The organism is Alteromonas sp. G4i35 (assembly GCF_054960375.1).
Map to the genome: position 1 here is coordinate 57672 of NZ_JBHNZD010000015.1, position 57671 is coordinate 115342.

Consider the following 57671-nt stretch of genomic DNA (forward strand, 5'->3'; position numbering starts at 1 on the left):
CCACTATCTTCTTAAGCCACTTACCAGACGTAGACGCTGGCCAACCACCAAAAACCAGTCGGAGCGGATAGCCATTCATTAAAGGCAGAGGTTCATCATTCATTGCCCATGCAATCAACGACTCATCTTCCATCGCTTTGTTTATCGGCACCCCGCGAGAAATAGCCGCTTTGCCCGGTGTACGGCTTAAATGCTGGTCATCACCATAATAGCCAATGTAAACAGCGCTATCTTTTACGCCCACTGACGTGAGTACATCTTTAAGCCTTACACCTGTCCATTTAGGGCATCCCACAGCTCCGGTAGTCCATTGGTTCCCCGTCGCTGCTGGCGAGAACTCGGCACGTCCATTACCGCCGCATTCCAGCGTTAGTTGGTATGAGTAATGTTTGAATTGGGTTTTAAGCTCTTCCAACGTGAAGGTTTTTGACTGCTCGGCCGACTCCCCTTCAATAGTAAGCGTCCACGTACTCGCGTCTGGCTTTTGCGGGGGAATACCATTATTCCTTACGAAAAGTCGAGAGGCAGGCGTAACCGCATCATCAAGTAAGTGCGCTGGCGTTTCAGCGTTAATTGGCCGGTCGTTAAGTATTGTTAGCCCGTCTTTTCCCTCGATAGAAAAAGGCGTGTTCGACTGAGCAAATGCAGCGGGAATAAGTCCTGCTGGCATGAACTGACCGTAAACGACTTCAGCACCAAGTAGCAAAGACAGAGACTTCAGACCTTTGATAAAACCACGCCGAGTCAGCGCGTTGCTAGTTCGCTGGAAAACCTGTTCGTCGGCCTTTACAGGGTCCTTAGCGTACAGTTCGTGAAGGCCATGTTTTTTCACTGCTACCACCTCGTCATTGAGTGCTTTGTGTATTAAGAGTGCATTAAGAATAATTGTGATAAATCGCGCAAAAAAATCCCACTATATTGCGAACAAATAGCCCAATATAAGCAGTGCAATCCACAGCGTTTCTGCCACAATCATCACAATTGGCAGCATACCGACTTCGGCTAACTTACCAAGGTTAGACTTCATACCGATTGCCGTAATTGAAACGACTAAGAAGAAGCGTGATATCTGGGTCCCCGTTTCAATAACTACTTCGGGTAGGGTTACAAAGCTGTTGAGTAACATAAGTACAATAAAGCCAACTAGAAACATCGGCATTTTAGGCACTTGCGCCCCGTCAGCCTGACTTTTGGCTTTGTAAAAGTGTTTAATGGCAATCATCATAATGAGTACCACTGGCATTAGCATGGCTACTCGTACCAGCTTGGTCAGTGTCGCCATGTCGCCTGCACTGTCAGACACCGAGTAACCTGCCCCCACAACTTGCGCCACATCGTGAATAGTGCCGCCTAAGAAAATGCCAGCTTCCGTATCATTCATGCCCAACTGCGCCGCCACAATTGGGTAGAGCACCATGGCGATGGTCGACATAGCGGTTACGCCAATAACCGTCAGCAACGTGTCTCTTTCGTGGTTTTCTCCCTTGGGAAGAATGGTGGAAATGGCGAGAGCCGCAGACGCACCACAAATGGCTACTGAGCCTCCCGTTAATGCACCAAAACGCTTTTGTAACCCGAGTAATTTGGCGAGACCCACTCCGACAATAATTGTTGTGAGTATGGCAGCGGCCAGCATAAGAGCGGTCTGCCACCCAAGTACCGCTAAGTCACCTAGCGCAATGCGTAGACCAAGCAGAACAACTCCAGCGCGAAGAAGAGTACTTGCCGTGAAATCGATACCACACGCACAGGGCGTATCGTTCTGATACAAAAACGATACGGCCATACCCAAAAGTAATGCGAACAACATAGCAGGGGCATTGTAATGCTCACTCAAAAAGAGCGCCGCCATACCGGTAATGGTTGCAATTCCCAGCCCGGGCCAAATATTTTTACATTTTACTGCTATATCGTTCATTTTCTTTTATCGCTCTGAGGCCACAAGCGCAACAAGCACTACGCGCTTTCGCTCGCCAGAATAAGGGCGGCGGCCATGCATTGCACGGTAATTGTCAACAATAGCCACGTCACCATCTTGCCACTCTAAGTCAAAGGTGTAAGTTTCAGACAGTTCTGCAACGCGCTCTAAACCGGCTTTAGGAATTGCACTTCCATCGCCAAAAGTAATTGCCGACGACGGGTTTTCCCTTACGCCTTTCCATCCCATATACGCAGCTATTAGCTGGTTATAGAACACTTCTGAGCCATCACTAAGTTCGATAACCGCAGGTAAGACAGGCGTAATGGCTCTTAGACTACCATCCTCCAACCATTGCCAGGTGTATCCTAACTCTTTTAATTTAGCTTCTGCCTCTTCTAATGACTCAACGCTTAGCGTGCTTTTCCAGCTTCTTCCTTGGCCAGAGTTGGCATCATTGGCTGCTGGCATAGTAGTCGTATATTTAAGGCCTTTCTCTTTAAAGTCTTTAGCAAGCGCAGGATTTTCTTCCTTCAATGCTTCAAACAATTTGTCGGAGCGACACAAAGGCGTTGCTCCCCCCTCATCCGCTGCAGTCTTACAAAAGAAAAACAGCTTGCTAGGTGAAATAGGCGTCTGCGCCATTTCATGATGTAGAAAAATTTCTACGTCTTTCGGCGCTTCATTTGCTGTGAATACGCGCTCAGTAAAGTTAATACGCACGGCATTAGACAACGACTCCTGATAGGTAAAGTTAGGATAGCCGAAGCCTGCTGAGAAAACGTCAAAGGTCTCTGCGGAATCAATTGGAAACCCTCGGAAAAGTAGTGCTCCCGACTTTGCAAGTTTTGCTTCAAGCTCTGATTGATTTGCTTTTACAAATGCAACGGTCTCTTCTACCGTTGTACAACCCTCGTTGTTCACGACTATTTCAGGGAACACACCGCCGTTATAATTGTGCTGAGTAGGTACACTTGCGTAGGCTACCGCAGAGCTGTCATTGACGTTTTTCATAGCTAACTCCTAGTCGTAAATAGGGTGGAAACGGTTAAAGGCAGCTTCGCAGAAGTGCCCTGGATCGTTAAATCTGCGATTTACGTTCAATGCAGATATTGCCTGCATTTCACTGTCGCTGAGTGAGAAGTCAAAAAGTGCGAGGTTTTCTTTCATACGCTCAACTTTTGACGTTTTTGGAATGATGGCGTTACCGCGCTGAATTCCCCAACGCAAGACAACCTGCGCGGGCGTTTTACCATGGGCTTCTGCCGCGGCTTTTACTACGCTTTGCTCAAGCACTGATTCCGTCTGATCAGCCATTTCAAGCTCTAGATAAGATAAGGCACCTAGCGGAGAGAAGGCCGTCACCTCCAGTCCATAGTCTTTTGCCAAACGAATTAGTCGCTCTTGCGTAAGGTACGGGTGAGATTCAATTTGCAGCATGGCTGGCTTAATACGCGCATAGCTCATCAGGTCGTTAAGCAAACCGGTGTTGTAATTACACACACCAATTTGTTTTGCTTTTCCGCTATCGGCAAGCGACTCCATTGCCTCCCATGTCTTATGCAAAGGTACAGGCGCGAGTTCCATTTTAGGCTCGGCAACATCAGGTTCGTAAAACCATTCTGGTGGATAACGGGTCTCGATAGGCACAAATTTCTGCGCTATCGGGAAATGGATCAGGTATAAGTCTACATAATCTAACTGTAAGTCTGACAAGGTTTTCTCTAAAGCAAGACCCACGTGCTCAGGGGCGTGAAAGGTATTCCATAGTTTAGAAGTAACCCAAAGCTCTTCTCTGGTGCACAAGCCTTCATCAATCGCTCGCTTAATGCCTTCACCCACTTCCTTTTCATTGCCGTAATCAGCGGCACAATCTAAGTGTCGATAGCCAGCCTTAATCGCTTGGTACGTGGTTTCCGCACATATGGCAGTATCGACCTTCCAAAAACCAAAACCTACCTCTGGTATCTTATTCATTGTTTCATTCACCTTAGAATTCGTTGCTTTAAGCTAGTACGGACTTTCTCTTAAACGTACTGCAAAGATAAAAAGCCGCGGTTTACTTTTGCAGTATGCTCTTGTATAACTTTAGCTTCAAACTTTAGTCTTGTATAAGACATAAGTTATTACACAGATATACCGATGTCAACAAAGTGTTAACAAACTTAATGAAAAGTTTGGAGTGCAATAAAAAGAAATGTCTAGCGGTGGCATAACAAGGTAAAGCGTTACCTTGTTATGCTAGGTGTTCGAGAGTCGGTAAGAAACAATTTGATAGGAACGGACGTTTAAAACGTTGTGGTTGAACAGTTTGGCGTTGATAGCAAAGGATTAATCAAGTTCAACTTGGTAATGGTAGTGGTCAGTTCTACATTTGCTTTCACGATATTCAATGAGTTTACCGTCAATAGACTCAGTGACGCGCGTAACCATAAGTAACGGCATTCCTTTTTCGATACCTAAGCTTTTTGCATCACTTTTTGAGGCCAAAACCGCTTTAATGCTGTCACGGGTCTTAAATACAGTTTGGTTATAGTCCGTTTGATAAAAATGATACAGAGTATGCGGAATATCTTCTCGCTTCTCGATGTCAGGAAATCGCTTAGACGGTAAATAAATAGTTTCAAGCATACAAAATTCGTTATCGAGAATTCGCCTACGCTTAAGCTTCACTACTTTGTCTTTAGCGGTAATTGATAGTGCAGTTTGGACACTTTCAATTGGCTCGACCAGCTCTTTACTTAACAGTTCGGCTTTGGGTAGGTCAGCACCTTTTCCGTCAGCTTGTAACGGAAAGAAACGAAACAGCGCATCTTGTGCCGTATGCTCAGAAACAAATGTACCGACCCCCTGACGACGGGTTACAATTTTAGTATCTGTCAGCAATGTTAGCGCTTTGCGAACGGTTCCTTGGCTAACATTGAATTCGTCAGCAAGCTTAAACTCACTAGGTAGCATCTCGCCTGGTTGCCAACGGCGCTCGACAATAAGCTGCTTAATGTATTCAGCGACTTGTTGATACAGTGGCTGAAAGGCAAGACTTGGACCGCTGAGTTTGTGATCGAATTGAGATGAAGACATGAACCCTAACCTAAACGCTTAATTTTTGTTGTTATATCATACACAAGAGTTATAGCGCACTTTTGATATAAATCACATACATTGCAGGAATTACACGTGATGCTTTTGGAAACACTGCTTCCCATGTTTGCGCTATTAGGGCTTGCGACACTGCTACAGACCTTAAGCGGGTTTGGTTTTGGCCTTATGGTGGTATCAAGCTTTACGTTATTCGGCATCTTGCCGCTTACGGCGACCACCTTTATGGTGAGTTTTCTAAGTCTTTTCAATTCCATCAGCTTAGTAGTGAAAAACACGGAGCAAATAAATAGACGTGCTTTCACTATTATACTGGTTAGCGGTATACCATTTATGGCGGTAGGCTACGCATTGTTGGAATACCTGTCCGTTGGGATGGCAACTTGGCTCAATTTACTGCTTGGCTTGGCTATTCTCAGCTGCTGTGGCCTTTTATTAATAAAAAGAAAGCGGACACAGCCATCTGGTCGCGCATACGGTTTTTCTATCGCTGGCGCTCTAGGTGGATTGCTAGGTGGTCTTTTTTCTACCTTTGGCCCACCTGTGGTATTTCAGTGTTATCGACAAACCTGGCCAATTAATGAAATCAGGATAACGCTGCTGGCCGTATTTAGTGTTACCTCACTTATACGCCTTGCCATAATACCGTTTGGTACTTTGCCTTCAACAGAAGTGTTTCTGTCTGCTGTTTTTGCCATTCCCGTCATTTTAATTTTCACGCGATTAGGACGAATTCTCGCTGCTCGCGTATCCGCTGCCGCTGTCCGACTGTTAGCCTTAACCATGCTTGCATTAAGTGGCGTAACCCTTATTGTCCAAAATATCAGTATATAAGACGGCTTGAAAGTGAACGCGGATCTAAATCTTCATAATTTTCTAATTGCAGATTGACACCCAAGTTACATTTCATTAACTTATGTCTTATATAAGACATGAAGGGTAATGTAGAAATGAGTAACGCGTTTTGTGTAAATGAGCCAGAATGGAACGATATTAAAGCCGCTGACATTACTGAGCAGCCCTTTTTGTCGGATGATAAGACACTTATCATCCCCACCCAATATGGTGAGTTGAGTCTAAGTATTAGTCAGTTTGGTTTACGCATTCAAAGTGACGTAAATGCAGCAGATGATTTTGGTATGCTTACTCAAGCGCCGGAAAGGCTTTCGCTAGTACTTTCCGGTGATCAGTCTCACAGCACCCTTGCAGCAGGCGATTATCGATTAGAAGTTTTTGCCGCACCTCTTCATTTCAAGCTATATAAGAATGACGTTTTAGTTCAGCAAAGCGCCACCGACGGCCACTTTGTACGTCAGCATCGCTTGCCGCCATTCGCTAAAACCGACAAAGGTTGGTTAGTAAGTTTAGAGCTTAGCTACGACGAAGCCGTTTATGGTCTTGGAGAGAAATGGGGCAAGCTTGATAAACGCGGCCAGCTAATTCGCTCATACAACCACGACGCTTTAGGCGTAAACGCTGAAAAGTCTTATAAAAACACACCTTACGCATGGAGTCCTGAAGGCTGGAATTTATTTGTGCACACTCCAGCCCCCGTCACCCATGGAGTCGGCTACGCACTTTGGTCACAGCGAGCTTACGTGTGCTTAGTAGAAGATAACCTACTCGACATGTTCTTGTTCCATCAAGACTCGCCAGCTAAATGCCTTCAAACCTACAGTGAGTTAACAGGCTTCGCACCAACGCCTCCAACATGGAGCTTAGGTGTAATCCTGTCTAAAGCGTATTATAAAGACGCCGACGAGCTACTCGCCGTTGCCCGCGAAGTGCGCGAAAAGAATATGCCTTGCGATGTTATCACCCTTGATGGTCGCGCATGGCAAGACACTGATACCCGCTTTGCTTTTGAGTGGGACCCTAAACGCTACGCCGATCCTCAACCGGTTATTGATGAACTTAAAGCGTTAGGCTTTAAGATTTGCGTATGGGAATACCCCATGATTTCAGTGAAAAACCCCCTTTACAAAAAGGCGGCCGAAAAGGGTTGGCTGATAAAGGATAAACGCACTGGCGAAGCGTACCGCTATGCGTGGGACTTAAGCCCATTTGGTGAAGTACTTACGCCTTTGCCAGACTCAGGTATTTTAGACTTTACCCACCCTGAAGCTTACGAGTTTTGGAAAACGTCGCACAAACCTTTATTTGACCTTGGCGTAGATATGATAAAGGCCGACTTTGGCGAACAGCTGGAAGACGACAATATGCTGTCGTATAGCGGTGATTCAGGTAATCGTCTACATAACGTTTACAGTATGCTCTACAACCGCTGTGTGTACGAGGCTGCCGACGCTTACTGCAAAACAGGTCCTTTCCTATTTAGCCGTTCAGCTTGGACAGGAAGTCAGCGCTACCCATCACAATGGGGCGGTGACCCGCAAGCCGACTGGCATGGCCTAGCCGCAAGTATTCGTGGCAGTTTGTCCTGGGGTATGTCAGGCGGGCCGTTTTTCGCTACCGATATAGGCGGGTTTTACAAAGACACCCGAGATGCGGAACTTTACGTAAGATGGGCACAAGCGTCAGTGTTTAGTGCCCACATGCGATTGCACGGTATTGGCCCTCGTGAACCCTGGTCCTACGGCGATGCCGCCTCCAATGCAGTATTTGAGGCCCTTAAGCTAAGATATAAGCTTATTCCATATCTAAAGGAAACCGCAGAAAAAGCATCACAAACAGGACTTCCGGTTCAGCGCGCCATGGCGTTAGCCTTCCCTGAACAGCCGCTTTCTCATGGTTTTGAACAACAATTTATGTGCGGTGATGACCTACTTGTTGTGCCTTGCGTGGTGCCCGGCGGAAAAATTAAATACTACTTACCAAAAGGTGAATGGATACGTTTTGGTACCGGAGAAGTCGTGCAGGGTGAGCAATACAGAGAAGAAATACTTGCGCTTAACGATGTGGCGGTGTTCATCCAAAAAGGCAGTCGCATTGTAATGGGCCCAGATGTTCAACATACCGATATGGATATGTCGAACACCACACATTGGCCAGCGTAGCGCATAGGAGCAGTTCATGGATATCACCCTTACCCTATTGTCATGCATGGCATTTATGGCTCTGGTTGCCGTTATTTCTTACATGAAAACAAAAGGGGAAGTAAACACGCAAGACGGTTACTTCCTTGCAGGAAGAGGGTTGACCGGCACTTTTATTGCTGGGTCCATGATCCTTACCAATCTTTCCGCAGAGCAGCTTATTGGATTAAATGGCTCTGCCTTTGGGTATAACTTAAGCGCTATGGCGTGGGAAGTTACCGCTGGTATCTCTACCATTATTATGGCGCTTATTTTCTTGCCTCGTTACTTAGCGGGCGCTTTCTCCACCCTACCTGAGTTTTTACGCAACCGTTTCGACGATAGCGTTCGCAGAATGACGGTAGTTTTGTTTATGGTGGGGTATTCGTTGGTTACCATTCCATCGGTACTTTACTCTGGCTCTATTGCCGTGCTTAGGCTTTTTGATGTACCCGGGCTTTTCAACATAAGCTATGAGGTGGGACTGGTACTTACCATCGTCATAGTCGGTACGATTGGCGCTCTCTATGCCATTTTCGGTGGTTTAAAAGCGGTAGCCGTATCAGACACGATTAATGGAGTTGGCCTTTTAATTGTGGGTTTATTGGTTCCCGTTCTTGGCTTGGTGGCCTTAGGCGACGGCAGCTTTAGCCAAGGTCTATCTACTATTGCTACAACGGAAACTGAAAAGCTCAATGCTATAGGTGGTCCCGACGACCCTGTTCCTTTTGGTACTATTTTCACGGGTATGATTTTAGCCAATTTGTTTTACTGGGGTACTAACCAATACGTAATTCAGCGAACCTTAGGCGCTAAAAATCTGGTTGAAGGCCAAAAAGGGGTGTTGTTCTCTGGCTATTTTAAAGTGCTTGTGCCCTTTATGATGATGTTACCAGGCGTGATTGCTTATCACTTATATCAAGACGAAAATCTTCAAACTATCGACCTTGCCTACCCTCATTTAGTTAAAGATGTACTCCCACAGTATTTGTCGGGTTTCTTTTTAGCAGTATTGCTTGGTGCGGTGTTTAGCTCTTTTAATTCACTGCTTAACAGTGCTGCCACCCTATTTTGCTTAGACGTATACAAACCCTTCAAAAAAGACAAAGTGAGCGACGAAAAGCTTATTCGCGTTGCCAAGATCACCAGTATTGTTATAGCTGTGCTTTCTTTTATCACGGCGCCGCTGCTTATGTTTGCCCCTGAAGGATTGTGGCAAATCATTCGCATATTTACCGGCTTTTACAATATTCCCGTTATCACTATTGTGCTTGTTGGCTTATTTACAAAACGTGTTCCTGCGCTGGCGGCAAAAGTCGCGATTATCTTCCACGTAATTGCCTATGGGCTGCTTAAGTTTGTATGGGAAGTCGATATTAACTTTATCCATATCTACGCCATTTTGTTCGCTATTGAATTGGCTATTATGTTGACTATAGGCAGGCTCTACCCAATGACTACTCCATGGCATTTCACTGCAAAGGCTGAAGTCAATATGACGCCATGGCGCTATGCCATTCCCTGCGCCATCGTGCTTGTTGGCCTTATCGCAACGCTATACCTGATGTTCTCTCCTGTAGGCTTTGTGAATGGACTAAGCAACGCGTTTGTCCCTGCACTTGTCGGCTTGTGGGCAACATGTTTCGTGGCAATTGGTATAAGTCTGAAATGGTGGCGAGTAAAGTATGAGCAGGGCTTGAAGCGCCTTGCTTCTCAGCACGCCTAACTCTTCTTCGTCATTTTTGTATAGAAAAAACACAAAAAAATTAACATAACGTTTGCAAACGGCTTAACAATTGTTTAACTTAATCACTCTTATATAAGACATCAGATGCAAGATATCTTTTATATAGAAGACCGTATTTATAACGCTATTGAATTTTGCTACTGAAAGAATAATACGCGTAGCGCTGTACCCTACGCAGCCAGAATAAAAAACGAAACGCCGATTACTTGCTCAAATGCTTTTGTATCCGAATAAAGGTAGCAAGGTGTAAGTGAGGGCGTGATAAGCGAAACACCCTGGAGAACAACATGAATACAAAGAGATCACTCATCAGCAAGGCGGTAACCCTTGCTATGACATCTGGATTGCTACTTCACACCAATGCATTTGCGCAAGAGGCAGATACAGAGCAAGTCGACGCCTCAAAAGATGATAAATCATTTGAACAAATTGTCGTTACATCGCAAAAGCGTGTTCAAAGCATCAGCGATGTGCCCGTTGCTGTATCAGTGTTACGCGGTGACCAGATAGAATCTGCCTTTGCTAACAATGTTGAAAATCTACAAGCGCTTGTGCCTTCTGTGAGCTTCCGCAAAGGGACTACAACTCGAAATTCAGCCTTAACCGTTCGTGGTATTGGAACAATTTCATTTAGTATCGCCGCAGAGCCAAGCGTAGCCACGGTGGTAGATGGCGTTGTATTAGGGCGTTCTGGTCAAGCGTTTGCCGATTTGTACGATGTAGATCGAATTGAGGTATTACGTGGTCCACAGGGTACTTTATTTGGCAAGAACGCCTCTGCTGGTGTGGTAAACATCACCACAAAAGATCCTTCTCAGGAGCTCACAGGCAGTCTTTCTACTGAGTTTTATCAAGATAACGAATACCGTTTAAAAGGCACAGTAAGTGGTGGCTTAACCGACGACCTTTCAGCCAGCTTAACCGTCTTCCAAGGTAAATTCGACGGCTATATCGACAACGTTTACAACAATGAAAAAGTAAACGGTTATGACCGTGAAGGTGCCCGTGCAGTTGTGGTTTACGAGCCAACCAATGATTTAAAAGTAAAGTTCATTAGCGAAATTTACAGCGCGGATGACGACTGTTGTGCTGATTTAGAAGGCGTATCTAGCGGTCGCAATCCCGACTCGAAGGCAGCGCCCAACAGTGAGACCATTGCCGACGGTATCGATTTAGAACAGCGACAAATTGATCATGACTTCGAATCTCGCACTATTGACGACCACTCGGCCTTCTCTGTACAAGTTGACAAAACCATTGGTGACTACACCTTCACGTCGATCACTGCCCAGCGCTCATGGGAAAATACAGAATTCCGCGAAGGTGATTTTACGTCTATTGCTGGCGACAGCGACCAGCCAGTATTTGGAGTGCCGTTTCAGCTGCATGACGTAGGTGAGCAAGAATGGAGTCAGTTTTCTCAAGAATTCCGTGTTGCATCAAACCTAGCTGGCCCATTCAACTTCTTAGCCGGTATGTTCTACTGGAACATGGATTCAGAGCGTAACTTCACTCGTGATGCAAGTTGCCAAAACAATAACCTTCAACTTGACCAAGCACTGACATTCTATGCGCAGAATAACCTGTCTGGAGATGCGCTGACAGACGCACTTTCTGACCTAGACGCTTACGCTAATTCGCTAGGTGTGACATGTAATGCCAACGACATTGTGTCTGCCACGGCATTCATGAGCACTGAGTTTAATAACTGGGCCGTTTACGGAGATGGCACCTACGACTTAAGCGATGACTTACGCCTTATCTTCGGTCTTCGTTATACCGATGATGAAGTGTCTTACACTCACCGTCGTATAAGTAACGACGAATATGGACGCCGCGGTGTGGGCGTTCGCCCTGCGACCGAGAACACCGATGCAGAAGGTGTGGTAGATGAAACCAATTTGTCTGGCCGCCTTGGTGTTCAATACGATCTCGACCAAAATCAAATGGTTTATGCAACCTATTCTCAAGGCTACAAAGGCCCTGGTTTCAATGTTTACTATAACTTCAACCCAGAGAATGACGGACGCCCTATTGGCGCGGAAGAATCTGACGCTTACGAAATTGGCTATAAGTACGCAAGTCGCGATCTACTTTTAAATATCGCGCTATTTAGCACTGACATTGAAGGCTTCCAAGCAAACAACTTTGATTGTTCTGACGGCGCATGTATTACGCGCCTTACCAATGCTGGTGATGTGACGACCCAAGGCGTTGAAGTAGACTTTATGTGGAACGCAACCGACAACCTAACGCTAATCGGTGGCGCTGCGTACACCAAGGCTGAGATCGATAGATTTAATTGTCCTGAAGAGGCAGAGTGTACCGACCGTTCGGGCTTGGATGTTCCATTCTCACCTGACATGAAATACTCACTGTCAGCGGAGTACTTCATGGAAACAGAGCATGGTTTTGACGTTTACTACAACGCGTCTTACATCTATACCGATGAACAGTACTCTGACTTGCCAGGCAACACGGGTGAATTCAATCCTCACTCATTGTTACCTGACTACAGCATGCTTAACGCAAGCGTTAGCTTCTCATTCAAAGACGATGCCTTCCGCGTATCTTTGATTGCGAAGAACTTGCTTGATGAAAGCTACGCGACCACATATAGCGGCGACAACTTCCGCTATCAAATACCGCGCGATGCAGATCGCTATTACGGCGTAGCATTTAAAGCAAGGTTTTAATCTCGTTATAAATTAAAAAACGTGTGTGTTGAAAGGGGCGTGTGAACGCCCCTCTTTTTTGCACAACTACAGGCTGTTAGTCCCTGAAAATCAGAACAAACGCCTTTGCCCAAATAATAGTATTAATTTATTTCTTCGTGCTGGTGTTCATGAGAGTGGGCGTGTAAATGGTCATTATCATCACGACATGGCTCACCCGGTAACTCAAACTCTATCGTGGTATGAGCAAGTTCAAAGGGGGCTAAACGCTCGTGAACTTCCTTTTTGAGTGCTCTCAGTTTGTCATTGTCTATTGCACAGTTTATTACCACGTGTGCAGTAAGCACGTGCTGCTCTCCGTCAAGCGACCAAAAATGTACATGGTGAATTTCTTCAACGTGCTCGATTTTCAAAAGCGTGTTGCTAATAGCATTCCTTGTAGCCAAGTCAGGTACGCCCTGTAGAAACAAAGACATGGTCTGCACAACATACCGAACAACATTGACCAAAATAAATAGCGTAAAACCAATAGATAAAATTGGGTCGAGTATAGGCCATTCAACAAAATGGAGCACAATGGCTACTACCAGTACCGCTACCCACCCCATCGTGTCTTCAATTAAGTGCCAGTTAAGCACCTTTTCATTCATCGAATGACCGCCGTGGAGTTTATAAGCTGCAAATCCATTCACGACAATACCTAGGATCGCTAATCCAATCATACCCTCTGTAATGGGCATTTCGGGGTTAGATAAACGAGGGATGGCCTCAGACAACACCCAAATTGAGCCAATCACCAAGATAACGCCGTTGATCATAGCTCCCATAAGGCTTAGCCGTTTGAAGCCATACGTATACTTTTCGGTAGATGCTTTATTCCCGAGCTTACTTAAATACCACGCCAGACCTATGGATAGAGAGTCTCCTAAATCATGAACAGCATCTGCCATTATGGCGACACTGTTAGTAAGCCAACCCCCGATGAATTCAATAATAGTAAAGATGAAATTTAGCCAGAACGCCCATCCAATGCGAGTGGAATCTGTGCCTAGCGCTTCAGCATGCGCACCGTGGTGATGGCCGTGATGCTGACCTTTATGATGATCAGAGGCGGAAGTGCTGTGATTGTGGTGATGCATAATAACAACTCACATGAGATCGTATATTGAGCTTAACGTGATGTGTACCCAGGTGCGAACAAAATATCGAGCACAGGTCATTAACAAGTCCCTGAGATAATTTGTAAATAGTGAGTGAAACAAGCACCTTTAAATTATAACCCACCCTCCAATACAACCTTATCTTATTGTTTTATTTGAAAATAAACGAAGATCAACAAAAATAAGACCGACAGCCAAATGTTAATTTTTTGAGAACAGTATTGATCTTTATGTGTCAGTCGCTTAATGTAATGTAAGCGCTTTCAAACAGCCATTTTTATTTGACCTAAATTGTAAGCGCTTACAAAAAGCTTTTTACGTGGCATTTGCCACTACATAAAAACCCAATTTCTTTAGATCAGGGCTGAAAACAATGACGAAAAAAGCATCTCAACTTTCGCGGATAGCTGCCGCGATCTCAGTCGCAACCCTATTTGGCTGTGGAGGCGGAGCAACCACATCTACAGACATCGACGTTGTTGATCCTGCGGCACCCGTTTCTGACTGGGAGCTGGTATGGAGCGACGAGTTCGATGGGAACAGTATTGACGATGACAACTGGACTCACGAAGTAAACTGCGACGGTGGCGGCAATAATGAATCTCAGTGTTATACCGACAGCGAAGACAATTCATTTGTGTCTGACGGTAGCCTAAAAATTGTTGCTCTACCCGCGGAAGAAGGAGCGCAAAAGCCTTATACGTCAGCCCGTCTAAACACGCGCTACAAAGCAGACTTTAAATACGGCCGTATTGAAATGCGTGCTAAATTACCCTCTGGTCAAGGCAGTTGGCCGGCGTTTTGGATGATGCCTACTGATGAAGTTTACGGTGGCTGGCCTCGTTCTGGCGAAATTGACATCATGGAAGCCGTAAACCTTAAGGCACTAGATGCTGACGGCAATCCTGAAAGCCATATTCACGGCACCCTTCACTATGGTCAAGAATGGCCAAATAACGATAGCTCAGGCAAAGCCTACTCGCTTCCTGATGGAGCGAATCCAGCAGACGACTTTCACACCTACGCCGTTGAATGGCAAGAAGGCGAAATTCGCTGGTACATGGACGATTACCTTTACGCTACGCAGCGTCGTTCAGAAGTTCGTTATAACGCAAACGGTGACGCAACTGGACTTTCTCACCGCGGCTGGTATGCAGAATACTTTGAGCAAGGCACAGGTGAGCTAACTACTCACTGGGACAACGCGCCATTCGATCAAGAATTCTACATTATCCTTAACTTTGCAGTAGGTGGCGACTGGCCAGCTAACGTAAACGAAACAGGTATTGATGCTGAAGCGTTTGTCGAAGGTCAGACTTACGAGGTCGATTATGTTCGAGTGTACGAATGTGCATCGAACCCAGACACCGGCAAGGGCTGTGAAACTGTTCGCCCAGGTTACAACTCACTAGACGATGCATTAGTGGAAGGCGAGGCGCCTATCCCTTCACCACCGTCAACCGGTGTTGCACAAAACCTTACTATTTTCGACGGAACACCTAATCCAAACTGGCCTGCGTGGGACTGCTGTGGTGGGTCAACACCAGCACTCGTAGAAGATGCCGAGCAAGGACAGGTTTTCGAATTTGCTATTAATGAAACACCTACGGTAATGGGCTTTATCAGTCGAGCTCAATTCATTACCGACCCAGAAGGTGAAGCGTCTCCGTTTGATGCGTCTCCAATGGAAGAAACTGGCAGTGTTAAATTCGATCTGAAAGTTACATCGCTGCCTGCAAATGCGACAACTAATTGGCTATTTAAGATTGAAAGTTCTGAAGGTTCAACTGCCGCAGAACTTCCACTGATGGACGGCTATGTAGGACCCGCAGACACCGCTGGTGCTGCGCCTGAACAGGGTGTGTGGGAGTCTTACGAATTTCCACTTAGCGCGCTTGCAGCAGCAGGCTTAGATACAAGTGCTATCGATGTCATCATGGTTTTCCCTGCGTGGGATACCGGCAATGGAGCAGTGTATCGCATGGCTAACGTAGAAATTTCGCAAGAAGGCGGAGCTAGCTACCCAGAATTAGTTATCTTCGAAGATGGGCAAAACCCTAACTGGCCTATGTGGGACTGCTGTGGCGGCTCTACCCCTACTGAAGAAATGGACAACGAAGAACACGGTCTAACTGCAGAATTTCGAATTGGCGCAGAACCGACTGTAATGGGCTTTATCACGCGCCCTGAATCTGGCGGCGGTGACACCCCGTTCGATGCTACAGCACTTACCGACGGTGGCTTATTGCAGTTTGATATGCGCGTAGTGAGTGCGCCTAGTAACGCCGAAGCATCTTGGATATTCAAAATCGAGTCTAATGGCGCATCTACTGCTGTTGAATTGCCACTTTCTGATAGCGTTGAGGGTCAGGAGCCTGTGGAAGGTGAATGGCAAACCTACACATTTACTATTTCAGAATTGCAGGCACGTGGTTTGGACGTGAGTGCTATCGACGTCATTATGGTTTTCCCAGCTTGGGGCACAGGTGAAGGCGCGGTTTATCGCTTAGACAATGTGAAATTTTACCACCCTGATAGCGGCGAAGATGCGTCAGGTGCGGGCATCACGCTCTTTGCTGATACAGCAGCTGAACAATGGTCAATCTGGGATTGTTGTGGTGGCTCAACGCCAACTGAAGAAGTAGACGACGCGGAACACGGCACAGTAGCAGAATTTCGCATTGGCGCTACACCAACGGTGATGGGTTTCTTAGCTGATGAAACCGTATCATTCGATGCTTCATCACTACTTTCAAATGGCGCGATTAAGTTTGAAATGAAAGTAAGCTCAATGCCTAACGACGCCTCTGCACCTTGGTTGTTCAAAGTAGAGTCCATTAATGTCTCTTCTGCTGTTGAACTTCCAATGTCGGCCAGCTTGGAAGGTGCTGATCCGGTTGAAGGTGAATGGCAAACATACACTTTCCCACTACAAACCCTATATGACGCAGGCTTAGATATCAGCGCTATCAACGTCATCATGATGTTCCCAGCATGGGGGCAAGGCGAAGGTGCAGTTTATCGCATCGACAATGTAGAAATAGCAGCACAGTAACAAAGCAAATGCCGCTTTACCCTTTAAAGCGGCAGTGACCAATTGATAAGAATTAGTAGGGCAATTATGAAAAACACACCATTTAAAAAGACCCAGCTTGCCACATCAATGGCTTTGTTGATGGGCTCTACCCTAGCTCTTCCCTCTTACGCACAAGAATCAGAAGCGGTAACACCGGCAGAGGGCGAAGTTGAAGTTATTCAAGTAAGCGGTATTCGCGGCAGTATGATCCGCTCTATGGATTTGAAACGCAGCTCAAGCGGCGTAGTAGATGCCATATCCGCTGAAGAACTAGGTAAATTTCCTGATACCAACCTGGCTGAGGCACTTCAACGCATTACAGGTGTAAGTATTAGTCGTTCAAACGGTGAAGGTAGTGAAATTACCGTTCGTGGTTTTGGTCCTGAGTTCAACCTAATTACCCTGAACGGTAGACAAATGCCGGGGACGGGCTTTACCCGTTCCTTCAATTTAGCCAACCTTTCTTCTGAAGGTGTAAACACGCTTGAGCTTCAGAAGACCGCCCGTGCAGAAAATCCCAGCGGGGGACTAGGTGCAACGGTAAACATTATTACCATGAAGCCGTTGGCGCAATCAGGACAAAATGCCACGTTTTCAGTGAAAGGTATTTACGACTCGTCTAACGAAGCGGGTGATGACGTAACCCCTGAAATTGCTGGTGTCTACAGCAACACGTTTGCCGATGACATGTTTGGATTTGGTCTGTCATTCTCTCACCAAGAACGTGACTTTCAGCAGCAAGCGGCAAATATTCAAGGCTGGCAGCTTCAAGAAAACGCTGCACTACCTGACTTAGACCCTGAAAATGTGGTTGATAACCGCACCAATATTACCGACGCTGCGTTCTTTCCTAAAGACATGAACTACAGCATTACTGACGTTCAGCGTGAGCGTTCAAACGCCCAAGTTACTTTCCAATTTCGCCCAGTTGACGATTTTACGGCAACGATAGATTACACTGCAACACGTGCCACTACTGGCACCAACACAGTGGGATGGGGTATTTGGAATAACTTTGGCGCTAATATTAATGCGTACGAATTAGACGAAAATGGTACAGCAGTCTATGCCGATATTAGTGGCGACGACGGCTCGTTTACTGCCAGTCGCGAAACCACGCGAGTTGACGCGCGTTCAATTGGTGTAAACCTAGACTGGGTAGTGTCTGACGATTGGCATTTCCGTCTGGATTACCACGATTCTTACAACGAGATTGATAACGGTTATGACAAAGGTTTGGGTAGCTCTGGCCAAATTATACTGGGCTCAAACCAGCTTGAGTCAAAAGTTTACGACTACAGAGCAGGCGAGATTCCACAAGTTTATGTGAACTGGAACAACGGTACGAATGAAATCTTACCTAGTGAAATTGACTCTAACTTCAGCCAATTCATTTACTCACCAGGTCGCTCTGATATTGAGCAACTGCAGCTTGACGGCACGTGGTATAACTCAGCTTTCGACATACCACTGGTTAAAATTGACTTTGGTTACGCCCGAACAGAACAAGCATTGACGGGTTTTGAAGCGTGGAGCGGACTACGCGGCGGCCCGGGTTTTAGTCCATCTTTCACAGAAATTTTCCCAGACAGCATGTTTATTCGCAATGACACATCAGGCTTCCTAGACGCCTTTGACGGTGGCGGCGCAGGCATGAATCCAGGTTACTATTACACCTATGATTTTGACGAAGCCATTGCCCGTCAACTCGCTTTCATTACTGGTGATGTCGTTGGCGAGAGTAACGCTTACTCTATCGACCCTTACTTCAGCGGTGCGCCTTCTGTCAGTAACGTCGAGGAAATTACCGACTCTATTTATGTTCAGTCAGAGTGGGACTTCGAGGTCGGTGATTATTACGTGCAAATAAATGCTGGTGTACGCTACGAAGAAACAGAAGTGCCAAGCTCTGCGGAGGTTCGTGTACCTGTGCAGGTAAATTGGGTCGCAGCTTCTGAGTGGATCACGCAGTTTGAAAACGAGCTACAGGTGCAAGACTTTACTGGCGAATATGACATTTTATTACCCATGTTCGACGTAAAAGTAGATGTGACGGATGACATTGTTGCGCGTTTCTCTTGGGGTAAATCAATTACCAGAGCGCCGATTGGCTTGCTACAAGGTGGCTTGGCATTCAGTGGAAGCCCTAAAATTGGCGCGAGAACCGCATCGGCGGGTAACACCAGCTTGCTACCGTTCGAGTCAACTAACTTAGACCTTTCATTTGAGTGGTACTACGACGAGTCGAGCATGCTTGCCGTGGGTTTATTCAGAAAGTCGGTTGAAAACTACATTACAACCACAGGTCAAGATCAGCAGTTCGAAGGTTTACGTGACATCTATCAAGGCCCTCGCTGGAACGAAGCCGTGACCGCATTAACGGCAGCTGGTGAGCAAGCCACCGATAGCGCTATCTATAATTACTTTATTGATAACGGCTATGCTGACGAAAACGGTGTGGTAACCCCTAATGCGGACGACCCGTTAATTACCTGGCGTACCACACAGCCTGGTAATTCCAGCGATTCAAAAACGGTTGAAGGTATTGAGCTAGCTATACAGCACACGTTTGGCGACACCGGTTTTGGTTTCGGCGCCAACGCAACGTTAGTTGACGGTGACGTTGAATACGACCCTTACAACCTGAACGAGCAAGACCCGCTTGTAGGCATCAGCGACTCCGCCAACTTCCAGGTGTTTTATGAGAAAGAAGGCCTTTCTGTAAAAGTGACCTATGCATGGCGCTCAGACTATGTTGTGGGTATTGGCCAAGCACAAGGTTCTTCAGATAACCCAGCAACTCAGTTCGACACCTTTGGTCAAGTTGATGCCAGCATCAACTATGATGTGAATGAGCACCTAACTGTCTTCCTAGAAGGCGTAAACATTAACGACGAAACAGAGCGTGGCTACGGCCGATTCGAAGAGCAATTCTTATTTGCTCGTCAGTACGGACCTCGCTACACGCTTGGCGCTAGATATACTTTCTAAGTTGATAGAGCAATAATACTAAGGGCCTTTTCAGGCCCTTTTTTGTTTTAGCACGCTAGAATTATCAAACATTTCTTCCAATATTTGATAACCTCACTAGACAAGCTCAGGTACGAGTAATAAAAGAAGAAAGCGAGTGAAGTATAAGAAGTGTATTAGCGTACTAGTGCTATTTTTGTTGGGAATAAACAATACCTTCGCATCTGACGATGACAGATATTTCCAAGCGTATTCCCAAATTATAGGCAGTAAACCCGACAGTGAAGAAGAGTTAACGGCATTAGTCTCTGACTCTGATGTCTTATCTGAACAGTCATCTCTTGCATCTGTTTACATTGCTTTACTGCAATCTATGCTTGATCATCCCACGGGATTCGAAGAGTACAAACTTGCCCCGAAAGACCACTTAAAAGATATAAAGCGTTCACACCCAGCGTTGTATTTCAGACACAACATTCTGTCAGCTTATAACCTCGCCATTCAGGAAAAGTGGCGTTTAGCCCATAGCACTATTGACGAAGTAATAGCGTTTGCCAACGACAATGATCCTGAGCTTTACTTTGACGCTATTGCGACTAAATCCATTTTTCTAGCGAGAATGGGACTAATAAGAGCATCCCTAAACTCTGGCGCGAAAGTGTTAGGCGAACTGCCTTCATTAACCGAAAAACGCTTCTTTGGAGACGGTGCAATAGAAAACATGGAGCTTGAGATAGGGCTCAATATGTCTTACTTAGGGGAGAATAAGCGTGCTTTAGAATTGTGTTCTCGTGCAGAGACCTTTTTTTATACTAGGCCTTTGTCTAGCCCCCATCGGTATTACCAAATTGCCCTAGACTGCCAACGAAGAAGCCTCGAGAACTTAGGTCGAATAGATGAGGCTTTCGACATGCTCGAAAAATACACCGAATACGCTACATCCATTGAGGACTGGAATACCTACACCTATGGACTAGTTTTAAAAATTGAATATTTCTATGCTCTGGGCAAAGTAAAAGAGGCGCATGAATTAATTGAAAAAACTGAGAGTTTCATATCCTTACTACCGACCTCATACGATACTAACACTTATCAAATTTCTCGGTTCAAAGCACTAGTAGAACAGAGTGAGTTTGAAAGAGCTAACGCGTTGTCAGCTTTAATTATCGACAACTTGAGTGACGAGTACAGCTCACCCGATTTACATTGGGCACAATTCAAATCTATTCAGTCTTCTCTTTTCGAGCAGTTGGGGAACAAAGAGGCTGCCATTTCAGCATTGCGAGACAGTAAGAACTTTTATCAATCTCTTTACTATCAAACTGACGACAGAAAAGAACTGTTTAGCGACTATTATGAAAGTGCGTTAGCTGAGCGAAAACTACAACTCTTAAAACAACAGCACGAATTATCTCAACTGGAACTTGCAAACAGCAACAGAATGAATCTAATTCTTACTGCTGGGGCGCTGACTTTATTAGGACTTTTAGCCCTCATTAGCTATCTATATGCTGTCCAGCGAAGGTTGAAAAGAGAACAGGAAACATTAGCGACCGTAGATACGCTCACAGGCGTTCGTAATAGAAGAAGTTTACTCGGCGCAGTGCAGTTAGAGCTAAATGAAGCAAAGGCGTATAAAAACGACTTATCTCTGGTGTTAATCGATTTAGATAACTTCAAAGAAATCAATGACAACTATGGCCATGAGTGTGGGGACGATTTACTCAAAGCCTTTTGTGAACACGTTTCCAAGTCCATTAGAAAAACAGATACATTTGGACGTTATGGTGGAGAGGAGTTCATTCTGTGCCTTCCTAACACGTCGGCTGCCGAGGCTAAAGAAGTTGTTAGCTCTATCCTTGATAGTTATCGAAAAGTGCGTATTACGCCAAATATCAGCGCACAAACCTTTTCTGCTGGCATCGCGCAGTATCAAACGGGGATTGAAACATCGAATCTCATTAAACAGTGTGACGAAGCACTTTATGTCGCTAAAAGGTTTGGTAGGAATAGAGTTTGTATTTTCAGTCAGGATGACTAAGAAAACCAAAGAATTGAACGCCAATAAGTCGAGCGTACTACAGTATTAGAGTCATCAGACTTTAACACTGTAGTAACTAGTTTTAGCTACAGTCACTCGCGCGTTTCAAGCGACTGTTTTCGCTTATCCAACATTACTCGGTAACGGGCGTTCCGTCCTTATTAAATTTCGCTATTTCGGCCCCAGAAGACTCCCATTCTTCCTTTTCAGCTTTAGTGGCTCTGGGTGAGAACCAGCCAACGTAGGCGTAAAATATCCCTATTAGGGGCGCCGTCCAACAAGCAAAGGCAAGAGGGATGTACAGCAGGTTTTCTAAGTTTGCGCCAGAAATACCCAGGCCAAGAGCAGATATCACAAACGCACCACCGGCATTCCAAGGGATGAGCGGAGACATTAACGTGCCCCCTTCTTCAATGCCACGGGACAGGTTAAGCGTGGAATAACCCATGCCTCTATAAACAGGTGAATACATTCTTCCCGGCAAGGCTACCGACAAGTACGGGTCGCCAGCCACCAGATTAGTAGAAAACGCCGTACCAACCGCTGCTATCTGTGTACCAGCAAAGGTTCTCGCTTTACTCTTTATTGCATTGATAATGCTTCTTAGGCAGCCTGTCGTTTCTAACGCTCCACCGAAACCAAGCGCAATCAATACCAATGAAATAGTCCACATCATTGACTGAACGCCGCCGCGATTAAGCAAACTATCTATTTCAACAATATTCGTTTGGATGGCATATCCGTTATTTGCATAATCGAAAACGGCTTGCAAACTCTGCCCTTGCATAAACATGGCGAAAGCTCCTCCCACAACCGCTCCTGCAAATAACGCAGGAAGGGGGGGAATTTTCTTTAAGGCTAACCCCATAACAACAAGCGCTGGCAATAACGCCCACCCCGTAACGGTAAAGTTATCTTCTAATGCACTGGTGATACCTGCAATTTTTGCAAATGAGACGCTCTGAGCATCGATAACGAAGAAGCCGACGCCAAGGTAAATCAGAAATGCGAGCACCATGGCAGGGATTGTCGTTGCCATCATATTCTTGATATGTGAAAACACGTCGGTACCTGTAACCGCTGGAGCAAGGTTTGTGGTATCCGACAGCGGCGATACCTTGTCTCCGAAAAAGGCGCCTGAAACTACTGCTCCCGCCGTCCAGTACATGGGGATATCGAATCCTTCACCGATACCCATTAATGCTAAACCAACGGTGCCTACGCTGCCCCAACTTGTGCCTAAAGAAACTGAAACGACTGCACAGATAACCATACCCGCGGCCAGAAAAATTTGGGGAGACAGGGTCTTTAACCCGTAGTAAATAATGGTGGGTACCGTACCGCTGGCTATCCAAATACCTATGATCATCCCTACAACAATAAGTACACTTACCGACGGCAACGCAACATGGATAACTTTAAAGATTCCTGCCCGCACTTCTTCCCACGTTAGACCAAGATAAGTGCCAACAAAACTTGTTAATGCTATGCCAATGGCAAGCGGTATATGAGGCTCAAACACGCCGAAGTAAAATATCTGGGTGCCGAGGATTAAAAGCGTCAATACAACAGGTGTTAACGCAAGTAAGAGACTTGGTGTTGCACGCTGTTCATCTGTCATTTTACTACCCTGTAATTTTCCCGAATGACAAGAATGAATGCAGGACGGAAACACGTCTTATCTACTTTCATCTCACCAACGATTGTTGTTTATATTACAGGTTGGCTACGGGATGAACTGCATAATAGATCGATAAACGGAAGGCTCAAGGTCGGTGCAAACAAAAAAAAGCCGCCAGTTTTTGAGGTTGGCGGCGTTGTTTTTTCTAGTAGCGTTGAGAGCTACTTACTGTTTAGTTTTGGCAACTTATACTCGCCGATTTGTCACCCTCAGGGGTAAACTGAATATCTGCCACACTCAAGCTAGCCTTCCCTGAACTTCCCAGCTCAAACGGCACAACAAGGCCGGTAAAATCGATACCTTCATTAACAAAGCACTGTAGGTCAATACTTATGTTTGTCCATGTGTCAGCTGGCATTGCCTTTAGCTGCTCGCTAATATCAATTTGAGTTGAACAGCTGCCCGCTGCGTCTCCCTCGCCTTCACAGTTCATGCCTACCGTTACAGGTGCATTTATGTCTGAGTGACGACTAACGTTAAAGCTTAGGGCACCATGCGTAAGTAATTGCGCACTTAAATCTTCACGGAAAAAGCTCTTGCTTGCAAAACGCATAGCGGCGAACTCAGTGCCATCGAAAGTGATTTTACGCGCATCTTCCTGCACTTCCTTATCAACCGTACGATAAGTAATAGCTCCAACAGTATGCGTGCTAGCGTTCACTGCCAGAGAATCATCACCAGAGTAAAGCCATAATACCCAAGGTGCCTCAACCGAGCCCTTTAGAATTGCCATCGGCTTGTTGCTGTCAGTACTGACTCTAATTTCAGTATTTAGCGTATCGCTTAGAACGTTGTCATCGCTGTACGTTAAGCCGAAGCCATAAGGCAGCAAAGGTTCATAGGTTTCATCGCCCTTGTTAACGATCTGCTGAGGCTCTGACGGCCACGAGAAAGACAGCTTGCCTTTAAAGTCCTGCTCACCAAACAAAACGTCTGCCACCGCTGCACCTTCAGAGCCAGGAAGCCAAGCTGCAACAAATGCATCAGATGCATTTAGCTCTGCGTTAACCCACATCGGACGGCCGCTGATAAACACCGACACCACGGGAATTCCCTGAGATTTCAAGTTTTCGAGCAACGCTAGATCCGTCTTGCTACCGTGTTGATAAATTAAGGTTTCTCTATCGCCATGACCTTCTGCATAAGGCTCTTCACCGAACACCACTATGGCGACATCAGGTTTAGTTTCAAAGCTACCGTCAACCGATAGCTGTACGTTACCACCTGCATTTTCTACATGTGCTTTAATACCGTCATAAATAGAGCTGCCGCCAGGGAAGTCATCGTTGGTATTATTTGTGCCTTGCCACGTAATACTCCAACCACCTGATTGCTTGCCGATGTTATCCGCACCATCGCCCGCTACCAATATGCGTTTGCTTGCAGAAATCGGGAGGGTTTTATTTTTATTTTTCAGCAGTACCAGAGACTCGCGCACCGCTTGCGCCGCCACTTCTCTATGCTCTGCCTTACCAATAAGCGAACGGTCGCCAGATAACGGGCGGTTTGCCGGGCTTGGCTTTTCGAAAAGTCCAGCGCGTACTTTCACTCGAAGAATTCGGCGTACCGCATCATCAATACGCGACATAGGGATGGTGCCGTCGTTTACTTGAGCAAGAGTGTTGTCATACAGCACCTTCCAATCGTTTGGCACCATGAAGATATCTAAGCCTGCGTTAATGGCCTGCGCACAATCTTCGTTGTTGCAACCTTTAACTTGCCCATGACCGTTCCAGTCACCAACAACAAACCCGTCAAAGCCCATTTGCTCTTTAAGTACGTCTGTTAGTAAGTATTTATGACCATGAAGCTTCTCGCCATTCCAGCTATTGAACGACGCCATGACAGACTGCGCGCCCGCCGTTAATCCGCCCACATAGCCTTGGGCGTGAATATCAAATAACTCTTGTTCGCTGGCAACATTGTCACCTTGGTCATCACCGCCAACCGTACCGCCGTCACCTACAAAGTGCTTTACTGTACTAATTACACGATGATCACTTAAAAAGTCTTTGTCAGCCGCGCCTTGAAGACCTTTAACCACTGAAGCAGCATACTCTCTAACAATGGCTGGGTCTTCAGAATAGCTCTCGTAGGTTCTGCCCCATCGGTCATCGCGAACCACAGCAACGGTAGGCGCAAATACCCAATCGATACCTGTTGCCATGACCTCTATAGCTGTAATGTGCGCAATCTTCTCTACCAGTTCAGGGTTATTCGCCGCGCCTAATCCAATGTTGTGAGGAAACAAGGTTGCGCCTATAACATTGTTATGACCGTGAACAGCGTCTGTCCCCCACATTGTAGGAATTGTCGAGCCGTCCAAACTGTCATCGATGGAAGCCTGATAAAGCTTTTCTGCAAGTGCTACCCAGTCTTCTGGTGTGGCGTGCTTGTCGTTATTAGGGAATGCACCACCGCCGTTAAGATAAGAACCAAATCCATATTTTCGCATATCTTCTACCGTGATATTGCGAATTTCAGGCTGGATCATCTGCGCAATTTTTTGCTCGATAGTCATGGTAGACAGAATTTCTTCTACCTTAGTTTCGACAGTAGCGTTTGTTTTAACTTCAATATCTAGTTTAGGCCATACCTCGCCCGCTTTGTTTGGCTGTGGCTCAACGTCATCGACTGAAGACGTATTTTTTTCAGCTGAACATGCACTAACTAAAACGCCAACCAATGCACCGGTAACAACTTTCGCGATTATACTTTTTCGCATTATTTATCCTCGTTACTTTTCAGTGGTATTAATGTGAGATACGCGACTTCCTACAAGGCCATAGTAGGCAATGTAAAGGTAGCAAGAAGCGGGTAGTAAAAATGACAGCGTAACGCCGACGGTGTCTGCAAGCATGCCTTGAAGCAGTGGAATAATGGCACCGCCAACTATGGCTAAACAAAGAATGCCTGAACCTTGTGGGGTGTCTTTTCCTAGCTGGTGAAGTGCAAGACTAAAAATGGTAGGGAACATGATTGAGTTAAACAAACCTACTCCCAAAATGCTCCACAGCGCTATGTCTCCTGTGCTTGAAAGTGATAGCAAAATAAGCGCAATAGCCACACAAGCGTTGAACGCCAGCACGTAGCCACCCGAGATTTTTTGCATGACCACAGCACCGATAAAGCGCCCTACCATCGCGCCTCCCCAGTAGTAAGCAAGCAGCTTGGCCGCCCCTGCCTCACTTAATCCGCCAACCGCCGGACTCGCTAGATAATTCACTAGCATGCTGCCAATAGCCACTTCCGCGCCGACATACATAAAAATGCCGACAGCGCCTAAAACAAGGTGCTTGTGATGCCATGCACCTCCTTTAAATACTCCAGTGCTTGCGCTGGTGTGATTTAGCTTCGGCAGCTTTAAATACATGAAAATAAGAGCCAGAAGAAGCAAAGACGCTGCAAGAATTAGGTAAGGCACTTGCACGTCTGAAGCGCCTGGCGTACCGCCTCCATGCTCTCCTGTAGCGCCGTAGATAAGATAAGAACCGAAGAAGGGAGCCACGGTTGTACCAAAAGCGTTAAATGCTTGGGTCATGGTGAGTCGTGACGAGGCAGTTTTAGGGTCGCCGAGTGCCGTTACATAAGGGTTGGCAGACACCTGAAGTACGGTTATACCAGACGCTAATACAAAAAGAGCTAACAGAAAAATACCGTATATTTGACTTGATGCAGCGGGGAAGAACAGCAAGCATCCCACGCAGGCTATAGCGAGCCCAAGTACAATACCTTTCTGGTAACCAATGCGCGACACCACCATGCCTGCAGGCAGTGACACAATGAAATAGGCACTAAAAAAGCAAAACTGAATCAGCATTGCTTGTGTGAAGCTAAGGTTGAATGCACCTTTTAAGTAAGGAATAAGGATGTCATTCAAACAGGTAATAAAACCCCACATGAAGAACAGCGTGGTGAGTGAGATAAGCGCAAAACGGTATCCACCGTTTGCCTCTGCCTCTTGAGCGCTTGAAATATTAGGCTGCACTGGTGTGTCCACGAATAACCTCTGTTGCTATTTTTCTATTTAATGATAAATTTACATTTGAAAGCGCTTACATCTAACTTTAAATAATTTTGTAAGCGCTTACATTGAAGAGATAATTACACGAAGCGTAATCGAATTCAATGTAAATATGATGTTATTTGCCCTGTCTAGTGCAGGGTTAATATGAAAAAATTGTTATAGTCAGGACATACCCACGATGCAAGAAATTAACCTTCCATCCAATTCAATGATGTTGTCGAAAGACTTTTTGTTTGGTGTGGCTACATCAAGTTTCCAAATAGAGGGAGACAGAAAAGGAAGATTAGATTGTATTTGGGACACGTTCTGCGAAAAGAAAAATGCCATTACTGATGCCACTAACGGTGACATTGCCTGTAACCACATAGATTTGTGGAAACAAGATGTAGAGCTAATTGATTCTCTTGGTGTTGATGCTTATAGACTGTCTATCTCGTGGCCGCGAGTGATGAAACAGGACGGTAGCGTAAACGAAGTGGGCATGCGCTTTTACGTAAACTTAGTCAATGAAGTTATCAAGCGCGGCATGAAAGTGTTCGTTACGCTTTATCACTGGGATTTACCACAACACCTTGAGGACAATGGTGGCTGGCTTAATCGCAACACAGCCTATGAATTCGAAAAATATGCTGAAGCCGTAGCAAACGCGTTGGGAGAAAAAGTCCACTCTTACGCGACATTAAATGAGCCATTTTGTTCAGCCTATTTGGGTTATGAGGCAGGCATTCATGCACCTGGAAAGACAGGCATGGCAAATGGTCGAAAGGCAGCGCATCACTTATTGCTTGCTCACGGTTTAGCGTTGAAGGTGCTTAACCGAGTTTGCCCAAAAAGCCAAAACGGTATCGTACTTAACTTTAGCAATTGCCATACAAAAAGTGATTCACCCGAAGACATACACGCCGCCAAACTCGCCGATGATTACCAAAACCAATGGTATTTAAAGCCTATTATTGAAGGCAAATATCCAGACATTATCGATAAGCTCGCTCCCGACGTTAAGCCCGACATTGCGGAAGGTGATATGGCTATTATCTGCCAACCAATCGATTACTTAGGCATTAATTATTACACCCGCACTGTGTATCAAAGTGATGGCAATGGTTGGTTTGAAATTGTGCCTCCAGCCACAACCGAATTAACCGCAATGGGCTGGGAAATCACTCCGGATGCCTTTACCGAGCTGCTTGTTGATTTGCACCAACGCTATGACTTACCGCCTATTTATATCACTGAAAACGGAGCAGCAATGGATGATGAGCTCATAGATGGGGAAGTGTTGGACAATGGGCGTACCGCCTACTTCCACACCCATTTAAATGCGGTAAATGAAGCAATAGAAAAAGGCGTAGACATACGCGGATATTTTGCATGGAGCCTAATGGACAACTTTGAGTGGGCGCTGGGCTATTCAAAGCGTTTCGGCATAGTTTATGTCGACTACGAAACCCAAAAACGTACGCCAAAACAAAGCGCTTTGGCTTATTCAAAACTGGTTAAGAGCCGGATAAATGGGTACATTAGCGGTATCAAATAAGGACAAGTACCAAACCGTATGGCAACAATTTACCAAGTATCAGAGGCCGCAGGTGTTTCGTTAGCTACCGTTTCTCGCGTTATGAATGGCAACGCGAAGGTAAGCGAGCGCACCCGCAAAAAAGTAGAGGATGCTATGGCATCGTTGGGATACCAGCCCAATGCCATTGCGCAATCTCTTGCGTCAAACCGCACTAACAGCGTCGGTTTGCTCGTATCTGAACTGCACGGCTCTTACTTTGGCGACTTGATGAGTACGGTAGAACATGTGCTTAAACAAAACGGTAAGCACGTTATTATTACCGCCGGTCATGTGGATGAAAAGCGCGAGCACGAAGCTATTGAGTTTTTAAAAAGCCGCCGTTGCGATGCCTTGATTCTTCACGCTGAAGCTGTCTCCGATGACTACTTAAAAACACTAGTAGACAGTAAGATCCCCGTTGTTGTGATAAACCGAAAAGTGGACGCTCTCGACGAGAACTGCTTTGTTGTGGACAACGAAAGAGGCGGCTACATGGCAACGAAAGCTGCTATTGATGCAGGCCACAAAAAGATTGCGTACATCAGCGGCCCGCTATTTAAAAAGGATGCGAGCGATCGTTTGGCAGGTCACAAAAGAGCCCTTCAAGAAGCAGGGGTTACCTTTAGTGAAAACAGTGTTTTTGAAGGCGACTTCCACGAGTCATCAGGCCAAGAAGGCATGCAGCATCTTCAGAAAACATTCTCTGACTTTACCGCATTGGTATGCGCAAACGACGAAATGGCCTCTGGTGCAATGACCGCTGCACGAGAAGCGGGATTTGATATACCGTCACAGCTTTCTATCATTGGCTTCGATAACGTACTGTTTTCGCGCTACCTTTATCCAAAACTCACTACAATTAATAACCCTATTCACGCTATGGGAGAAATGGCTGCTTATTGGGTGCTACAACATGTTTATGACATAAAAAGCCCTATTCCTATTGAGCACTTATTTGAACCCGAAGTGGTAAATAGGGACACATTAGGCAAATTATAAAATGAATAAAGCCCTGTCTCCGTCGCTGTATTACACACTCATTGTCTCTCTTGGAGGGTTTATTTTTGGCTTCGATGCCAGTGTAATAGCAGGAGCCAATGGCTTTATCGATGCCGAATTTAACCTAAGCGATTGGCAGCAAGGCTTCGTCGTAAGCTCACCGACACTAGGCGCGCTAATAGCCATGCTATTTGCCGGCGGCGTTAGCGACGCTATTGGCAGGCGCAAAGCACTCATTCTTGTCGCTTTCCTTTACCTGCTTTCTTCTGTCGGCTCAGCCCTAGCCCCTAATTTCGAACTATTAGTGCTTTCTCGCTTTATTGGCGGCATTGCGTTTTGTTCGCTGATCATTGCCCCGCTGTATATTTCGGAAATAAGCGCCCCAGAAAACCGCGGCAAAATGGTGTCGGTGAACCAGCTAAACATTGTATTTGGCTTCGCCCTATCCTATTTCACCAACTATTACCTGTTGCAGCTCAGCAATAGCGGTGCAGGTTGGGTTACTGAATGGAGTATAGATACGCATTTGTGGCGCTACATGCTGGGCTTGGAGGTTATCCCCGCAGCACTATGGTTTGGTTTACTGTTTACTATTCCGCGTAGCCCCAGGTGGCTGGTACTCAAAGGCCAGCACGAGGAAGCCGAACAGGTTATAAACCGCTTATTCGACAAAGCCCAAGCCGGCGCTCTTGTTGAAGATATAGCGTCTTCACTTAAAGAAAAGTCGTGGCCTTTTCGTGAACGCCTAGGCTTTCTAAAGGCGAAGGCCATGCGATTTCCGTTAATGGTGGGCATTATTATTGCCATTGCTCAGCAAATTACCGGCATTAACGTTATCTTTTTTTACGCGCCCACGATTTTTGAACAAAGCGGTGTAGGTACCAATGCGGCATTTATGCAGGCTGTATGGATTGGCTTGGTTAACGTAGCATTTACCGTGGTTGCTATGCTAACTATTGATAAATGGGGAAGAAAACCGCTGCTGCTGATTGGCTTAACTGGCGTAGTGATCAGCATGTCTATTTGTACCTATGGCTTTAAACAGGCGACATATCAAGTACAGCAAACGGCCATAAACGAAATACAGCAAGATGCGCCGAGTGTGGCAATAAAGCTAACTCCACTAACCAACGATATTTACTATTCAGACGTTGAGTTTAAGCGCACGCTAAAGACCACACTTACCAGCGACGAATACGATGCATATCAGCAACCATTGCTAACTAGCAGTATTAATATGAATGCACCTTTAGTGTTGTTTGGCATCATTGCGTTTGTTGCTTCGTTTGCGATGTCCCTTGGCCCTGTGATGTGGGCGATGCTTGCTGAAATTTTTCCGAATCAAACCCGCGCTTTGGCTATTTCATTAGTGGGCATGGTGAATTCACTCACCAGTTTTCTAGTTCAAGTTGTTTTCCCTTGGGAGTTGGCCAACTTGGGAGCCGCGGCCACGTTTGCAATTTACGGCGGGTTCGCCTTAGTCAGCCTGATATTAGTTGCCAAGCTCTTCCCAGAAACAAAAGGGAGAACCTTGGAGGAAATCACAGAAGAATTTGAGCAATGTGCATAATTTAAAACAGCACTGATGTTCAAGTGACCATGTTAAGGCGCTGACCTTTACTCAGGTTACCAACACTCCCTTCATCTAGTGATAGTGTTGATGACACATTTAACGCGCTTGGCGTAACGTGAGAAGCAACTAGGATGAGATGGTTGGCAGCGTAGCGATTTAATACCTCACACACTTTATGCTGAGTAGTCACATCCAAGCCCTCGAAGGGTTCATCAACAAGCAACACTTTTGCGTGAGATAAAATAGCGCGCGCTAAGGCTAGTCGCTTACGCTCTCCCCCAGAGAGCGTCCTACCCGCCTTGCCAACCCACATAGACAACGGCAACAGTGCCTCTAGCCCTAATTGAGCTAACAGGTTAGTCATGTCATCAAGGGGAATACCCATTCCGGCAGGGTCTAAATTTGAAGAGACACTGCCAGAAAGCACTATTGGCTCTTGTTCCACATAGCGCCAGTTTTTAATTAAGCCATCGGCTATACGCATGCCATCCACTTCTTTAAGTCCAGTAGAAGGCACAACCCCCGCAATTGACTGAAGCAAAGATGACTTACCACAGCCTGACGGCCCGGATATACATACGATGCCAGTGGCTGGGAATGTAGCATTGACCAAAGGTAAGCGTCTATTTTTGGCAGTATAATCAGATAACGTAAGTGAATGGTGCAGTTCGGTGCGTTCAAGTACTTTAATGGGTGAGGTTTTGAGCTTCTTAAGGGCTTTCGCGCTTTGTTTGTGCTGTGCAAACTTGGTAATGCTGTGAAAAGCTGCACCAGCCCAATCAGGCGCAGCCATCAATATCATGGGCACAACAATAGCAATAGGCATATACGAAAAGTCAGATATTGGACTTACTGCGCCCGACATAACTAACACTACCGCGAAAAATGCCGCGCCTTGAAACCACCAGCTCGCGCGTTGCGCTTTGTCTTTCTGCGTAGTTTGTTGTCGCCACACCCTGTCAGCACTCGGCACACTATTGATCACATGCCCCCCCTCTTCCTGCGGCTTATCTGTCATTGTTTTATTTAAGTGCCATAAAGCGCTGCAGTTAAGGAAGTCGGCTGACTCTTGCCGAAACACTTTATTTTCCTTTGTCGCTTTTTTCGCAACGTTTAAACCAATAAAGCCTTGCAGCACAACGATGAAGAGCCAAATAGCAAAAAGCGTAATTAAAAACGAGGTGCCGGGAAGATTAAACCATACTGCAACAACGCAAAGATTTGTGAATATAAATGTGATGTTAGAAAGCGGAGCTATCCATGCAATCCAACGGCTGGCAAGCTCTTCGGTATGCTGGGCTAATGCTTCTGTGGTGAACGCTTTGTCGGTAATTTTACTGTTTTCAAGTTGCCTAAAAACACGTAGTCGCCCCCCTGCGATACGCGCAAGTAAATCGTTGTGCCCCACCCACATACTGGCATACCCAGATGCTATGCGAAGTAGTGCTAGCGCGCGAATGACCACCGCCGGAATAACGTAATTAAAACCTACAGGTGCAATAGCGCTGATAGCAATAAACCACGAAGAAATAACAAGAATAGTTATTCCTGCCATACCATGTAAAAAAGCAAGCAGCAGCGTGAGATAAGCCGGTTTACTTTTCATCAAGGCCACACTCCTTTTGATTGGCATTCGTCTTAAAGCTCGTTTCCGTCACGCTGCTACAGCCTTGTAGGTGCCCGTCTTGTACTGCACCTATTTTGCTTTTAAGCCCTGCCTCTGATTTTGACTTTGAGTTGAAGTTTGAGTTGGAAATGGCGTCTTGTTCATTCGTACTGCGCGATACCGTCCAAAAGCGGTTAAACCAGTTTGCAGGGAGTGCTTTGTGAGAAGCCCAAATCAGTGTTTTGTCTCTACCCAAACGTTCAATTAACTGTGCCAATCTTGCTTGCTGGGAATCTGGCAAATGGGCTGTAGGCTCGTCTAGTAACCATATATCGTCTTTGCGCAACAGCGCTCTCGCTAGCGACAGCCGTTGCGCTTCGCCACCTGAAAGCAGCGGATAATCAGTCATTACCGTATCAAGCCCGCAAGGCAATAACGACAGCCAGCCGTCAAGCTCTACTGCTTCTAGCGCTTTCATAAGCGCGTCGTCTGTATAGCTGTCGTTTAAGCACAAGTTCTCACGCACGGTACCTGGCGTGATCACGGGGTGTTGGGTTATCCAAATTACCGGTTCCCTGAATGTATGTGTGCTAGGTCTTTGACCACCTAAGGCTTCTAATAATAATGTTTTACCTGAACCAGAGCGCCCGCTAATGAGTATTTTATCGCCCTTTAATACTACAAGGGATTCAGCGTGCAAAAGTGCAGGAGGATCATCAACAGCCGATTTATCCTTACCGCTGGGCAAGCGAGGTTGCGGGGCGTTTATGTCAAAAACCTTAAGGTTTTTAGCCGCAAGCAATACCTCGTGTTGTGATGAATAATGGTGGGTTGTGTCAGCGTTGACCGGATTCACTGCACTACCATCAAGATTTTGTGTGAAGCGCGAGAATAACGGCGCGAGTTCAGCTTTGGCGGCTTCTGCTTGCGCCTTTTGATGGTATACCTGCCCCAGCTTTTTCATTTCACTGAGTAACAATGGCACAGTCAGCAATATCCATAAGCCCTGCTGGAGCGTTATCTCCGGCCCAATACTCAATTCGCCTAACAGTGAAAAACCAATAAATACTGCCGTAAGTGCAACCGCGAGTGTTGCGAAGAAGTCGAGCACGCTGTTGGACAAAAAGGCTACGCTCACTACTTTCATAGTACGCGCATTCAAATTTTCACTGGCATCTTTAAGCAGGGCAGTTTGTTTTTGGTGCGCCTGATAGCTAGTCAGCATAGGCAATGCAGCTAGCCTATCAGTAAATAAACTTCCCAAACGTTCAAGGGCGATAAAGTGCTTTCGATGAAGGGCTGCCGCCCCTTTACCCACAATAATCATAAAAAGCGGCACTACCGGCAATGTCAGTAATAGGCCAATTCCTATAACGGGGTTCACATAAAAGATAACGGCTAAAGCAAACAAGGGGACAACAACTGCAATCATTTGCTGCACTCGATATTCAAGTGCCCAGTCAGCAAAAGCCTGTAAGTGCTGCAGCCACACCGTTTGCCAATAGTAAACCGAGTGCTGTCGAATAAGCGCATGTTGACGCTCAATGAATACGCGTTGTAGGTGCTGTTCGAGCTTGTTTAACACCTGCATTTTTGCACTACTAGATAAGGCATTGAATGCGCCTTGAAGCAGCCAACTCATTCCCAGAGAAACGGCAAGTCCTGTGACATCACTCGCTGTTGCAGGAGTCTGGTTTACTACCCAGTCATGAGCAATATGTGAAAAATAATAGAACCCAATAATCAAAGAAAAAAGCGACAAACACTTAACCATTACTTGGGCCGTAAGAGAGGTACGCAAGCCAAGCGACTGCGCCTTATCTATCTTATTGGACCACGCGTTCAGCGTTTGCCGGTTGGGAACTTTTTCTTTGATCACTGTGGTTTTGACTCATCTTTTTCGTTACTTAGTAACGAGAGCAAATCTCGCATTTCTTTTTCATTCTTTTCCAAGTGGTGGTGGGCTGGCTGCAAGAACCCTCAGCGGCAGGGACGCTACTGAAGAGCCCCCATGGACGAGTTCACCCCGTGTCCTTGCGGCCAGCCTACCTCCACTTCTATTCTTGGTCTTCGGGTCTATCCATATTTTCCGTCGACTCCAACCACATGGCGTTGATAATGCCAAAAGAGCACGCCAGCAAAACTCCTAAAATCCAAGCGAAATACCACATAGCGTTCTCCTTAATAAATGGTGTGAGACTGGTCGAGGTCTTCGTTTTTAATGCGCCCGCGCATTACGTAAAAGCTATAGGCCGTGTAGCTAAGTACAATAGGCACAAAGATACAGGCAACGATAAACATTACGTTTAGCGTCATATGGCTAGACGTAGCGTCCCATACGGTTAAGCTCGCCTCTGGCATAGTGATGCTTGGCATTAGGAATGGGAACATTGAAAAGCCAGCTGTTAAGATAACGCCTGCTATAAATAGCGCACTCGATACAAACGCCATGCCTGCATTACCTTTCTTAGAGAAAAGCGCACAGGCCAGACCCGCAATAATACCCAGCACAGGTGCTGCCATCATAAGGGGGTATTTGCTGTAGTTGCTCATCCAAGCTCCAGCTTCAATGGCAACCTCTTTCTTAAGTGGATTTGACGTTGCAATAGTGTCGACTGCCGACGTAATCACGAAGCCATCTAATCCAAATGCTACCCAAAGACCTGCAAGTACAAATAGCGTGACACCAGCCAGGCTTAACACAACCGATACTGCACGTGCGCGAACTTCAATAAAGCCATCGGTTTTCATTTGTAGCCAGGTTGCACCGTGATTCAGCAACATAGCCACAGAAAGCAATCCTGCCACCAGCGCAAACGGTGTTAAAAGGCCAAAGAACGAGCCTGTGTAGGTTGATTTAAGCGTGCTGTCCATTTCAAACGGTACGCCCAACAGCAGGTTACCAAACGCCACACCAAAGATAAGGGCTGGGATAATACCGCCAGCAAATAACGCCCAATCCCACGCTTTACGCCACTGCGGGTTTGGTAATTTACTGCGGTAATCAAAGCCTATCGGGCGCATCCAAAGGGCAATTAAGGTAAGGGCCAGCGCAAGGTAAAAACCAGAAAACGCAGTGGCGTAAATCATCGGCCACGCGGCAAAAATAGCGCCACCTGCGGTGATAAACCAAACTTGGTTGCCATCCCAGTGCGGCCCTACTGTATTTATCATTACGCGGCGCTCTTTGTCATTTTTACCAATAAGCGTGAGCAGTGCTCCAACGCCCAAATCGAAGCCATCAGTAACCGCGAAGCCAATTAGCAGAACGCCAACCAAGCACCACCAAATGACTCTCAGTAGTTCATAATCAATCATGCTTTTGCTCCTTGCTCATCAAGGTCAATAAGATCAAATTCAGTGTCAGACTGCTTATCTTCAGGTGGAACTGGCCCTTTCTTGGCAAACTTCTTCATTAGGTAAAAACCAATAATGAACATGCCGGTGTAGAAAGCACTGTAGGCTACAAGGGTTATTACCACGTCGCTTACGGCGAGATTAGATACCGACGTATGCACCGGAAGCACCTCTGCAATTGACCATGGTTGGCGGCCATATTCAGCGACAAACCAGCCAGCCTCACAGGCAATCCAAGGAAGCGGCAAACCGTAGAGCGCGCTTTTTAATAGCCAACGTGGCTTAGTAATCTTGTGTTTAGTACTGTAGTAAAAGGCGCACACAAATAGCGCAAGCATAATAAAGCCAGCCACAACCATAAGGCGGAAACTCCAAAACAATGGGGCAACCGGCGGAATGCTGTAATCTACTGCCTGTTGAAGCGCGGCATCAGAAGGATTTGAAACGTTCTCAGTGAAAGGCTCTAGCAACATAGCGTAGCCCAAACTGTCTTTATTTTGGTCGAAGGCAGTACGTTGCTCAGCTGTCGCGGTGCCGTTTCTTACATCATCAAGTACTTCATAGGCTTTAATTCCGCTTAGAATACGCTCGCGATTCTCTTCTTTAAGATCCTTAATACCTTTTACTTCTTCGGTTAACGAACGGGTAGCAATAATGCCCATTGCCCAAGGAATTTGAAGGGCGTACTCGGTTTCCTGCTTTTCGTCGTTTGGAATACCAAACACAGTAAACGGCGCAGGTGCAGGATGGGTTTCGTACTCAGCTTCAACTGCTGCCAGCTTCACTTTTTGTACATCACCAAGCTCATAACCACTTTCATCACCTAGCACGATCACAGAAAGCGTTGAGGCTAGGCCGAAGCTAGCAGCTATGGCGAACGAACGGCGCGCAAAGGCGATATGCTTATGATTAAGCAGGTAGTAACTTGAAATTGCCAACACAAACATTGCGCCGGTCACGTAACCTGCTGATACAGTGTGAACAAATTTGACCTGTGCTACGGGGTTAAAAATAACCTCAGCAAAGCTGGTCATTTCCATACGCATGGCTTCAAAATTAAATTCAGCGCCTACCGGGTATTGCATCCAGCCGTTAGCAATCAAGATCCACAGTGCAGAGAAGTTTGAACCAATGGCCACCAGCCAAGTCGCCATCAGATGCTTCACCTTTGACATTTTGTCCCAGCCAAAGAAGAACAACCCCACGAAGGTAGATTCCAGGAAAAAGGCCATTAGGCCTTCGATGGCAAGTGGCGCACCGAAGATATCGCCTACATAGTGAGAATAGTAAGACCAATTCATTCCGAACTGGAATTCCATGGTTAAGCCTGTGGCTACACCAATGGCAAAGTTAATTCCAAACAGCTTTCCCCAGAATTGGGTCATCTGCTTATAAATTTCTTTACCCGTCATTACGTATACCGATTCCATAATGGCAAGTAAGAAACTAAGCCCCAAAGTTAAGGGTACAAATATAAAGTGGAACATTGCAGTTAATGCAAATTGCCACCGCGATAGTTCTATTAACGTATCGCTCATGGGTTATCTCCCTTGTATTTCGTGTGCGCGTTAAACGCTTAGCAGAAAAGTGGTTTAAAATTCAGTGATGAACACATGAATATGCCGCATGGCAAGAGCACGGTTTATGCCATACATCAGTAATTTGGCTGCTAAAGCGCAATTACCGATAAACGGCGGTATTTTCGTACTGTGCAGATAAATTATTCCACGACCGAGCGTGTGGCTTATTGATCCAACGCAACAATTGATGGCGATGCATTCGCCATATTTGTCATTTAGGTGACAAATATGGCACAAGAGAAAGGCTGCTTAGCAGATTGTCAAAAAGTGGAGTATAAGGAAAAGTTAAGGGGTATATGAGAGTGTGAACGCGCCTCGTAATTCTCCCAATTCAAACCCTGTAGCTTGATCACTGGGATAGTGCTTTAGAATGGATTGTTTTACTGAAGGTGCCACATTGGCTCCGTGGCATGCCATGCACACCTGACCTTGTTCAATCGCCATCATGTACCTAAACTCACCGCTTTCGCTATCGTATTGATAAGTTTCAATAGGTCTTTTAGGGGCCAAATTGTCTTGCTTAGCTTTGGTCAGTAATTGTGAAAACCACGCCAACTGCTCACGCTCCCATTGATCTGCCGCATTGTTTGGGTTCCTTACTTTCAGCGCGGTACGCCCAACCTCCCACCCATTTTGACTAAGCGCCAGAGCAATAGGAGCCGCTGCAATCTGGCATTCGTTAACGCCAGCCTCTAGCCCTCCGGATTGAATTGCTTGCTGTAGTCGTGACTTTAGCGCGCCTCCCAGTGCTTTTGCGTGTAATCGCGCTTCTTTGACTTTTTCCTGTACACTGTTTTCACTTTTTTTCTCATTGGCAGTCACTGTATCTGCCAATGAATGAGCACTACTTGCCAATAAGCTTATCACCACCAGCATTACGCTATTTTTCATTATAAAACTCTCTTTGGAATTGAATGAGTTGCTACCGAAGTATTGCCGTTTGTCTCAAACAGTGAACAAGCTCTATGCCAATATGATAAATTGCCAAAATTAAATTAGAACAAACTAATATTCAGCTACCCATGAATATATCCATAGTACAAGCAATGATAGATGCGATAGATAAACCCGCAATCTTCATTAACCCAAGCTACGTTATTGAAGCTGTCAACCAGCCCTACAGAGACACCTACCCTGTGGATATAAAGCTTGGCTTTAGCACCTGCTATCAAGTCTCTCACCGCAACAGCAAACCTTGCGATAAGTGCGGCGAGCATTGCCCCATGCAAGAGAGTAAAGCCACAGGACGAGCGGCTAGCGTAGTACACGTTCATACCACCAGTGAGGGTCAAAGCTACTGCGACATCCTCATGCGCCCGATCTTCGACGGTAGCGGAGAATTATTAGGTTTCTTGGAAATACTCGATAAGCTTTCGTTTGCCTCAAACCGACCTTCAGCAGGAAAGATGGTCGGCGAATCAGAAGCATTTAAAGCAATGCTAAACAAAATAAATCGCGCCGCTAACTCAGATATTTCAGTACTACTGTTTGGCGAAACCGGCACGGGTAAAGAGCTGGTGTCCCAAGCACTTCACTCGAGTAGTCACCGTGCTGGCAAACCATTTGTTGTCATCGAGTGTACCGGCATGTCTGACACGCTGCTTGAAAGCGAACTATTCGGTTATGAAAAAGGGGCATTTACAGGCGCAACCACAAATAAGAAAGGGCTCGTAGAAGCAGCGGAAGGCGGCACATTGTTTTTTGATGAAGTCGGCGATATCCCACTTTCCACACAAGTAAAGCTTCTGCGGCTGTTCGAGTCTCAAACTTATCGACCTGTAGGAAGCACAGTGTCTAAAAAGGCTGATTTTCGTTTAGTGTGTGCATCACACAAAAATCTAAAGCACATGGTGGAAACGGGCGAATTCAGACAAGACCTCTACTACCGCATTGCCGGTTTTCCTATCAACCTCCCTTCTTTAAGACAAAGAAAATCAGATATAGCACTGATAGCCGCGCATTTTTTGGCAATGTCTAAAGAGAAAAAACGGTTTCATAAAAACGCGCTAGAAAAACTAACCAACTACCCGTTCCCAGGCAATATTCGCGAACTCAAAAACATTGTAGACCAAGCTATTTTACTGGCTGATGAAACCGTTATTTACGATACAGACTTACCCGAGCTCGATAACATAAGCTCTGATGCTATCAATGATGCCTCTTCATCTCACAGTAACGTTGTGACCTTAGACGAATTGGAACGCCAATACTTACGTCAGGTTCACACGTCTTTTGAAGGCGATACCCAGCAACTTGCACAAGCGCTGGGAGTGAGTACCCGTACACTTTACAGAAAGCTGAAAAAAGCGGGGGTTGGAGATACGTAAAAAATAATAGGTAGAAAAATTACCAAAACGCAGGCTATGATAAAAAGGCGCTAACCAGATAAAGAAAAATGACTTTAAGACGCCTACTTACACTAACACTTTGCCTTTGTATGCTTTTGCAAAATGCATTAGCACTTGGCCTTGCTGCCCATACTATGCAGCAAGCACGTGCGTTTGTAGGTGAAGATATTGAACTTATTTGTACTGGCAAGACCATGCGCTACATTTCAATTAGCGCCACTGAGTTTGAAGGTGAGTTCGTTTTTGTTAGCCCCGAACTGCTCAAAGCACCCGCCGAGCACGTTGACTGTACCAATGGCACGTTAGCCGACTTACCTCAGGTTGACGAGCCACTACATGCCACATTACCTTTACTATCGCTGGTTCGCTATCGCGCTTTAGTCGCGCGTTTAGCGGCTAAGCCCTTTACAGATTTTGCTTACGCGGCGCCGCTAAGTCGTGCCCCACCACACGCATAACAACCTCCCAAACACACTGAACATGCATGCTTTCACCATGCACAACACTCGTTTTTTAAAATGGAATTGTTATGAAGCAATCTATCATTGCGCTTGCCGTATTCACTGCGTGCGCGCCCGTACACATTTACGCAAACACCATCGACTTAGCCGATAACACTTCGACAGAAGTGGTCACCGTTATTGGCACACCGCTTTCCCTTAGCACGCAAAATATCGAGCAAGAGTCTGTTAGTGCTACCAGCAATATTGACGCTGACTTTGGCGATCAGCTTGCCACATTACCTGGCGTGTCGATATCTCGAAACGGCCCAGTCACTGGGCTTATTCAGTATAGAGGACTTTATGGTGACCGAGTTGGCGTAAGCATTGATGGCGTTGATATTGCTGGAGCAGGACCAAACGCCATGGACTCGCCCCTTTCTCATGTGCTGCCAGAACCAGGACTGACCGCCACCCTTTACCGGGGGATTGTGCCAGTAAGTGCAGGTGTGCAGACGCTAGGCGGAAAGCTTCGCATTCACTCTGATGCCTCAGCACTTTTTGACTTGAATACAGGCTTTAGCGGTAGCGTAAGTGCCAGCGCAATATCTCCGGGGAGCGGTCAGCAATACCAAGGCAATCTGTTTTATAAGAGTGAGCAGGCTTTTGTTAGCGGCGCCTTCACTCATCAGCAGCGCGACGAACAAGAGTCGGGAGATAACAGCGTTATACCAAACAGCCATTACCAAAGAAATGGCGGTAAGTTTAGGGCGGGCTATGAGTGGGGCAATCACCAAGTCGATGTGAGTTATCAGCAACTTAATACTAACGAAAGCGGCACGCCTGCTTTAGCCATGGACATTGGTTTTATTGATGCCGCTTGGTATCGACTGGGCTATCGCTATAACGCAAACGATAGGGAGTTCTTCACGTTAAGCTGGTTTGGCAACAGCAACCATCATGCCATGGATAACTTCTCACAGCGCATGGTGATGTCTGCCGACATGGCGAGAGAGAATAACGCTGATGCTATTGCTCAAGGTGTAGATGCCACCTATGTAATGCCATTTTATGAAGGTGACCTCAAACTAGGTGCCAATCTGCACCACAGCAGGAATAACTCGACCATCACCAACCCTAATAACGGCATGTTCTTCGTTGATAACTTTACCAACGTAGAAAAAGACACAGCCAGCGTATACGCAGAATGGCAGCGAGATAAAGCATCTTATTCAACAACAATTGGTACCCGGTATACACGTGTTGACATGGATGCCGGGCTAGCCGGTTCTAATATGGTTATGATGAACCCAGCCATTGCTTCACTCGTTGATGATTTCAACGCGGCAGAACGCAGTAAGAGCTATAACATGTTAGATATTGCCGCTAGCACGCGATATCACGCCAGCGACAATGTCGATGTTGTCCTTGGCGTATCGCAGAAAAACCGTGCCCCTACTTACTTCGAGCGCTATACGTGGCTACCTCTTGGTATTTCTGGGGGAATGGCAGACGGATTTAACTACATTGGTAACTTGGCTCTAGACAACGAAACTGCACGCCAGATAGATGTGGGTATTGATTACCGTTTCAAAAGCTGGTCAGTTTCTCCTCGTCTCTTTTATCAAGATATTGAAGACTATATTACTGGTTCTCCCAGCATGAATATGGCTGCCAATATGGTCTCTACCATGATGGCAGGCACAACACCATTTCAGTGGACTAATACAGACGCCGTAATCAAAGGGGCAGATCTTACTGTTTCGGGTAACGTGTTTGATAACGTGAAGCTTAACGCAGTAGCAAGTGTTCAGCACGGTAATCGCGACGATATCGACGATGCGTTGTTTCGTATTTCCCCCGAACAGCTGATCACCACCATTCAGTGGGACACACAGCTGCTTGATGCGCCAATGGCACTCCAATTAACGTCAGAATTGGCAGGAGCACAAAACCACGTTTCAGCGCTACAAAGTGAAAACACTACCGCTGGATATGGATTAGTGCATATTACGGGGCTTTTCACCCTTATAGATAATGCACAGTCAAACCTTCAGGTAACGGCAACCGTTCATAACCTGTTTGATAAACACTACGCCCCACACACAGCAGGAATTAACCGCGTGATGAATACTGATGTTGCAGTAGGTGAGCGAGTACCCGCTGCGGGACGAGAGTGGCATTTATCGCTAAGCTACAGGTTCTAACCGTTTAAAACTCAAACTGCAAAAGGCATAAAGATAAACCAGTGATTCTCCTTCGCTGGTTTATCTACTCGTAATGTCTGATACACATGCCGTTTTAAACGCTAGAAATGAAAACTTATGCACTAACGTAAGTATTTTGAAGGTAAAGAGCTGTGTCAGATTACAGCGGGAAATAAGGTTGAGAATGCCTGCCACAAGAGCCGCAGGGCCAACAGTGTCACCACTATCTTGAACGCCAGCATAAATTTTTCAGCTGGGACACGCTTTAATACTTTCAAGCCGATGAATGTGCCGAGCGCACCACTGGCAATCATAATAATGATTAGCCCGGCCCACTGGGCAAAAGAAAACCCTACAAAGGTAAAAACAAACGCTTTAAGGCCGTGTTGCAGTGTCATACAGGTGGCAAACGTGCCGGTTATCTGCATTTTGCTGTAATTATTTCGGTGTACAAATGCCGCCACCAGAGGCCCTGTGGCACCTACAAACATTGAAACCAACGTGGTTACTAACCCTGCCAATGTTCTACCCGCGGGGTTCATTTCTTGTGCTTTGGGTTTACTCCCCCACACCAGAAATAAAATAAATGCGGCAACCGCAAATTGTATAATAACCAACGGCAGCTGAACCACAATAAACGACGCCAAGAACGCGCCAACGATTGCGCCTAAAGAAAAATACTTCAGCATACTCCAGTCGATATGCCTTGCCGTCATCAGTGCACGGTTACCGTTTGAACCAAGCTGTACTAAACCGTGAACTGGGATCAGCGCACTGACTGGCATAGTACCGGCCATTACTGCCAGTAATAAGACCCCGCCACCAATACCCAGCGTTGCTGTCATCATCGACGTAAAGAAGGAGGTAACAACAAGTATTACTGATGATGACATCGACATCGCATCATTGGCCGTTAACCAGCTATAAAGTAACTCCAAGGGTCAAATTCCACCTTAATTCGTAACACAGTTTGTATGGTTTGAGTGATCATTACACCAAAACATATCGTTTAAATATCATACAAAACTCACGCCTAGCGCGTAAGGTTATTTATCATGCCTTCTATTAGTTATTTAAACAAAGCACTTCGAATAATACGTGACAAGCAGTGTACAAAAGGCGCTAAGCTAGTTGCCAGGCAACTTCTCCGCAATAGCGGGTTCACTGATAAAGATATTTATGATTGTTTAAAGCAGGGCTCGATTATTCGCATTACCATATTTGAAGCCTAGAGCAGCGTTACACCTTACATCTTACACTTACCGCTTGCCCACCCACTCGCATGGGTCTAATTTCTACACCTAAAAACCCATTGACTTTCTTCATTATGCACAGGATACTCGGGTCATTAAATACTCACTAGCAGCGCACTGTTTTTAAATACTATGCCTAAAAACACGAATACACATACTGCTTACTCAGCGTCTGCGCTGATTATTATTCTCGCTATTCTAAGGAATGGGCGGGTTAGCTAGTGCGTAAATAGAATTCACTAAACCCGCCGCAAAGGCGGGTTTTTTATTGGCTCGTCTTGCGGTAAAAATAACGGAACGACAGCCATGAACAATCCAATATCTCACGTGTTACAACAGTTGCATGACGCAGTAAACCGCGGCGATCAAGACGCCTTATCCCAATGTTATGCTAGCGATGCAACAGTGGTCGCGACCCCTATGTCCAGCTCAACGCAAAACCAAGCCGCTGAAGAACATGCCACGCAGCGAGACTGCGTTGATGCCCTGCTTAAATTTCAAAAGAAATTCATGCCCGATCATTTTGTTACAACCGGAGATGAACGGGTTATACAAGCCGGTGACGTAGCGCTAGTCGTCGCGAAGCTTTACCTTGTTCCCAAAACAACACCCAACGCCCTACCCTGCGAGGGTAAGCGCGCCGTTTATGTTCTGCAAAGGGATGCAAGTGGTGAATGGCGCTGTGTCATCGATAACTTCTTCGGTACTGATTTGTTAGATTTTGCGTGATTCTCTCAAATCCAGGCATTTAATTCTAATAATTAGAATAATTAGATGAATTTTTACGCATTTTAAATTAATAAAAACGAACATAAGATTTATCTCGAGGTTTACGAAGTACTCACGACAAACTTAATCCAAGAGGAAATCACAATGTTCAATATTAAAAAATCAATGGCAGCACTTGTTACTGGCTTAACCTTTCTTGTTCCTTCTGTGCAAGCGGGAGAGCCAGCCAAGAGCCTTCTGACACCCGACAACCACACGGTCATTCTTATCGACCACCAGCCTCAAATGGCGTTTGCAACACGCTCACATTCAATCGAAGATGTGCGCAACAACGTTACAGGTCTAGCAAAATCTGCAAAGGCATTTAATGTACCCACCATTCTGACAACCGTAGCTGAAAAGTCATTCAGCGGCCCGCTTTTCCCGGAATTAAAAGCAGTATTCCCCGACCAAACACCTATTGACCGCACAACGATGAACACCTGGGAAGATAAGCGAGTCACCGACAAGGTTAAGAAATTTAAAAAGAACAAAATTGTTATTGCAGCGCTTTGGACAGAAGTTTGCGGTGTAGGGCCAGTGCTGTCTGCCATTGAAGAAGGCTATGACGTGTATTTTGTAACCGATGCGTCTGGCGGTGTATCTAAAGAAGCTCACGACATGGCGGTTCAGCGTATGATTCAGGCAGGTGCTCAACCCATTACTTGGTTGCAGTACCTTCTAGAACTTCAACGTGATTGGGCTCGCACTGAAAGCTATGTGGACGTGACAAACATCGCAAAAGAACATGCTGGGGGATACGGTTTAGGCCTTATTTACGCAACCGAAATGTTTAACGCCAAAGAAGGCCAGTAGCCTTTGATGCGACAGGTCACCGTGACCTGTCGCACTTGTATCGTTACTGCACGAGGAGTTTAACATGAGAGCTTTGCACCCACTTGTAGCACTATTGACCGCGCTTCAAATCGCAACACTTTCTTTCAGCGTTAGCGCTAATACCGATAGCGCGCAATACGAAAAAGGCCAAACACTTTCACAATACTGTATGGGGTGTCACGGTGAAACAGGCATTGCCAACATTGAAAGTAACCCTAATTTGGCAGGTCAGAACAAACCGTACCTAGTTTATGCACTTAAAGCTTATCGCGACGGCATCAGGAAAGGCGGTATGGCCAGTATCATGCGCCCCAATGCATCAGGGCTTAGCGATGACGATATTGACGCCCTAGCCACTTATTTTGCAGCCCAGTCAGGTAAACAAACCACTAGCCAAAGCAGCAATAACTAGGAGCTATCCCATGAATTTATTATTGTCACGTTTTTCGATTGTTGCTCTATTGTTTGGCGCTAGCCAGGCAATGGCTGCCCCAGATCTGGTCGTTGTAAATGCAAAAATCACAAATTCGAGCGGCCAAACCTATACGGCTCTTAGCGTAGAAAAAGGTAAATTTAGCGCCTTTTCGCAAGATGCCCAACAGCTGCTAGCAGACGCAGATAGTGCCACTCAAGTAATCGATGCAAAAGGACAGCGGCTCATTCCAGGTATTAATGACTCGCATATGCACGTAACGCGAGGAGGACGTTTTTATAATTTAGAAACTCGCTGGGAAGGTATTACAAGCTTGAAAGAAGGCTTAGCCATGCTAGAAGCACAAGCCAAACGCACGCCCAAGGGGCAATGGGTAAGAGTCATTGGAGGTTTCAGCCCTTATCAATTTGAAGAGAAGCGCTTACCTACACCACAAGAGCTTACCGACATCGCGCCAAACACACCGGTATTTGTGCTTCATCTTTACTCAGGTGGTGTGCTCAATAAAAAAGGCCTTGAAGCACTGGGAATAGACAAAGACACCCAAGCGCCAAAGGGAAGCGTGATAGAGCGAGATGCTAACGGCAACCCCACAGGTGTTTTGCTCGCTCAACCCAACCCAATGATTTTGTATAAAACCATTGCAGCGCTGCCTCAGCTAAGCGCAAATGAACAGTTAAATTCCAGTCGACAGTTTTATCGAAAACTACTTAGCCTAGGCGTAACCAGTGTAGTAGACGCAGGCGGCGGTGGCCATACCTTTCCTGAAGACTATACAGCCAGTGAAACCCTTGCCAAGCTCGGTGAGTTACCGATACGGGTTTCTAATTACTTGTTCCCGCAAGTGCCTAATAAAGAAATGGTGAGTTTTGCTACATGGATGAGTAAGTATGAAGCAAATCAAAACCAGCATATTCATTTAGACAATGGCTATGTAATTGAAGGCGGTGGCGAGCTACTCACTTATAAAGCGTCAGACTATGAAAACTTTCGTGCGCCACGCCCTGAACTTCCAGGCGAAGCCGAAGATGCGCTGGAAGAAGTGATTAGGCTTCATCTATTGCAGCAGTGGCCGTTTAGGCTCCATGCCACTTATGACCAATCTATAACACGTATTTTAAACGTACTTGAACATATTCACTCAACACAGCCCGTTGATAGCGTGCGCTGGATTATTGACCACGCTGAGACGGTGTCTGATGAAAATCTCTCGCGCATTAAAGCGTTAGGTGGCTCGATTGCGGTGCAAGGTCGTATGGCCTTTGCCGGTGAGGATTTCGTTGAGCGATATGGCGCCGAGCAAGCCAAGCGTACGCCCCCTATAAAGCAAATGCTTAGTGCTGGTATCACAGTGGGCTTAGGCACAGACGGTACCCGCGTTTCAAGTTTTAATCCATGGGCAACCTATTACTGGGCAGTGAGCGGAAAAACCGTGGGTGGTTTTGATTTAGGTACAAAGCATGTAGACAGACTGACAGCCCTTAAGCTATTTACTCAAGGCAGCGCTGCACTATCTGGAGAAGAAAAGGTTAAGGGTAGATTACAACCTGGCTTTTACGCTGACTTTGCTATTCTTAACCACGATATCTTAAAAATAGGTGAAAAGGCATTGCTAAACACACAAGCACAGTTAACTGTCGTAGACGGCAACGTCGTTTTTGCCGATAGACAGCAGTACCCAAAACTCGCAACACCAATAGAAACAGCCGAGCCCGCGTGGTCACCGGTTAACTTCTCCCAACAACGTTAATTGAGAAAGATCATGGCAAAACGAATTTCATCTCACAAAAAAGATTTAGGTGGCTTCTCAGTAAGTCGCATTATTCCCCACGTTGACGCAAGGAGCATTGGCCCATTTGTTTTTGTTGACCATATGGGACCTGCACATTTCCCAGCAGGCAGCGGCATTAACGTTAGGCCCCACCCGCATATAGGACTGGCCACCATTAGCTATTTAATGGAAGGTAGTATGCTGCATAGGGATAGCTTAGGCACTATTCAGGAAATACAGCCTGGTGACGTAAACTGGATGACGGCGGGTAAAGGCATTGTTCACTCTGAGCGAGAGACCATTGAAACCCGAGGCACTGATCATGTGCTAAACGGTCTACAGTGCTGGGTTGCATTGCCTGAAGAAAAGGCAGATATGGAGCCCAGCTTTATACACGTTAACAAAGCTAAACTGCCGTATATACATCGTGAAAAAGTACTGATGCGCCTAATTGCAGGGGAAGCGTACGGCTACACGTCACCGGTTAAGACGTACTCACCCATGTTTTATTTAGATGTGATAACAGAAGCAGGAGCGGTTATTGAGCGTCCATGTGGCAATTCTCAAACGGCCTGTTACGTTATTTCCGGAAAAGTAAAACTAGGCGATGCAGTATTCAGCGCAGGCGAATTTGTGCTATTGGACGATGAAAGTGAAATTGAAACCATGGAGAATAGTCGCTACTTCCTTTTAGGTGGAGAGAAAATGGAGAAACAACCCATTTTACGTTGGAACTTTTTGGCGTACTCTCAAGAGAAAATAGAAGACGCTGAGGCTCGTTGGGCAAACGGGTTATTCCCAACTATTCCGGGTGACGACCGCGAGTTTATTCCGCTGCCTAAATAAAGCTGTTGTTGTAAGCAGCTCTAGCAACAAACTAATGGCTTTAAGCACAAAATACATTAAAACCAAAAAGAGCAGGCTTATAGCCTGCTCTTTCATTAGCGTAATACCACTACGAATTAATGGTCGTGATCGTCGTGCTCGTGTTCTTCAGCAATACCTAGCCATACTGCACCTGCAGGCTCAAAATCCAGTTCAAGCAAGGTTTCCGTGGTCTCGGCTTCCAAATCAACAGCGAGGATAGCTTGCGCAACAGGGTCAACAACAAACAAGGCTTCTTCGTGTTGCGATGCCGCCATGCTAAATGACTGACCTTCTGCTAGGTTTGCGGCGCTGGCACTGGCCACATCAATTTTGTGCGCAAATTCCCAGTGCGTGTCACCGTCTTCTTCATGCGCTTCTAGCAGTGTTACAAAACCTTTGTCATCTAAAATAACAAAGAATTCACCGCCCATTGAGAAGCCGTAAGATACTGCATGAGCGTCAGTCTCTGGCTGCCAGTCAATCACGCTCATTGTGCTAGTTACAGGCGACACATTGGCCAAGATGGCGCTGCCACCGCCGTGCTGTGAAGCAATACCAATAAACGCTTCTGCGTGTTCATGTCCATACATTGTGCCAATGCGCAGAGCGCCAAGCCCATCAATGTTGTCAATAAACGCGCTGGTAAATACCTCATCATCTTCGTTGAGAATTAATACGCCGTCGCTACAGCCAAATGCCACAGCGATTTCGTTTTGAGCGGCGCCATGTAAATCAGCACACTCGCCGTCAAAGCGTTGCTCTTCTTCGTACTCGCCATCATGCCAGTGATATACCGCAACGCTGTCTGGCAAGATTGGGTTAGCAGAACGAGACTCTGCATCATCACGACGTACAGTACTAATTAGCATGTCTCCACGCGGTTCCGCGACACCGTGCATATTTACAGTAAATTCCAAAGTAGGAACTTCTGTAATTTCACTGGCAATTTGGGTATCGGTTACCACTTTTACCGCTGCCGGCATGCTGGTGTCCGCATTTCCGTCGTAAAACACAGCAAGCTGACCGTCGTGTGTTACTACGTGAGTCGGTTGACTACCTTCAAGGGTGAAACCAGACAGACTTGGGGCTTCTTCATAGTCGTGCAGATGCTCTACGTGATCTTCTCGCCATAATCCACCATCAAGAAACTCAGTTAGTCCGTTTGCTCGGCTGTTGATGACTGCAAAGCGATAGTCTGCGGAGGCGCTTACACTGCTTCCATCAAAGGTTGCAGAAAACGTATCAAGTACTGAATTATCATCTAGATCAAAGACAGTGAGCGTATTTGATGCAGCATCGGCAACAACCAATCTGCCTTCACTTTCAATTTCATAATCTGAGTCGTGATCGTCGTGGTCGTGATCATCCTCTGGCACCTCAATAGGATCCAGCTCTACAATATTGGTTTCTGCATCACCACAGCCTGCGAGCAAAAGTGCGCTGGCTATGGCGCTTAGTACTAGTCTATTTTTCATGTGTGTATCCCTATCAATAATTCTTTTTTATAAGCTGATCTTAGAAATAACCGCGTACGCCGAAAGCAAAGTTTCTACCCGGACGTGGTGCAATATCTTTCAAAAATGAGGTGTGAACGCGCGCTTCTTCGTCGGTTAGGTTTTCACCGCTCAGGTAAACCGATAAATCAATATCTCCCAAAGGAATGTCGTACGTGATTGAAGCATCAACAAGGGTGTAGCCGTCCGTTTCAGTCTCGAACGTCGAGATATCGTCTTGTTTTGCAAAATATGTGATGTCTAGATCTGCGCGAATGTTATCTAACGTGTAGGCAACGTGTGAGCCCACTCGCATGGGTGAAGTGCGAGGCAGTGCGCCACCATCTTTAAGGCGGGCTTTAACGTAGTCGGCGAAGAAATCGAGTTTTAGGTTGTCAGTGGTTTGCCAGGCAACTTGTAACTCAAAACCATGAAGAACAGCGTCAGCTGAACCAAACAGGTAAACAGGTAATTCATCGCTGTGTTCATCTTCGCTATGCTCTTCTTCACCGTGCCCCTCTTCGCCATGATCATGGTCATGACCACTTTCAGCGAATAAGCCGGTTTCTTCTTGGAAGTAGTAGTTATCTACTTGGTTATAAAAAGCATTAAATACAAAGCCAACGTCACCCTGTGTTTTTCTGAACGTTAGGTCGATGTTATTTGCTGTCTCAAGATCGATTGCCGTTTGAGAAAGCACAAACTCGCCTTCCTCTGACAAATCAAACAGGGCGCCAATTTCATAGGTACGGGTGCCAATATGCGGGCCAAAAGAAAGAAGCTCAGAGGCAGAAGGGGCGCGCTCTGAACGGGAAAGTGAAACGCCCACGTTATAGCTTTCATTAATGGTATAAACTACACCCGCTGATAGCGATATAGGTGTAAACTCTTGATCTACCGCGAACTGTCGTACGAACTCGCTGCCTTCATGTTCATGTTCGTCGTGAGCATGCTCATCATGATCATGTTCATCGTCGTGCTCGTGAGCGTCAAGCTCAGGCAACAGCACACTTGATGCGTCTAATGTTACGCTTTCCGCTCGCGCTCCTAGTTGAACCAGAAAATCACCAAAGTGACGCTCTTCCATGAGTGCTACAGCAAACATCTCCATTTCTGAAGGCGGTGTAAAGGCTTCTTCGCCTTGAGCAAATACATCGCTCCCTTTGTAATGAAGGCTGATACCACCGCGCCAGCCAGCCATGGGTTTATGCAATAACTCTACGCGAAGTTCTTCGGTTTCATTACTAAAAGTGGTACCTACTAAACCGCCCTCAACTTCAGCATGTTCATAATCGGTATAGCCCGCTCTAAAGTGAACACTTTGCAAAAAGTCATTAGTAAAGTTGTACTCACCTAAAAGCTGATACTTAGTTTGCTCAAGATCAGCGAATACCGAAGTATCTCCGCCATGGCTGTGCCCAGGCACGCCATACTCTCGCTCAAATCGCTCTACCGCTACGCCAACATAGCCTTGGTCGAATAAATAGCTGGTCCCTAACGTAAACCCATTCGATTCTTCGTTACTGTTTTCAACCACATGGGCGCCATCCGGGTCATCAATGTCAGGGGCAACAGGTGTTTCATAATCATTTGAATCGCGATAAAAACCGTCAGCGTAAAAGGCTATGTTGTCCACCCCAGTAGTCACGTTAAACGTTCCAAGTTTCTGGTCGTTAACGGTTTGCGTTTCTAATACAAATTCACCGCGCGTTTCAGTGGACGTGGGCACACGTTGGTCAACTACGTTCACCACACCGCCTATCGCACCGCTTCCGAAGAACAGGGTTGCTGGCCCACGCAGCACTTCAATTTGTTTAGCGGTTGAGGCTTCACTTGCTACTGCGTGGTCGGGGCCAACACGGGAAACGTCGCTCACATCCAAGCCATTTTGAGTAATCAGTACCCGTGGTCCGCTAAGGCCACGAATAATTGGCGTGCTCGCAACATTGCCATGGAAGTTAGACTGTACGCCGGGTAATTTTTCTAGCGTATCGCCCAGCGTGGCCGCTTGTTGCCGACGTAAGGTTTCGCCAGATAACACGCTCACTGGTGTGGCCGATTCCATCACCGATAAATGCATAGGCGTGGCGTGCACGTCAATCACTTCGATAGCACTGCGCGCCAAGACAAAGTTAGCGCCTTCTGCGTTGTCAGATTGAACTTGCGCATGCTCATGTAAGTGAGCGAAGCCAGAGGCGAATATGTGAAGCGTATAGTCGCCTTCCTTTACGTTAGAGAAAGTAAACTCGCCCAGCTCGTTAGTGCTGGTAACGCGCTTTAGCGCCTCAATTTCAACAGTGGCATTAGCGAGCGGCTTTCCGGCTGCATTAGTTACCGTGCCAGAAAGTGTTTGTGCCAGCGCTGACGGAGATGCTAATAGCAACGCAGGCGCTGAAAGCGATAAGCCTAACGCCAATCGAGACAGTTTCATTATTCTAACCTCTGAATTTGTGTAATGTGATAATGTATCATATTTATTTTTATGGTATGTTATATTGTAACGCTTACGCAAGAGGTAAAAATGAAAACTATTTCTATTACGTGGAAGAATTCACAAAAAGCGCTACGCGCCTCTTCAACTTTTCTTAAGGTAGGTACTTTTGTCGGATTGAATTTGGCTGGGATGGGTATCAACGCTGTTCATGCTGCGCCTCATACTCACGGCGAAGGCAAACTACAAATCCTACAAGCGGGAAGTGAGTGGCAGTTTGTGCTGCAGCTGCCTGCTGCTGATGTTCTGGGGTTTGAATACGCGCCATCCACGGCTAGCGAGAAAAAACGTTATAAAGAAACGCAAAAGGTTTTTCAGCGCTTTGACGATATTTTTACCCTGAGCAATACGTGTGAATTACTCGATACCACACTTGAAAGCCCATGGGAGGTAGCTAACGAGCATGACGAGCATGACGAGCATGACGAGCATGACGAGCATGACGAGCATGAAAGTGAACACGAAGACCATGCCCATCGCAACACGCACTCTGATTTTCGTGTCGCATATTTGCTTAGTTGCCAAGGCCCCGTAAAGCGTATTGAGATGACAGGGTTTCCCCATTGGCCAAGCCTGCAGCACGTTAATGCAATTTGGGTAACCAACAAAGGACAAGGCGCACTAGAGATAACTCCAAGTCAGCCAACCTTACTGATAAGCAGCTAGTTAGATTTTTTATTCTCTCAGGCGCAAGCTTCACTCATTGTGCGTGCGCCATAGCAATTTTCGGACATACTATGAATTCGATATCTCAAGGAAGCAGCGCAATGCCAAAAGTGCAGTTCATTTCAGACAGGCTCGCTATGCTCCTTTCATCCCTTTGCGTAATACATTGTTTATTAACGCCTATTTTATTGATTTCCATACCTGCATTGGCAGGTGTGTCAATTCTCAATGATGAAACCTTCCATCAAATATTGCTGTTCTTTGTGCTGCCCATCGGTGTTTTTGCGCTCTCACTAGGCTACCTACATCACAAAAATAAGTGGGTAGTATTTGCTGGCGTTTTTGGCCTAACACTTTTAAGTAGTCCGCTGCTGGTTGAATGGGTAGGCTTAGGACACGAAGTACTAGGTGAATATGGTGAAGTAACAATCACGGTAATCGCGTCGTTTATTATCGTTGGTGCGCACCTGATTAACTATCGGCTTAGGTCGAGCGTGCAGGAGCCTATTTGCGAAGAGCGCGAGACCACCCAATCACAACCCTATTAGTTTCATCATAATCTCAAAAGCGGGTAATTCTTATCGAGCGACGCTCGCAATATTAGTGGTGTAAGTCGTTTTTGAGGTCTCATTCAGAGGTTATTTTGTCTAGTTTTAATCATTCCGACACGGTACTTCCCGATGTCACTAAAGAGCATTCCACTGCGCAACTTCCTGTTATTGATAGTGTAGGTATGCAGGGAATCGCTATCCCTCTGCACGTGCTAGGTAAGCGCGGTGAGCGATTAGCCAGCCAAGCAAAAGTCGATGTAACAGTGAGTTTAGATCACCCCAATGCTAAAGGTATTCACATGTCTCGATTGTACAGCTTGCTGCAGCGATATTTGAGCAACCAAGACTTACATAAGTCGGCACTTGTGTCGTTAATGAACGCGCTTATCGAGTCTCAAGATGGGCTGAGCAACAGCGCCCAGCTTAATCTACACTTTGACCTCACCGTGTCGCGTCCGGCGCTCATAAGTAGGATGTCAGGATATCAATCGTACCCTGCTTCACTTTGCGTAAGACGATCACCTGAACGTTATGAGGCACAGCTTAAGTTAAGAGTACCGTACTCTAGTACTTGTCCTTGTTCGGCCTCCCTCTCTCGCAAGGCGTTATCAGAAGTATTTGTGCAGCAGTTCGAAGGAAAAGGTTTATCCGTAGAAGAAATGGGCGCTTGGCTCGCTTCTAAACAAGCCAGCATCGCCACGGCGCATGCACAGCGTTCTTTTGCCGATATAACCCTAGATTTAAGCGACAACGAGATCCCCGATTTTATTGGTATTATTGACCTGATAGAAAACGCGTTAGGCACACCGCTTCAAACCGCAGTTAAGCGTGAAGATGAACAGGCGTTTGCCAAGCGTAATGCTGAAAACCTAATGTTTGTAGAAGATTCGGTAAGGCGACTGCATGAAGCGTTAAGTACGTATTACCAAGCTACCTATTTTCGTGTAAAAGTAGAACATCAAGAAAGTCTGCATGCACACGACGCCATTGCTGAATTATCAGGCCCAGTTCATCGATAAATTCAGACATAATTTGGGTGTTGAAACTGGTAGGCAGAAGAAACAATAAAAGGAAAATAACATTGTTATCTCTTAACAAGCTCTCTTACATCAGCAAAGCAGCGTGCATAGGCGCTGCAGTATCAGCTATTGCGGCGTGCTCGTCTGCGCCATCAACCCCGCTTGCTGGTGTAAAATCACACACTCTATCAAATGCCGTGATATACCAAACCAGCAGCAAAGAGTACCCTGTTCTCTCAAGCTTTGTGTATGGCCAAGCTATTTCAGCGCTGCCTACGCGTTTTGCTAATGGCGATGTTGTGGTGATGGATGTTGATGAAACCGTGCTAGACAATAGCACCTATCAAAAAGAACGGGAAAGTGCTGGCTTGGGATATTCTTCACAAAGCTGGGCCGAATGGGTAAAACGTGAAGAAGCCACACTGGTGCCTGGTGTAGCCGCTTTCATCGATGAAGTAGTTGCACGAAATGGCAAGGTGGCGCTTATTACAAATCGCAATAAAGCGCTTGATAGTCACACCTGGAATAACCTTTTGGCGCAAGGTTTGCCGCTTACCACGAGTAATACCTGTGTTGTTGGCCGCACTGCTGAAGACAAAGAAGCGGTAGGCCAGGAAGGTATGGTTAATGACAAAGACTTGCGCAGAATGCAGCTTACTCAGGGCAAGATCGCGTGTTCGAATACGTCTAAAGACGCGACGTCTACGTGGGCTGTGCCTCACACTATTATCATGCAAATTGGCGACAACATTGAAGATGTGGGCGGCGTAACCCAAGAATCTGCCAACGTTGAGTTGCTCATGCCACGAGTGGGCACAGAGATTTTTATTCTGCCAAACCCCATGTATGGTTCTTGGTAGACCATTGATAAAGTAAAATCAACGAATGTCGCTTTCTATATGGAAAGCGCCGTTCGTTAGATTAGCGTTGTCATCGTTAATGCCATTTCCCAGCCCTGAATAGGGCTTTATTTCTACCACATCCAGTAAGTAAGCGGATGTGCCCTGAGGGTCTTCGTACAACCCGGTAGAAAACTCACCCGAGAACGTATACGCCTGCTGGATGTCTATTCCTCTAATTCCGCCTTGCTCGTGGGTATTATTCAACGAAACAAACACAATTTGATTCGGTGGCGGTGGTGGGTAATGAATACACGCGCCGAAATAAGGCACAATGAAGAACGCCGTTATTTCTCGCTGTGCATTGGCCTCTACAGGCACAATAAACCCGCTGAGTTCGACGTACTTGCCGTTAAATGTGTCAACCGTATTCACTGAGATAAGCGCTTGCTGGTATTCATCGTCAAACGTGCGTTGAATAGACTGAAATACCTGTTCGTGAAGGGGTAAATTCTGCTGAGGATTTTGAGTCGATCGGGTCTTGCCCAACAGCGCCTTTTCGGCGTCAGGTAACAGCGCGTCCCACGATAAGGGTTGGAACTGTTGAACGGTAGTTAACCTGTGGCTGTCTTGATAAATCGCCGTGTTATTCTCGAAAAAGCGCTCAATTACGCTATCAAGCTTACCCCTCAGGCCGAGCCCCACCAGCGCGCCCAATGCAATCAAAGCAATAAGAGAAGCCAGTAAAACGTACGTGGCGCGCTTCATACATTATCCTAGCTTTTAACTTGCTAAAATTTTGACTTTGCGGGTGTAAGTTACCAGCACATTCTTTTTAAGCGCATAGACTTTTAGAACAAGTTCGTGCGTGCCTTCTTCTTGTGCCTGAAAGCTAATGGCTTGTTCGCCCTTTGTAGACGGCAGAGAAAAGCGCTGCGGCGACAGTAGCGTTACGCCATCACTTGCCATCACATCTACGCTAACTTCTTTGTAGTTCGAAGGAATGGTAAATCGCAGCGGAACAGCTGACGCCTCAAGCTTAGCCACTTCTCGCTTTCTGTCGATATTGAGCGAAATGAGCGGCTCCTTAGCTGCCGCTAAGTGCTGTTGCATCATGGGGTGCTGAAAGCCAAATTGCATGTTTCCCATACCTGCATGTAGTTCACACGCAGTACTATGAAATGCTAGAAGACTTGATAAAACGGTAGCTGCAACGACTGTTTTTTTCATATCAGTTACTCCTCGTAAAGCGCGAAGCTGTCTAGCACTAACGAATAGGCAGATGTACCTAGTGCGCTTTCGTGGTTGTCTATTTTTACCGTGCCTTCAAACCAATAAGGGTCGTACAAGTTCTCAACTGCAATGCCTTCTTTGTATTCAACATACAAAATTTGATTTGGCGGCGGTGGTGGCATGTGTAAGCAAGCCCCAAAATAAGGAACGACGAAAAAAGCCGTCGCTTTTTGCTCATCGTTTTGCTCTAGAGGCACTATAAATCCAGGGATGCGGATAGCCTTCCCGTCAAACGCCTCTATCACTCGCGTCGACACTAACGCTTGTTGGTATCGCTGTGCTTGTTCATCTTC

43 protein-coding genes (2 of these 43 cut by a window edge) are annotated in these 57671 nt (G+C 46.1%); 22 read left to right on the plus strand and 21 right to left on the minus strand.

What is annotated here, in order from left to right; all coding sequences use genetic code 11:
- From ACFI6L_RS11360 to ACFI6L_RS11380, 5 genes are all read right to left on the minus strand, one after another.
- A protein-coding gene (locus tag ACFI6L_RS11360; protein WP_462574056.1) for a sulfite oxidase crosses the window boundary here: on the minus strand, positions 1-892 show its 5' portion. Its footprint begins 467 nt before the window's first position; the window shows 892 of its 1359 coding nt (coding positions 1-892); the start codon lies at positions 890-892; its stop codon lies off the left edge, out of view.
- 21 nt (positions 893-913) lie between these two features.
- Positions 914-1918 carry a YeiH family protein gene (locus ACFI6L_RS11365; RefSeq protein WP_014951129.1) on the minus strand — a complete coding sequence of 335 codons (1005 nt, stop codon included), beginning with the start codon at positions 1916-1918 and terminating at the stop codon, positions 914-916.
- 6 nt (positions 1919-1924) lie between these two features.
- A complete protein-coding gene (locus ACFI6L_RS11370) occupies positions 1925-2932 on the minus strand; it encodes a TauD/TfdA family dioxygenase (protein WP_014951130.1) in 1008 nt (335 codons plus the stop codon).
- Between the two features lie 9 nt (positions 2933-2941).
- Positions 2942-3895: an aldo/keto reductase gene (locus ACFI6L_RS11375; protein WP_014951131.1), complete on the minus strand. Its 954-nt coding sequence runs from the start codon at positions 3893-3895 to the stop codon at positions 2942-2944.
- Positions 3896-4249: 354 nt separating this feature from the next.
- The gene (locus ACFI6L_RS11380; protein WP_014951132.1) at positions 4250-4999 is read right to left on the minus strand and encodes a GntR family transcriptional regulator; all 750 of its coding nucleotides are present in this window, start codon (positions 4997-4999) and stop codon (positions 4250-4252) included.
- Positions 5000-5098: 99 nt separating this feature from the next.
- Here ACFI6L_RS11380 and ACFI6L_RS11385 point away from each other — a divergent pair, with 99 nt between their 5' ends.
- The 4 genes from ACFI6L_RS11385 to ACFI6L_RS11400 all read left to right on the plus strand — a co-directional run bounded on the left by ACFI6L_RS11385 (position 5099) and on the right by ACFI6L_RS11400 (position 12495).
- The gene (locus tag ACFI6L_RS11385) at positions 5099-5851 is read left to right on the plus strand and encodes a TSUP family transporter (RefSeq protein ID WP_014951133.1); all 753 of its coding nucleotides are present in this window, start codon (positions 5099-5101) and stop codon (positions 5849-5851) included.
- Positions 5852-5967: 116 nt separating this feature from the next.
- Positions 5968-8034, plus strand: coding sequence for a glycoside hydrolase family 31 protein (locus tag ACFI6L_RS11390; RefSeq protein ID WP_462574026.1), 2067 nt, complete (start codon positions 5968-5970; stop codon positions 8032-8034).
- Between the two features lie 16 nt (positions 8035-8050).
- Positions 8051-9778 (plus strand): solute:sodium symporter family transporter, encoded by a 1728-nt coding sequence (locus tag ACFI6L_RS11395; protein ID WP_462574027.1) that lies wholly within the window; start codon positions 8051-8053, stop codon positions 9776-9778.
- Positions 9779-10086: 308 nt separating this feature from the next.
- Positions 10087-12495, plus strand: a complete 2409-nt coding sequence (locus ACFI6L_RS11400; protein ID WP_014951136.1) for a TonB-dependent receptor — start codon at positions 10087-10089, stop codon at positions 12493-12495.
- Positions 12496-12617: 122 nt separating this feature from the next.
- On the opposite strand, the gene ACFI6L_RS11405 is transcribed toward ACFI6L_RS11400, so the two are convergent.
- On the minus strand, positions 12618-13613 hold the full coding sequence (locus ACFI6L_RS11405) for a cation diffusion facilitator family transporter (RefSeq protein WP_462574028.1): 996 nt from the start codon (positions 13611-13613) through the stop codon (positions 12618-12620).
- Positions 13614-14007: 394 nt separating this feature from the next.
- Here ACFI6L_RS11405 and ACFI6L_RS11410 point away from each other — a divergent pair, with 394 nt between their 5' ends.
- The 3 genes from ACFI6L_RS11410 (at position 14008) to ACFI6L_RS11420 (ending at position 21721) form a co-directional block, all read left to right on the plus strand.
- Positions 14008-16689: a glycoside hydrolase family 16 protein gene (locus ACFI6L_RS11410; protein WP_283617303.1), complete on the plus strand. Its 2682-nt coding sequence runs from the start codon at positions 14008-14010 to the stop codon at positions 16687-16689.
- A gap of 66 nt (positions 16690-16755) precedes the next feature.
- On the plus strand, positions 16756-19701 hold the full coding sequence (locus ACFI6L_RS11415) for a TonB-dependent receptor (protein WP_462574029.1): 2946 nt from the start codon (positions 16756-16758) through the stop codon (positions 19699-19701).
- A 136-nt stretch (positions 19702-19837) separates the two neighbouring features.
- Positions 19838-21721: a GGDEF domain-containing protein gene (locus ACFI6L_RS11420; RefSeq protein WP_168532772.1), complete on the plus strand. Its 1884-nt coding sequence runs from the start codon at positions 19838-19840 to the stop codon at positions 21719-21721.
- Positions 21722-21854: 133 nt separating this feature from the next.
- On the opposite strand, the gene nhaC is transcribed toward ACFI6L_RS11420, so the two are convergent.
- The 3 genes from nhaC to ACFI6L_RS11435 form a co-directional block, all read right to left on the minus strand.
- Positions 21855-23342, minus strand: a complete 1488-nt coding sequence (gene nhaC / locus ACFI6L_RS11425) for a Na+/H+ antiporter NhaC (RefSeq protein WP_462574030.1) — start codon at positions 23340-23342, stop codon at positions 21855-21857.
- Between the two features lie 232 nt (positions 23343-23574).
- Positions 23575-26127 carry a glycoside hydrolase family 3 protein gene (locus ACFI6L_RS11430; RefSeq protein WP_462574031.1) on the minus strand — a complete coding sequence of 851 codons (2553 nt, stop codon included), beginning with the start codon at positions 26125-26127 and terminating at the stop codon, positions 23575-23577.
- A 12-nt stretch (positions 26128-26139) separates the two neighbouring features.
- A complete protein-coding gene (locus tag ACFI6L_RS11435) occupies positions 26140-27402 on the minus strand; it encodes a sugar MFS transporter (RefSeq protein ID WP_014977685.1) in 1263 nt (420 codons plus the stop codon).
- Positions 27403-27607: 205 nt separating this feature from the next.
- On the opposite strand from ACFI6L_RS11435, the gene ACFI6L_RS11440 reads away from it, so the two are divergent.
- The 3 genes from ACFI6L_RS11440 to ACFI6L_RS11450 are packed head-to-tail and all read left to right on the plus strand — an operon-like array spanning position 27608 to position 31556.
- A complete protein-coding gene (locus ACFI6L_RS11440; RefSeq protein WP_131136935.1) occupies positions 27608-28966 on the plus strand; it encodes a GH1 family beta-glucosidase in 1359 nt (452 codons plus the stop codon).
- 18 nt (positions 28967-28984) lie between these two features.
- Complete coding sequence (locus ACFI6L_RS11445) at positions 28985-29986, plus strand: LacI family DNA-binding transcriptional regulator (RefSeq protein WP_014951145.1); 1002 nt, start codon at positions 28985-28987, stop codon at positions 29984-29986.
- 1 nt (position 29987) lies between these two features.
- The gene (locus ACFI6L_RS11450) at positions 29988-31556 is read left to right on the plus strand and encodes a sugar porter family MFS transporter (RefSeq protein WP_462574032.1); all 1569 of its coding nucleotides are present in this window, start codon (positions 29988-29990) and stop codon (positions 31554-31556) included.
- 19 nt (positions 31557-31575) lie between these two features.
- Here ACFI6L_RS11450 and ACFI6L_RS11455 read toward each other — a convergent pair whose 3' ends face one another.
- The 6 genes from ACFI6L_RS11455 to ACFI6L_RS11480 all read right to left on the minus strand — a co-directional run bounded on the left by ACFI6L_RS11455 (position 31576) and on the right by ACFI6L_RS11480 (position 38993).
- The gene (locus tag ACFI6L_RS11455; RefSeq protein WP_462574033.1) at positions 31576-33165 is read right to left on the minus strand and encodes an ATP-binding cassette domain-containing protein; all 1590 of its coding nucleotides are present in this window, start codon (positions 33163-33165) and stop codon (positions 31576-31578) included.
- On the minus strand, positions 33155-35044 hold the full coding sequence (locus tag ACFI6L_RS11460) for an ATP-binding cassette domain-containing protein (RefSeq protein WP_462574034.1): 1890 nt from the start codon (positions 35042-35044) through the stop codon (positions 33155-33157). Before ACFI6L_RS11460 ends, ACFI6L_RS11455 begins: the two co-directional genes overlap by 11 nt.
- A gap of 178 nt (positions 35045-35222) precedes the next feature.
- Positions 35223-35336, minus strand: a complete 114-nt coding sequence (gene cydX, locus ACFI6L_RS11465) for a cytochrome bd-I oxidase subunit CydX (protein ID WP_014951149.1) — start codon at positions 35334-35336, stop codon at positions 35223-35225.
- A 10-nt stretch (positions 35337-35346) separates the two neighbouring features.
- The gene (cydB, locus tag ACFI6L_RS11470; RefSeq protein WP_014951150.1) at positions 35347-36483 is read right to left on the minus strand and encodes a cytochrome d ubiquinol oxidase subunit II; all 1137 of its coding nucleotides are present in this window, start codon (positions 36481-36483) and stop codon (positions 35347-35349) included.
- A complete protein-coding gene (locus tag ACFI6L_RS11475; RefSeq protein WP_423083366.1) occupies positions 36480-38060 on the minus strand; it encodes a cytochrome ubiquinol oxidase subunit I in 1581 nt (526 codons plus the stop codon). The genes cydB and ACFI6L_RS11475 overlap by 4 nt, the downstream gene beginning before the upstream one ends.
- Positions 38061-38387: 327 nt before the next feature.
- A complete protein-coding gene (locus ACFI6L_RS11480; protein WP_462574035.1) occupies positions 38388-38993 on the minus strand; it encodes a Tll0287-like domain-containing protein in 606 nt (201 codons plus the stop codon).
- Positions 38994-39148: 155 nt separating this feature from the next.
- On the opposite strand from ACFI6L_RS11480, the gene ACFI6L_RS11485 reads away from it, so the two are divergent.
- The 3 genes from ACFI6L_RS11485 to ACFI6L_RS11495 all read left to right on the plus strand — a co-directional run bounded on the left by ACFI6L_RS11485 (position 39149) and on the right by ACFI6L_RS11495 (position 43097).
- Positions 39149-40429, plus strand: coding sequence for a sigma-54 interaction domain-containing protein (locus ACFI6L_RS11485; protein ID WP_371341883.1), 1281 nt, complete (start codon positions 39149-39151; stop codon positions 40427-40429).
- Between the two features lie 68 nt (positions 40430-40497).
- Positions 40498-40908, plus strand: a complete 411-nt coding sequence (locus tag ACFI6L_RS11490; protein WP_014951154.1) for a hypothetical protein — start codon at positions 40498-40500, stop codon at positions 40906-40908.
- A 71-nt stretch (positions 40909-40979) separates the two neighbouring features.
- Positions 40980-43097 carry a TonB-dependent receptor plug domain-containing protein gene (locus ACFI6L_RS11495; protein ID WP_462574036.1) on the plus strand — a complete coding sequence of 706 codons (2118 nt, stop codon included), beginning with the start codon at positions 40980-40982 and terminating at the stop codon, positions 43095-43097.
- Between the two features lie 155 nt (positions 43098-43252).
- Here ACFI6L_RS11495 and ACFI6L_RS11500 read toward each other — a convergent pair whose 3' ends face one another.
- A complete protein-coding gene (locus tag ACFI6L_RS11500; RefSeq protein ID WP_423083363.1) occupies positions 43253-44035 on the minus strand; it encodes a sulfite exporter TauE/SafE family protein in 783 nt (260 codons plus the stop codon).
- A 621-nt stretch (positions 44036-44656) separates the two neighbouring features.
- Here ACFI6L_RS11500 and ACFI6L_RS11505 point away from each other — a divergent pair.
- From ACFI6L_RS11505 to ACFI6L_RS11525, 5 genes are all read left to right on the plus strand, one after another.
- Positions 44657-45079, plus strand: a complete 423-nt coding sequence (locus ACFI6L_RS11505) for a YybH family protein (protein WP_039229165.1) — start codon at positions 44657-44659, stop codon at positions 45077-45079.
- Between the two features lie 144 nt (positions 45080-45223).
- Positions 45224-45934 carry a hydrolase gene (locus tag ACFI6L_RS11510; protein WP_014951159.1) on the plus strand — a complete coding sequence of 237 codons (711 nt, stop codon included), beginning with the start codon at positions 45224-45226 and terminating at the stop codon, positions 45932-45934.
- A gap of 64 nt (positions 45935-45998) precedes the next feature.
- Entirely contained in the window at positions 45999-46367 is a 369-nt protein-coding gene (locus ACFI6L_RS11515) for a c-type cytochrome (protein ID WP_014951160.1), read from the plus strand.
- A gap of 10 nt (positions 46368-46377) precedes the next feature.
- Complete coding sequence (locus ACFI6L_RS11520; protein ID WP_462574037.1) at positions 46378-48138, plus strand: amidohydrolase; 1761 nt, start codon at positions 46378-46380, stop codon at positions 48136-48138.
- Between the two features lie 12 nt (positions 48139-48150).
- The gene (locus ACFI6L_RS11525) at positions 48151-49005 is read left to right on the plus strand and encodes a pirin family protein (RefSeq protein WP_462574038.1); all 855 of its coding nucleotides are present in this window, start codon (positions 48151-48153) and stop codon (positions 49003-49005) included.
- A gap of 116 nt (positions 49006-49121) precedes the next feature.
- Here the strand turns inward: ACFI6L_RS11525 and ACFI6L_RS11530 are convergent, their stop codons facing one another.
- On the minus strand, positions 49122-50501 hold the full coding sequence (locus ACFI6L_RS11530) for a 5-methyltetrahydrofolate--homocysteine methyltransferase (protein ID WP_462574039.1): 1380 nt from the start codon (positions 50499-50501) through the stop codon (positions 49122-49124).
- A 40-nt stretch (positions 50502-50541) separates the two neighbouring features.
- Positions 50542-52950 carry a TonB-dependent receptor gene (locus ACFI6L_RS11535; protein ID WP_423083359.1) on the minus strand — a complete coding sequence of 803 codons (2409 nt, stop codon included), beginning with the start codon at positions 52948-52950 and terminating at the stop codon, positions 50542-50544.
- 90 nt (positions 52951-53040) lie between these two features.
- Between ACFI6L_RS11535 and ACFI6L_RS11540 the strand changes: the two genes are divergently transcribed.
- The 4 genes from ACFI6L_RS11540 (at position 53041) to ACFI6L_RS11555 (ending at position 56106) form a co-directional block, all read left to right on the plus strand.
- Positions 53041-53676 (plus strand): ZrgA family zinc uptake protein, encoded by a 636-nt coding sequence (locus tag ACFI6L_RS11540; protein ID WP_230633810.1) that lies wholly within the window; start codon positions 53041-53043, stop codon positions 53674-53676.
- Positions 53677-53747: 71 nt separating this feature from the next.
- A complete protein-coding gene (locus ACFI6L_RS11545) occupies positions 53748-54224 on the plus strand; it encodes a MerC domain-containing protein (RefSeq protein ID WP_230633809.1) in 477 nt (158 codons plus the stop codon).
- 95 nt (positions 54225-54319) lie between these two features.
- The gene (folE2, locus tag ACFI6L_RS11550; protein ID WP_075177252.1) at positions 54320-55246 is read left to right on the plus strand and encodes a GTP cyclohydrolase FolE2; all 927 of its coding nucleotides are present in this window, start codon (positions 54320-54322) and stop codon (positions 55244-55246) included.
- A gap of 62 nt (positions 55247-55308) precedes the next feature.
- Complete coding sequence (locus ACFI6L_RS11555) at positions 55309-56106, plus strand: 5'-nucleotidase, lipoprotein e(P4) family (RefSeq protein ID WP_061486764.1); 798 nt, start codon at positions 55309-55311, stop codon at positions 56104-56106.
- Between the two features lie 18 nt (positions 56107-56124).
- On the opposite strand, the gene ACFI6L_RS11560 is transcribed toward ACFI6L_RS11555, so the two are convergent.
- The 3 genes in view from ACFI6L_RS11560 to ACFI6L_RS11570 are tightly spaced (at most 15 nt apart) and all read right to left on the minus strand, a layout consistent with a single transcriptional unit that may run on beyond the window.
- Positions 56125-56853: a DUF3299 domain-containing protein gene (locus ACFI6L_RS11560; protein WP_168532798.1), complete on the minus strand. Its 729-nt coding sequence runs from the start codon at positions 56851-56853 to the stop codon at positions 56125-56127.
- 15 nt (positions 56854-56868) lie between these two features.
- Positions 56869-57315, minus strand: coding sequence for a hypothetical protein (locus ACFI6L_RS11565; protein ID WP_462574040.1), 447 nt, complete (start codon positions 57313-57315; stop codon positions 56869-56871).
- Between the two features lie 5 nt (positions 57316-57320).
- A protein-coding gene (locus tag ACFI6L_RS11570; RefSeq protein WP_014951170.1) for a DUF3299 domain-containing protein crosses the window boundary here: on the minus strand, positions 57321-57671 show its 3' portion. 231 nt of this gene lie beyond the right edge of the window; only the last 351 of its 582 coding nucleotides appear in the window; its start codon lies beyond the right edge, outside the window; it ends in the stop codon at positions 57321-57323.

Bases quoted from the DNA above. Each gene is read 5' to 3' on its own strand.
- ACFI6L_RS11495 (WP_462574036.1), top strand. From the start codon at position 40,980: ATGAAGCAATCTATCATTGCGCTTGCCGTATTCACTGCGTGCGCGCCC.
- ACFI6L_RS11380 (WP_014951132.1), bottom strand. From the start codon at position 4,999: ATGTCTTCATCTCAATTCGATCACAAACTCAGCGGTCCAAGTCTTGCC.
- ACFI6L_RS11530 (WP_462574039.1), bottom strand. From the start codon at position 50,501: ATGAAAAATAGACTAGTACTAAGCGCCATAGCCAGCGCACTTTTGCTC.
- ACFI6L_RS11520 (WP_462574037.1), top strand. From the start codon at position 46,378: ATGAATTTATTATTGTCACGTTTTTCGATTGTTGCTCTATTGTTTGGC.
- ACFI6L_RS11510 (WP_014951159.1), top strand. From the start codon at position 45,224: ATGTTCAATATTAAAAAATCAATGGCAGCACTTGTTACTGGCTTAACC.
- ACFI6L_RS11440 (WP_131136935.1), top strand. From the start codon at position 27,608: ATGCAAGAAATTAACCTTCCATCCAATTCAATGATGTTGTCGAAAGAC.
- ACFI6L_RS11405 (WP_462574028.1), bottom strand. From the start codon at position 13,613: ATGCATCACCACAATCACAGCACTTCCGCCTCTGATCATCATAAAGGT.
- ACFI6L_RS11450 (WP_462574032.1), top strand. From the start codon at position 29,988: ATGAATAAAGCCCTGTCTCCGTCGCTGTATTACACACTCATTGTCTCT.
- ACFI6L_RS11475 (WP_423083366.1), bottom strand. From the start codon at position 38,060: ATGAGCGATACGTTAATAGAACTATCGCGGTGGCAATTTGCATTAACT.
- ACFI6L_RS11565 (WP_462574040.1), bottom strand. From the start codon at position 57,315: ATGAAAAAAACAGTCGTTGCAGCTACCGTTTTATCAAGTCTTCTAGCA.
- ACFI6L_RS11485 (WP_371341883.1), top strand. From the start codon at position 39,149: ATGATAGATGCGATAGATAAACCCGCAATCTTCATTAACCCAAGCTAC.
- ACFI6L_RS11560 (WP_168532798.1), bottom strand. From the start codon at position 56,853: ATGAAGCGCGCCACGTACGTTTTACTGGCTTCTCTTATTGCTTTGATT.
- ACFI6L_RS11395 (WP_462574027.1), top strand. From the start codon at position 8,051: ATGGATATCACCCTTACCCTATTGTCATGCATGGCATTTATGGCTCTG.
- ACFI6L_RS11525 (WP_462574038.1), top strand. From the start codon at position 48,151: ATGGCAAAACGAATTTCATCTCACAAAAAAGATTTAGGTGGCTTCTCA.
- ACFI6L_RS11375 (WP_014951131.1), bottom strand. From the start codon at position 3,895: ATGAATAAGATACCAGAGGTAGGTTTTGGTTTTTGGAAGGTCGATACT.
- ACFI6L_RS11390 (WP_462574026.1), top strand. From the start codon at position 5,968: ATGAGTAACGCGTTTTGTGTAAATGAGCCAGAATGGAACGATATTAAA.
- ACFI6L_RS11415 (WP_462574029.1), top strand. From the start codon at position 16,756: ATGAAAAACACACCATTTAAAAAGACCCAGCTTGCCACATCAATGGCT.
- ACFI6L_RS11370 (WP_014951130.1), bottom strand. From the start codon at position 2,932: ATGAAAAACGTCAATGACAGCTCTGCGGTAGCCTACGCAAGTGTACCT.
- cydB (WP_014951150.1), bottom strand. From the start codon at position 36,483: ATGATTGATTATGAACTACTGAGAGTCATTTGGTGGTGCTTGGTTGGC.
- ACFI6L_RS11490 (WP_014951154.1), top strand. From the start codon at position 40,498: ATGACTTTAAGACGCCTACTTACACTAACACTTTGCCTTTGTATGCTT.
- ACFI6L_RS11515 (WP_014951160.1), top strand. From the start codon at position 45,999: ATGAGAGCTTTGCACCCACTTGTAGCACTATTGACCGCGCTTCAAATC.
- ACFI6L_RS11545 (WP_230633809.1), top strand. From the start codon at position 53,748: ATGAATTCGATATCTCAAGGAAGCAGCGCAATGCCAAAAGTGCAGTTC.
- ACFI6L_RS11455 (WP_462574033.1), bottom strand. From the start codon at position 33,165: ATGAAAAGTAAACCGGCTTATCTCACGCTGCTGCTTGCTTTTTTACAT.
- ACFI6L_RS11480 (WP_462574035.1), bottom strand. From the start codon at position 38,993: ATGAAAAATAGCGTAATGCTGGTGGTGATAAGCTTATTGGCAAGTAGT.
- ACFI6L_RS11385 (WP_014951133.1), top strand. From the start codon at position 5,099: ATGCTTTTGGAAACACTGCTTCCCATGTTTGCGCTATTAGGGCTTGCG.
- cydX (WP_014951149.1), bottom strand. From the start codon at position 35,336: ATGTGGTATTTCGCTTGGATTTTAGGAGTTTTGCTGGCGTGCTCTTTT.
- ACFI6L_RS11410 (WP_283617303.1), top strand. From the start codon at position 14,008: ATGACGAAAAAAGCATCTCAACTTTCGCGGATAGCTGCCGCGATCTCA.
- ACFI6L_RS11430 (WP_462574031.1), bottom strand. From the start codon at position 26,127: ATGCGAAAAAGTATAATCGCGAAAGTTGTTACCGGTGCATTGGTTGGC.
- ACFI6L_RS11535 (WP_423083359.1), bottom strand. From the start codon at position 52,950: ATGAAACTGTCTCGATTGGCGTTAGGCTTATCGCTTTCAGCGCCTGCG.
- ACFI6L_RS11445 (WP_014951145.1), top strand. From the start codon at position 28,985: ATGGCAACAATTTACCAAGTATCAGAGGCCGCAGGTGTTTCGTTAGCT.
- nhaC (WP_462574030.1), bottom strand. From the start codon at position 23,342: ATGACAGATGAACAGCGTGCAACACCAAGTCTCTTACTTGCGTTAACA.
- ACFI6L_RS11365 (WP_014951129.1), bottom strand. From the start codon at position 1,918: ATGAACGATATAGCAGTAAAATGTAAAAATATTTGGCCCGGGCTGGGA.
- ACFI6L_RS11400 (WP_014951136.1), top strand. From the start codon at position 10,087: ATGAATACAAAGAGATCACTCATCAGCAAGGCGGTAACCCTTGCTATG.
- ACFI6L_RS11540 (WP_230633810.1), top strand. From the start codon at position 53,041: ATGAAAACTATTTCTATTACGTGGAAGAATTCACAAAAAGCGCTACGC.
- ACFI6L_RS11505 (WP_039229165.1), top strand. From the start codon at position 44,657: ATGAACAATCCAATATCTCACGTGTTACAACAGTTGCATGACGCAGTA.